Here is a 55,993-nt window from a genome sequence, read left to right on the forward strand (position 1 = left end):
CGACGTCGACGCTCGTCAGCACGCCGTTCGGCCGCATGCCGCGCAGCAGCCAGATGCCGGACACGCCACAGCCCGAGCCGATCTCGACCACCGTGCGCGCGCTGATGGCCGTCGCGAGGAACCTGAGGGCGGCGCCGCCGGCCGGGCCGATGGGCGTCGCGCCGACGTCCTCGCCGTGCCGGCGCGCGTTGCGCAGCGGCTCGTCCTCGGGGAGGTATTGCTCCACGTAGGCCAGTGTGGCCTTCACCGCGTCGATGACTTCCTCCTCAGGGAGCCTTAGTCTGCGAGGTCAAAGACTACTGCGGGTGGGGAACTCCGCCGCCTACCGTCACGTTCTTCAGGAGGGCCACGGCAGCCGGGTAGGCGGAAAGGAAGAAACGGGGCAGTATGGCGGTGGCAGAACTTCTGCGTGAGAGGGGAGCGACGGTGCGCGACGCCGGCATCGCCTGGACACCCCCTTCGTGGGACGACATCGTGCGCGAGCACTCCGGCCGCGTCTACCGCCTCGCCTTCCGGCTCACCGGCAACCCGCACGACGCCGAGGACCTCACGCAGGAGGTCTTCGTCCGCGTGTTCCGGTCGCTGGCCAACTACCAGCCCGGCACCTTCGAGGGATGGCTGCACCGCATCACCACCAACCTGTTCCTCGACCAGGCGCGGCGGCGGCAGCGCATCCGGTTCGAAGGGCTCGCCGACGACGCGGCCGAGCGCCTGCACGGTCACGAACCCACTCCGGCCCAGGCCTACGACGACAAGAAGCTCGACGCCGACGTCCAGGCCGCGCTCGACGGCCTGGCCCCCGACTACCGCGCGGTCGTGGTCCTCTGCGACATCGAGGGCCTGTCGTACGAGGAGATCGCCGCGACCGTGGGCGTGAAGCTCGGCACCGTGCGCAGCCGGATCCACCGCGGGCGCGCCCAGCTGCGCGCCGCGCTCGAACACCGCGGTCCCCGGCGCCGCCGTCCCGACGACACACCGTCTCCGGCCACTCCTCCGGCGAAGGAGACTCCATGAGCCACCTCGGGGAACGCCTCACGGCTCTGGTCGACGGCGAGCTCGGGCACGACGAACGCGACCGCGCACTGGCGCACCTCGCGGCGTGCGACCTGTGCCGTGCCGAGGCCGACGCGCTGCGCGCCCTCAAGCGCCGGCTCCGCGCGATGGGCGACGCGGTCCCGGCCGAGCGTCTGCTCGCCCGGCTCCAGGCCATGGGCGAGCCCGGCGACCCGCTGCCGCCGGCGGTCCGCCGCCTCCCCGGGGAGAGCCGCGGCCCGTCCGCCGGCCGTCCCGCCACCCGTCCTCGCGACACCCGCCCCGCCGGCCGTGCGCGCCGCGCCGCCGTGCGCCGCCGTCTGCCGCGCGGCCGTTACCTCCTCGCCGGCGCCGCGACCCTGGCCGTGCTCGGCATCGGCTCCGCGGCGTTCGCCGCCGGCTCGGACCCACGCTCGCTGCCGCGCGTGGCTCCCTCGGTCGAGCAGTTCGCGGTCGAACACGCTCTGACGTCGGGCGACGTTCCCCTGACCGACCCCAAGCCGGCAGAGAAGACCAGCGATAGCCCGTGACTCATCGGATCTCGCGCAACTCGTGGATGGCGGGAGGCATCGCCGCCGCGCTTCTCATGCTGTGGTTCGTGACAACCGGTGACACGGCGAGCGGAGCCCGGCTCCAGTCCGACCCCGAGGCGTTGCGGCTGCTGCGCGGCGCCGAGGGCGCGGCGCGCACGACGCCGTACGAGGGCACGCAGTTCATCACCGCGTGGAGCCGCAGCGGGATGGCGACCACGTCGCTGGTCAAGGTCGTCCACGTCCCGGGCGACGGCACTCACATGCGCGTGCAGAGCACCACCGCCGACCAGGGCGGACAGATGTTCGAGGCCGACGACTCCGACCGCACCGGCGGGCTCACCGGCTACACGCCGAAGATGCTCGACCTGCTGGCGCGCAACTACGCGGTCGTACGCGCCGGCCAGGGCGAGGTCTCCGGCCGCGCCACGTCCGTGATCGAGGCGCGGCGCGCCGACGGCAGCGCGGCGGGCCGCTTCCACATCGACCGCCAGACCGGCCTCATGCTCCGGCGTGAGCTCCTCGACCAGCAGGGCCGCGAGGTCAACCTCACGTTCTTCACCGAGATCCGGCCGACCGCGCCCAAGTCACAGCTCCTCATGGCGTCCGCGCCGCACACGGTCGAGGCGCCCTGGGCGCATCAGCTCGCGAGCGCCGACCTCGGATCGCTGCGTTACCGCGGCTGGCCGGTCCGCGACAACCTGCCCGACCGCCTCAGCCTGTACGACGCGCGGCAGCTCGACGGCCACGGCCCGGTCGTGCACCTCAGCTACTCCGACGGGCTCTCGGTGGTCTCGGTCTTCCTCCAGCGCGGCACGCTCGACGCCGGCAGCGTCGCCAGCTGGCACAAGGCGACCCGGGGCGGCCGCACCGTCTACCTGAGCGACACCATGCAGCAGCGCGCCATGTGGGCCAGCAGAGGCTACGTCTTCACCGTCCTCGCCGACGCGCCGCCCCCGGTGGTCGACAGCGTGGTGGCCGCGCTGCCACACGGCGAGACCGGTTTCTGGGGGCGTCTCCGCCGAGGGCTGCACCGGCTCAGCTCATGGGCCAACCCATTTGACTGATCTGTGGAGATCCCCTTTGCTATGGGATTCGACGTTGTTTCGTCTGCGGGGGATGGAGTCGTGAACCGGCGGGTTTCACCGTCAAGGTCGCTTATGCTCGCCACACAGCTCGCGCGCCATAGTGGGCGAGACGACGACAGGTCCATGCGCGGTCGGCAAGGAGTCAGGTGATGACGGAAGACAACCGCGCGCCCGGGGGTCCGCCGCAGGACGACCGGCGCACGACAGAGTTCGAGCCGGGGAACTCCACGGGTCCCCAGATCCCGACGGACCAGCCGCTCGTCTCCGGTCGGCCGCAGGGCGGACCACAGAACGGGTCGCCGGTCGGGCCGCAGAACGGAATGCAGGCCGGGCCGCAGAACGGAACGCAGAATGGGCCGCCGGGCATGGCACCGCCCGACCCCGGACCGCGCTCGCCGTACGGCGCGCCGCCGCAGAACGACGTGCCCGGGCGGCAGCGCCCGTCCTTCTCGCCGCACCACTACGAGTCGCCGTACGACCAGCAGCGCCAGGCGGCGCCCTCGTACGCCGGCTGGAACACCCAGCAGCAACCTCGTCCCCCGCAGCCGCCGAACGGCGGCTATCCGGCGCAGCCGGGCCCCAACTGGGCGCCCATCCCCGCCCCGGAGCCGGGCACGCGCCGCGGCCCGTCCACGAGCCTCTTCGTGGTCGTCTCCATCGTCATCGCCCTGCTGGCGGGGGCGCTCGGCGCGGGCGTCGGCGTGCTGGCGACCGGTGACCAAAACGGCACCGTCGACCTGGGCGGGGGCAAGACCTCCACGACCGGCGCCAAGAACCGCGACCCCGGCTCGGTCGCCGGCATCGCCCAGCGGCTGGTGCCGAGCGTCGTGATGATCAAGGTGACGAACGGCACCGAGGGCGGCGCGGGCACCGGCTTCGTCGTCAACGGCGGCTACATCGTGACGAACAACCACGTCGTCGCGCCGGCCGTCAGCGGCGGCAACATGCAGGTCGTCTTCAACGACGGCAAGACCACGACCGCGTCCATCGTCGGCCACGACGCGACCTCCGACATCGCCGTGATCAAGCCGGGCACGCTCGGCGGACGCAAGGCCCTCACGCTCGGCAACTCCGATGCCCTGGCCGTCGGCGACCCGGTCATCGCGATCGGCTCTCCGCTCGGCCTGGCCGGCACCGTCACGACCGGCATCGTCAGCGCCCTCAACCGTCCCGTGAGCACCAGCGGCGAGGGCGGCGAGTCGTCGTTCATCAACGCGGTCCAGACGGACGCGGCGATCAACCCGGGCAACTCCGGCGGCCCGCTCGTCGACTCCAGGGGCGAGGTCATCGGCGTCAACTCCGCGATCGCCACGCTCGGCAGCCAGTCGCTCGGCAGCGACAAGCAGCAGAGCGGAAGTATCGGGCTGGGGTTCGCCATCCCGAGCAACCAGGTGAAGAAGGTCGCCGAGCAGCTGATCAACAACGGCAAGGCCACCCACGCGGTGATCGGCGCCTGCATCGACATGTCCTACCAGGGCGGCGGCGCCCGCATCGCCACGGACGGCGCCCAGTCCTGCAAGGGCGGCACGGTCACCCCCGGCGGGCCGGCGGAGAAGGCCGGGCTGAAGGCCGGTGACATCATCACCACGTTCGACGGCAAAGCGATCTCCGGCTCGGACGAGCTGATCATGGCGATCCGCGCCAAGTCGCCGGGCGACCGGGTCCAGGTCGGCTACACCCGTGGTTCGCAGCGGTCGACGACCGAGCTCACGCTGGGCGCGGGCAACTGACCGGTGTGCGCCGTGATCAGGGCCGAGTCGCCGGGCGAGGGCGTGCAGGTCGGCCGCACCTGCGGTTCGCAGCGGTCGACGACCGAGCTCACGCCGGGTGCCGGTAACTGACCGGTATCCGCTGCGCTCCGCACGGATACCGGTCAGTTGCCGCTCCTGGCCTCCCGTGGAGATCCACTACCGGTCCCGCGCGGCAGACGCGGGCGGAACGCCCGGTTAAGCTGGGACCCGCGGCCTCAGCAGGGAGGCCGCGGGGTCATCAGGTGGAGGACGCGTGTTCGACGTAGGACTCGGTGAGGCGCTTCTCCTCGTCGTTCTCGCCTTGATCATCTTCGGCCCCGACCAGCTGCCGAAGGTGGCCTCGCAGGCGGGCCGCGCGCTGCGCCAGTTGCGCGCCATGGCCAACAGCGCCAGAGACGACCTGCGCGAGGGCCTCGGCCCGGAGTTCGCCGACTTCGACCCGGCCGACCTCAACCCGCGCCGGTTCGTCCGCAAGCACCTCCTGGAGGACCCGGACGACCTCGATCAGCCGGGGCCGGTCCCGGCCGAGGAGCCGCTGCTGCCCTTCGGCGAGCGCCCGCCGTACGACCCGGAGGCGACCTGACCAGGGCGCGTCCCAACGCCCCGCCGTCCTCCTGCGCGGCGCCTCGCCGTACCGCCCGCCCGAACCCCGGCTGACCGCCTCCTCCGCGCGACGCGCCGTCTGGACGCCCCTCGCTACGGACGGGGACTCAGAGACAGACCCGGACCGCGCGTCACCGCGCGGCGCTGGGAGCGCGGTAGACCCGGATCCAGTCGACCTGCATGGTGATCCGCTTGGGCGTCCTCGGCGTGCGGTGGAACCCCTCGCGCATCTCGTTGCGCAGATAGAGCTGCATCCCCGCCTGCCGCGGGACGAACGACCCGCTGTAGGCCCAGGTCTTCTTGCCGTCCATCCAAAATGTCACGTGGCCGGGCAGCCAGTCGACGCCCACGGTGTGCCACTTGGTGAAGTCGGCGTGGGTGGTGCGCTGCACCTGCCGGTCGTCGGCCCCGTGGTGGATGAACAGGCCGCCGCTCTTGCGGCTGCCCGACAGGATCTCGGCGAAGTCGATCTCGGCGTACTCCGGGTTGCCCATGTGCACCGGCCATAGGAACGCCGTCGCGGAGTAGCCGTTGCCCCGGTCGGCACGGATGCGGGCCTCCCAGCGGCCGTAGGTCTGGGAGAGGCGGGAGATGACGCCGGCGCCCTGGTCCCGGCCGCCGTAGACCCCGCCCACGAGGTTGAGGACCCCACCCGAGACGTGAGTGCCGGCGGCGACGCCGCGGTGACTCGAGGCGTCGGGCGCCGAGTACACCTGCCACTTGCGCGTGTCGAGCGTGGTGCCGCCGAAGTCGTCCCACAGCACCGGCGCGCCCCAGGACTTCGAGGCGCCGTCCGGCGCCTCGGCCTGAGCGGCGTGTCCGCTCTGCGGCGTCGTTAAGCGCGCGGAGTGCCCGCTACAACCGACCGAGGCGCAGGCCGCGACCGTCAGAGCCGCGGCCAGCGCCGTCCCCCGTATGACCCCGTCGAATGCCATACACCCACGTAATCACGTGGGCACCGCCCGTCAAGCGTGAACACGCCCTCAGGTTGTTCAACCGCGGTTCGGGCTGAGGCCAAGCTGCCGTCCGCGCAGGCTCTTGGCGCGTCCGGAGATCTTGTCGGCGATGCCGCGCAGCTCCTTGGAGGCAGGCGCGTCCGGGTCGTCCAGCACGATCGGACGGCCCTGGTCGCCGCCCTCGCGCAGGCGTACGTCGATCGGCACCTGGCCGAGCAGCGGCACGGACGTGCCGAGCGTGCGGGTGAGCGCGTCGGCCACGGTCTGACCGCCGCCGGAGCCGAACACGTCGACCGGCTCGCCGCAGTGCGGGCAGGGCAGGTAGGACATGTTCTCGATGACGCCGGCGACCGTCTGGTGGGTCTGCGCGGAGATCGCGCCCGCGCGCTCGGCCACCTCGGCGGCGGCCTGCTGCGGCGTGGTCACGACGAGGATCTCCGCGGACGGCAGCAGCTGGGCCACCGAGATCGCGATGTCGCCGGTGCCGGGCGGCAGGTCCATGAGGAGGACGTCGAGGTCGCCCCAGTAGACGTCGGCCAGGAACTGCTGCAGGGCCCGGTGGAGCATCGGCCCGCGCCACACGACGGGGGAGTTGCCCTCGGTGAACATGCCGATCGAGATGACCTTCACGCCGTGGGAGTTGGGCGGCATGATCATCTGCTCGACCTGGGTGGGACGGCCGGTGACGCCGAGCATGCGGGGCACCGAGTGGCCGTAGATGTCGGCGTCGACCACGCCGACCTTGCGGCCCTGGGCCGCCATCGCCGCGGCGAGGTTGACCGTCACCGAGGACTTGCCGACGCCGCCCTTGCCGCTCGCCACCGCGTAGACGCGGGTCAGCGAGGTCGGCTTGGCGAACGGGATCTCCTTGGCCGCCTGACCGCCCCGGAGCTTCTGCTGGAGGGCCTGGCGTTGTTCTTCGCTCATCACGTCGAGGTCGACCTGCACCCCGGCGACACCAGGGATCTTGGAGACGGCGGCGGTGACGTCACGCGTGATCGTGTCGCGCAGGGGACAGCCGGCGACGGTCAGGAACACGCCCACCTTCACGCGGCCCTCGGGCGTGATGTCGACGCCCTTGATCATGTCCAGTTCGGTGATCGGACGCCGGATCTCCGGGTCGTTCACCGTGGCGAGCGCGGTGTTCACCTGCTCGATCGTGGGGGAGGCCATACCGCCATCTTATTGAGCACGCAAGGGGCGGGCGAACCGACGCGGCGGGATCTGCGTCACCTCGGCTCCTCGCGGCGGCTCTCCAGCTCCTTGAGCAGGTGCTGGAGCTCGTCGCGGATCCAGTCGCGGGTGGCGACCTCGTTCATCGCCATGCGCAGGCTGGCCACCTCGCGCGTGAGGTACTCGGTGTCGGACACGTTGCGCTCGTGCCGGGCCCGGTCGCCCTCGTACTGCACGCGGTCCCGGTAGTCCTGGCGGTTCTGGGCCAGCAGGATCAGCGGCGCGGCGTACGACGCCTGGAGCGACAGCATGAGGGTCAGGAAGATGAACGGGTACGGGTCGAACCGCAGGCCGCCGGGCACGAGCATGTTCCAGCCGAACCACACGACGACGAAGACGGTCATGTAGACGAGGAACCGGGCGGTGCCGAGGAACCGCGCGATGTTCTCGGAGAACTGCCCGAACGCCTCGGGGTCGTAGTAGAGCCGCGGCATCAGCTGACGGCGGATGTCCCGAGGCTGGTCGAGGCGGCCGAGGCGGCGCTGGTCGCGCGCCCTTTCCAGGCCAGTGCTCATCGTCACTCCTTTCCGCGCAGGGCCTCTTCTTCGGCGTCCACGCCGGTGCCGGGATCGGCCTCCATCCCGCTCTCGCGCCAGTCGTCCGGCAGGAGATGGTCGAGCACGTCGTCGACCGTCACGGCGCCGAGCAGCCGGCCGTTCTCGTCCACGATCGGCACGGAGACGAGGTTGTAGGTCGCCAGGTAGCTGGAGACCGTCTCCAGCTGGAGCTCGGGCCGCAGCGGGTCCAGCTCGGTGTCGCAGATCGCGCTGACGAGCGTGGGCGGCGGCTCGCGCAGCAGCCGCTGGAAGTGCACCGTGCCGAGGTAGCGGCCGGTCGGGGTCTCGTTCGGCGGCCGGCAGACGTACACCTGGGCGGCCAGCGCCGGGTTCAGGTCGGGGTTGCGGATCTGCGCGAGCGCCTCGGCGACCGTGGCGTCCGGGGAGACGATCACCGGTTCGGTGGTCATCATGCCGCCCGCGGAGTCGTCGGCGTAGCTCAGCAGCCGGCGCAGCGGCGCGGCGTCCTCCGGCTGCATCAGCGCCAGCAGCTGCTCGCGCTGGTCCGAGGGCAGCTCGCCCAGCAGGTCGGCCGCGTCATCGGGTCCCATCTCCTCCAGGACGTCCGCGGCGCGGTCGACGTCGAGCTTGCCGAGGATCTCCACCTGGTCGTCCTCGGGCAGCTCTTCGAGCACGTCGGCCAGGCGCCGGTCGTCGAGCGCGGCGGCCACCTCGGCGCGGCGTTTCGCGGACAGCTCGTGGACGACGTTCGCCAGGTCGGGGGCGCGCATCCGTTCGAACGCCGCGATCAGGTTGGCCGCGCCCTGCCCCTCTTCGGCCACCCGCAGGCCGCTGATCGCGCCCCAGTCGACCACGAGCGTCTCGCCGTGCCGCCGGCGCAGGCCCAGGCGCGCGCCCCGCCCTCCGCCGGCCCAGCGGTGCCCGTGCCCGGTGCCGCCCGTCCGCCGCACCGCGACCTTGGTGATCAGCCAGTCGCGCGTACGGCTCTGCTCCATGCCCAGGTCGAAGACGACGACCTGTTCGCCCCCGCTGTCGGCCAGCTCCGCCCTGCGGTCGAGCATCTCGCCGAGCGCGAGCGTCTCGGAGCCGCGCTTCTGGAACCGGCGCATGTTGATCCGGCCATCGAAGATCACCGCGCCGGCGTCGATGTTGGTGACCCGGGTGATCGGCAGGAAGACCAGACGGTGCGGGGGGACCTCGACCACGAGCCCGAGCACGCGTGGCGCGCGTGGCGCGGGCCGCATCATGACGACGACGTCGCGCACGCGGCCGATCTGGTCTCCGGCGGGGTCGAACACGGCGATCCCGGCCAGGCGCGCGACGAACACCCGCGATGGCGTTGCGGTCATGCTCGAAGGCTACCGAGGCGCGTCCTCTCCGGCGGTAAAGCGTGATCTAGAGCCCGCGCGGACAGGGCCGCGCAGTGGCGCAGTCCCTGTCCGCGCGGGCTTCCTATACCCCCGCAGCCGGGGATGGCACGATGGGGGACGTGACGGGGGATACCGCCGACCTCACCGAGGTCTACGAGACGTACCGCGGGCTGCTCTTCTCCGTGGCGTACCGCATGCTGGGCTCGGTCGCCGACGCGGAGGACATCGTGCAGGACGCCTGGCTGCGCTGGTCCGGCGCCGACCGCACGAACGTAGAGGATCCCCGCGCCTACCTCGTCCGTACGGTCACCAACACCGCGATCGACCGGCTCCGATCCGAGCGCTCGCGGCGCGAGTCCTACGTCGGCCCGTGGCTGCCCGAGCCGGTGCTCACCGCGCCCGACGCCGCCGCCGACGTCGAAATGGCCGACTCCGTATCGCTGGCCATGCTGGTCGTGCTGGAGACGCTGTCACCCCTGGAGCGGGCGGTGTTCGTCCTGCGGGAGGTGTTCGGCTTCTCCCACGCGGAGATCGCGAGCGCGCTCGACCGGTCCGAGGCGAGTATCCGGCAGGTGGCGGTGCGGGCCCGCCGGCACGTCACGGAGCGGCGGCCGCGCTTCGCCGCCGACCGGGCGGAGCAGCGCCGGGTCACCGAGGAGTTCCTGTCCGCGGCGCTCGGCGGCGACATCGAGCGGCTGCTCGGCGTGCTGGCGCCGGACGTCGTGCTCGTCCCCGACGGCGGCGGCAAGCGCCTCGCGCCGCGCCGCCCGCTCGTGGGAGCCGATTTGGTGGCGCGCTTCCTCGCCGGCATCGGGCAGCGCTCGTACGACGGCGTGGCTCCCGAGGACATGCGGGCGGAGATCGCCGACGTCAACGGCACGGCTGGGGTGATCATCCGCGGCGGCGGCATGGTGCTGAGCACGATGACCGCCGAGGTCGTGGACGGCAGGGTCACCGCCCTGCACCTGATCGCCAACCCGGACAAACTGGAGACGATCGCCGAGCGCCGCGTCCTGTCCCTCGGGCCCTGACCGCCGGCCCGGGACCCCTGACTACCGGTCGGGGCGGCGGCGCCGGGCGCCGACCATGAACGGGGCGTGGCCGGTGGTCGTGGCCGGGCTGGGTGCCGGGCGTACGGCGGCGTAGTCATCGGGCATGCTGCCGGGCGCCTCGGCGACCTCGCCGGTCGGGGTGAGCCGGATGACGAACGCCTCCTTGGCCCAGCGCTCGGTCTGGTGCTCGCCGTCGGGGGCGTTGAGGCGGTCCTTGGCGAGCAGGGGCACCACGGCCTCCCACTCCTCCGAGCCCGGCTCCACCTGCTCCACGGCCGCGATCCAGGAGACCAGGCGGCCGCCCTTGTCCTTGCTGCGGACCGTCACGGTGACGCGCTCGGCCTCCGGCAGCCCGGGCAGCGGCTGCTCGATGCCGCCGGTGACGACGTACGCGGCGCTCTGGTCGCCGTACGCGTGCCAGACGTGCCAGGCGGCGCGGGGGTAGGGCAGGTCGGGCAGCGCCAGCCACAGCATGCCCGACTTCTTGGTGGCCTCCTCGACCAGCGCGACGATGTCCACGCTCGCAGTCTCCCACGGGTGGATACCATCCGGTGCATGCGCTCTCGCCGGACGACGCTCGCGGTGCCCGCCAGCAACCCGCGCTTCATCGAGAAGGCGCGGGAGCTGCCCGCCGACGAGTTCTTCCTCGACCTGGAGGACGCGGTCGCGCCGCAGGCCAAGGAGGAGGCGCGGGCCAACGTCGTCGCGGCGCTGAACGCCGGCGGCTGGGGCGACCGGGTCCGCGTCGTACGGGTCAACGACGTGACCACCCCGTACGCCTACCGGGACGTGATCGAGGTCGTCGAGGGCGCGGGCGCGAACCTCGACTGCGTCATGCTGCCCAAGGCGAGCTCCCCGGACCACGTGGTCTGGCTGGACCTGCTGCTCACCCAGGTCGAGCAGGCGTCGGGGCTGCCGGTCGGCCGCATCGGCATCGAGGCCCAGATCGAGGACGCGCGCGGGCTGACCCGCGTCGAGGAGATCGCCGGCTCCTCGCGGCGCCTGGAGGCGCTGGTGTTCGGGCCCGGCGACCTGATGGCCTCGATCAACACGAAGACCCTGGTGGTCGGGGAGCAACCGCCCGGGTACACCGAGGGCGACGCCTACCACTACATCCTCATGCGCATCCTGCTCGCCGCCCGCGCGCACGACCTCCAGGCGATCGACGGGCCGTACTTCAACGTCCGCGACGTCGAGGCCTTCACCCGGGCGGCACGGCGGAGCGCCGCGCTGGGCTTCGACGGCAAGTGGGTGCTGCACCCGGCCCAGATCGAGGCCGGCAACGCCGTCTACTCCCCGTCGCAGGAGGACTACGACCGCGCCGAGCTGATCCTCGACGCCTACGACCACGCGACGCGTGTCCAGGGGAGGGGCGCGGCGATGCTCGGCGACGAGATGATCGACGAGGCGTCGCGCAAGATGGCCCTCGTGATCGCCGCCAAGGGCCGCGCGGCGGGCATGGAGCGCACCCGGAGTGACGATCCGCCGGCCTGAGCCGGCGACCGCCCAGGTGGAGAGCTTGACGTTCCTTCGCGCAAGGGCGACTGTGAGTAACCATGAGGACCCCGCCCACGTGCCCGCGGTGCCGCCGGTCCCTGGTCCCGCCCAGCGCGTGGTCGAGCGCGTGGACCTGCCTCGTACACGGCGAGGTCCCGCCGCTGCGGCCGCCGATGCGCCCTTGCCCGGAGGCGCTGGAGGCCGTGCGCTCGCGGACCCGCGTGCCGGTCTGGGTGCCCTGGCCGCCGCCCACGGGGTGGCTCGTGACCGGGTTCGCCGAGGCCGGTGACGACCGCAGCGGCGCCGTCGCGGTGGCCGTGGCGCTGTCCGGCCCCTCGCCGATCGGCGGTCCGGCCGATCTCGTGCTCATCGCCGAGGAGCCCGGCGTGGGTCTGGGCGCCTCGTACGCGGGCCTGAACGGACCCGATCCCGGTCACGGGTTCGGGGTCTCGGCACCGAACGCCAAGGTCGAGATCGACGGCCATCCCGTGTCCATGTGGGCCCTGGGCACGGAGAAGACGGCGGCGTACGCGGGCGAGGCCCTCGCGAACTGGCTCTGGGCGGTGCTGTGGCCCGAGTCCGCCGGCGTCCTCATGGTCGAGCAACTCAACCTGCGCGACCTGCGCGAGGCGCCCCTCGACCTGCCGTACGGCGCCGCCTGCCCCCGGCTAGCGTGATGGTGTGATCATCGACCTCCACACCCACAGCGCCGTCTCCGACGGCACCCAGCCCCCCGCCGACGTCGTACGTCGTGCGCAGGCCGCGGGCGTCGGCGTCCTGGCGCTGACCGACCACGACACCGTCGCGGGCCACGCCGAGGCGGCGCGGGCGCTGCCGCCCGGCATGACGCTGGTCCGCGGCATGGAGCTGTCGTGCCGGCTGGGCGATCACAGCGTCCACCTCCTGGCCTACCTGTTCGACGCCGGCGAGCCGCGTCTCGCGGCCGAACGCGAGCGCATCCGCGACGACCGCGTGCACCGGGCGCGCGGCATGGTCCGGCGGCTCGGCGAGCTGGGCGCGCCGGTCACCTGGGAACGGGTGGCGCGGATCACCGGCGACTCCGTGCCCGGCCGTCCCCACATCGCCCGCGCCCTGGTCGAGGCGGGCGTCGTGGCGACCGTGGAGGACGCCTTCACCCCCGAGTGGATCGGCGCGGGCGGGCGGGCGTACGTCGACCGGTACGCCCTGGACCCGGTCCGCGCGGTGCGGCTCGTACGCGCGGCGGGCGGCGTGCCCGTGCTGGCCCACCCGCGAGCGGGGCGGCGGAGCTACGGGGTCCCCGACGAGGCGATCGCCGGTCTGGCCGGCGCCGGGCTGGCGGGGGTGGAGACCGACCATCCCGACCACGCCCCGGCCGACCGCGCGGCCCTGCGGGCGCTAGCGTCCGACCTGAACCTCTTCGTCACGGGCGCGAGCGACGACCACGGCGAGCTGACCGGCCACCGGCTGGGCTGCGAGACCACGGCCCCGGAGGCGTACGAGGCCCTGCGTGCCCAGGCCACGGGAGCGGCCCCGGACGTCCGGTGAGAACGCGCACGGCTGGGTGAGCACGGGAGCGGCCCCGGACGCCGGGTGAGCGATGTCACGCGTGTACGGCGCGGGTCAGCATCATCGCGGCGAGGGCCGCGAAGAGCAGCGCGGACAGGCCGGTGAAGGCGCCCTGCCCCCTCCGGCCGACGCGGCGGCCCGAACGCGCCACGGCCAGGGCGATGACGGCCTCCAGGCCGGAGGCCACGCCGAACCAGCACGCGGTGAACACCACCATCCCCGCGTCGCCCGCGAGGTGCTGGGCGCGCAGCATCGTCGGCGTGCCGGTGGCCAGCCAGAAGGTCCAGGTCAGCGGGTTGGCCAGGTTCGCGGTCACGCCCTTCCAGAAGGCCCAGCCGCGCGCCGCCGGCACCGCGCCCCGGCGCCACAGCCGCCAGGCCTCCCGCGCCGCCTGGACCGCGAGGAGGGTGAAGACGCACGCCCCCACGAGACCCACCCAGAACTCCGCCCGCGCCACGGCGGCGATCACCCACGCGAACGCCAGCGCCGGCACGAGCAGGAGCGCGTCGGCGGTCGCGGAGCCGAGGATGACGCGGAACGCCGGCGCGAAGCCGCGCGTCGCGGCCTCATTGAGAATCGTGACGAAGATCGGGCCGACGGAGAGCGCCGCACCGGTGCCGAGGAGCACGCCGAGCCAGAGGACCTCGAACATCACCCGAGCTCGCGGAGCGGTCGCGCCGTCATCACGTGGCCCGATGCTAGAACAGTGAAGGTCGCGCCCCTGAGGGTCAGGTAGCCCCGGGCGTACGGATGGGGGAGCTCCTTCTGGCCGGGTCGGGGGGAAGAACTGGGTGTCGGCTCCGAGCGCGGCCTGGGGCTACAGCGCCGCGCCTGGTGCGTCGTCGGTCCGGCGCCCTTCCGCGTTGTCGAATCATGCGCAGGACGCTAATGAGACGCCATGAGATCCCGGTGAAGCGACGATCACACCGGAGCGCCGCGCCCCGCCGTCCGGCTGATCCTCCGGTGCCGCACGCACCGAAGGCCCGGAGTCGGTAGGGTTTCTTACGTGGACGCGCGTATCGACAAAGTGGTGACGTCGGGCAAGGTCACCGTCGACGACACCGAGTACGACATCGAGGCCAACACCTACATCGTCGGAGACGACGACGCGGTGATCGTCATCGATCCCGCCTTCGACGCCGAGCCTGTTCTCGAGGCGGTCGACGAGCGGGAGATCATGGCTGTCATCTGCACCGACGGCAGGGAGACCCACCTGGGCTCGGTCCTTGAGGTCGCCGAGGCGGACGAGGACGACCCCGCGCCGATCGCGCTGCACACGCGTGACCGCCTGCTCTGGCGCCAGTACTTCCGTGCGCTCGCCGACAAGGACGAGGACGCGGAGTTCATGAAGGACCTCCAGCCCGACCTCGACATCGAGGACAGCGGCGTGTTCGAGATCGCGGGCGCGCAGCTCGAGGTCATGCACACGCCCGGCCACTCGCCCGGGAGCATCTGCCTCTACAGCGAGCAGCTCGGCGTGCTGTTCACCGGCGACACGCTGCACAAGGGCCGGCCGGGCCGCGTGGGGGCCGACTACCCCGAGCTGCAGGAGCAGCTCAACTCCATCGGGGCGATCCTCAGCCCGCTGCCGCGCGACACCCGCATCCTGCCGGGCCAGGGCGAGGAGAGCACGGTCGGCGAGGAGGACTCCCAGTGGGAGAGCTGGTTCGCCCTCGCGCAGGAGCCCGAGTCCGAGTCCTGAGCGGGTCCCGGTCATGACGGCCGAGCAGCTCGGTTTCGAGGGGATGCCCAAGCGGCTCTACCCGTGCACGCCCTCACGGCTGAACACCTGGCTGGACTGCCCGCGCCGCTACCGCATGACCTACCTCGACCGGCCCAAGCCGGAAAAGGGCCCGCCGTGGGCGCACAACAGCGTCGGGGCGAGCGTCCACAACGCGCTCGCCGGCTGGTGGCGGCTGCCGGTCGCGGACCGTACGCCCGAGGCGGCGGGGCGGCTCCTGGAGCGCGGCTGGCTGACCGATGGCTTCCGTGACGCGGAGCAGTCCACCGACTGGCGGCGGCGATCCCGCGCCATGGTCGAGCGTTACGTCTCCGGCCTCGACCCGGCCGACGAGCCGGTCGGCGTCGAGCGCACCGTGTCGATGAAGACCCACCTGATCACCGTCCAGGGGCGTATCGACCGGCTCGACCGCCGCGACGGCGAGCTCGTCGTGGTCGACTACAAGACCGGCCGCCGGCCGCTCACCGCGGACGACGCGCGATCGTCGCTGGCGCTCGCGCTGTACGCCGCGGCGTCCTCGCGGATGATGCGCGCTCCGTGCCGCCTCGTCGAGCTGCACCATCTGCCCACCGGCGAGGTCGCGGTCTGGGAGCACACCGAGGAGTCACTCGGCCGCCATCTGCGGCGTGCCGAGCAGATCGCCGAGGAGTGCGCCGAGGCCGACGAGTGGTACCGCGAGGAGGTCCCGCCCGGCACGCGCACCGACCGGCCGCACGCCGCCTTCGACGAGAAGTTCCCGCCCCGCCCCGGCGCGCTCTGCGCGTGGTGTGACTACGCGCGGCACTGCCCGGAGGGCCGGCAGGCCGCACCGGCACGTGATCCCTGGTCCGCCCTGCCCGACGAGGTCTGACTCCGCCCCTGGCCGCCGGCCAGGTCCCTGGCCACACCGCCGGCCAAGCCCCTGGCTAGGCCGCCGGCCAGCGGCGGGGGTCGCGCAGGCCGGCGAGGCCGCGGCCGACGTCGTAGCCCTCGGCGGCGAGCCGCTCCCGTGCCCCGGCGAGCATGCGCCGTGTCGACGGCTGGAACGACTTGTCGTGCAGGGGCTCGGGCAGGGAGTTCATGGCGAGCCGGAACGACCGCAGCCCCGCGGTCACGATCGGCTGCGGGATCTCCGGCAGCATCCCGTACATCTGCCGCGCCCAGCGGGGCAGCGAGTAGTAGCAGAGCGCGCCGAACGGCAGGTACAGCGGCTTGCCCGGCCGCAGGAACCTCATGTCGTGCGGCAGCTTCGGCCAGAGCAGGAAGCGCACCGCCCCGCGCGCCTCCGGCGTGACCTTCAGCTGCGGGCGCATGTCGGCGAAGTAGGCCTCCATCTCCGCGACGCTGCCGGGCACGTCCTCCTCGTGCAGGCCGACGTAGGTGGCGCTGCGGCGCTGCTCGGCCAGGTAGCGGTCGGCCTGTTCGTCGCTGAGCCGCAGCCCGGAGCGCCGGGCCACCTCGAGGTAGGAGAAGACCTCGGCGCAGTGCACCCAGAGCAGCAGTTCGGGTTCGTCGACCCGGTGAAGCCGCCCGGTGTCGGGGTCCTTGACGCGCAGGGCTCGGTGGATGGCGCGGACCCTGCGGCCGAGCTCGTCGGCCTCGTCGGCGGTGCCCCAGGTCACGACGCCCACGAAGTCGGCCGTGCGCTGGAGCCGGCCGATGGGGTCCGTCTGGAAGGTGGAGTTCTGCCAGACGCCGCGCATCGCGATCGGGTGCAGGGCCTGGAGCATCAGGCTGCGAACGCCTCCGACCCACATCGAACGGTCGATGTGGACCTGCCAGGTGGCGCTCTGCGGGGGCTGGACGGTCGCTTCCATGGCGACCATCGTAAGTGAGTAGTTACATGCGACGAAATGTGTCTCTCGTCTCATGTCGGCCACGTACGGTCAGGAGCGCCGGATTCGTTCAGCCGCAGTCCAGGACGCCCGGTGTCGTCAGGGGCGCTCGGCGTCGTTCCAGAAGGTGGTCAGAGCGCTCGCCGTCGTCTCGGGTGCCTCGACGGCGGGAGAGTGCGCGGCACCGGGGATGACCACCTTCCGCGCGCCCAGGCGCTCGGCCATGACGGCCTGGGCCTGGGGCTCCCAGGCGTCGTCGTTCTCCCCGTACAGGACGAGGACGGGCAGGCCGGCGCCACCGGTCGCCTTGGCGAGCTCCTCGACCCGGTCGGAGCAGGACAGCAGCTCGTTCGCCATGCCCAGCAGCCCGGAGCGGGAGTTCATGAACATCCGCCGCCGGAGGAAGGCCACGATCTCGGGCGGGACGCCCTTGGCGAGGGCCTCCGGCTCCATCCGCGTGGACCACAGGTGTTCGAGCCCGACCTTCGGCAGCGCGGAGAGCAGGACACGCCCTTCGACCTCGCGCCCGCCGGTGATCGCGGCCGGGCCCGAGCTCATCAGGGTGAAGGACTCGACCAGGGCCGGATCGGAGATCACCGTCTCGCGTGTCACCAGGCCGCCGAAGGAGTGCCCGACCAGGTGGACCGGGTCTCCGATCGACTCGATCACCGCGGCGATGTCGGCGCCCAGCTCCGCGCAGCTGTAGGCGGCGGCGTCGTCCGGTCCCGGTGTCTCGTACTGGCCGCGCATGTCGAGCGTGATCACACGCCGTCCCGCGCCGGCCAGGGTCTGCAGGACCGGGATGAAGTCTTCCTTGCTTCCCGTGAAGCCGGGGATCAGCAGAGCCGGGGCGCGTTCGGAGATCCCCGATCCGGGAAACGCCTCGAGCGCGGCGAAAGCACCGCGTGAAGTCTCGATGTCCGTCCGGCGAACACCGGGGGGCAGAGTAAGAAACCGGGGCGTACTCACTGGCAGGAGCTTACTTGCCGATGTCCAAGCGACACCAGCTTAGCGCTTTCACCGGTTACCACCCCTTGCCGGGCACCGTACGCTTCAGTCATGACGGTCGCCGTCTCAGCACACAAGGGCGGGTCGGAAGACGCCGCACCGGCCTCATGGCAGGCCTACGAGACCGCCCTCACCACGGGCGCCGAGTATGTCGAGTTCGACATCCGGCGCACGCGTGACGGCGATCTCGTGGTCTTCCACGACTCCCACATCGCCGGGCGCCCCGTCGCCGGGCTGAGCTACGAAGAGCTCTGCGCCGTCGTCGGTCACCGGGTGCCACTGGTCCGCGACGTGATGAAGCTGATCGCCGGGAAGGCCGTCGGTCATCTTGATCTCAAGGAGACGGGGTACGAGCACGAGGTCGTGAAGATGGCCCTCGATCTGCTCGGACCCGGCAACTTCGTGGCCACGACACTCGTGGACTCCTCGATCGCGGAGATCAAGAGACGACATCCGGAGGTCACGACGGCGCTGTCACTGGGCCGCGACCTGCGAGAGGTCGGCCGGTGGCTGCGGCTCCCGGTGCGTGCCCGCGAGCTGTACCCGCTCGGGCGGATGCGGGCCTGCGGCGCCGACTGGCTGGCGGTGCACCGCCGCCTCGCGCGGGCGAACGTCCTGCGGCTCTGCGGTCGCTTCGGCATCCCCGCGATGGTCTGGACGGTCAACGGAGAGCCGCAGATGCAACGGTTCCTGGCCGACTCGCGGGTGGCCGTACTGATCACCGACCGTCCCCGCCATGCGCTGAGCCTGCGTCTGGGTACGGCGCGGTAGTCGGAGGGCTCCCTCGGCGCGGAGCGGGCATGAGAAAGGGGCGCGGTCCGTCGCCACGCCCCTTGGTCACGTCCGCGTCAGACCGGCCTGCGCGCTCCTCCTGTGCGGGAACGGCGCCGCCGCCTGGGCTTGGACTGTGCCGCCTCGGCCAGGTGCGCCGCCTCGGCCTCGGGATCGGCAGGCGGTGCCATGAACTGGACGACGGGAACGCCGGCGGGCGTCGAGGCGATCGGTGCCTGGACCGGTGCCGGTGCCGCGGGCGTCTCCGCGGGAGCGTCGTCAACGGCGGTGTCAGCGGTGTCGGTGATGGTGTCGGTGCTCGTCTCGACGCCGCGGCGGGTGCGCCGCCGGGACCGGGACGGGCGGGTGGGCTCAGCGTTCTCGACGCCGGCGTCGACGGTGTCGCCCTGCGGTTCGGGCACGGCCTGCTCCTCGGCGACCGTTTCGCCGACCACTTCCGCGACCGCCTCGGCGGCCTCCGGGGCCGCGTCCGCGTCGATCGGCCGTCCGCCGCGGGTGCGCGTGCGGGTGCGCGTGCGCGGCTTGCGCGTGCGCTCCGTCCGCGATTCCGTCCGCGATTCCGTGCGCCTCGGCGAGCGGGTGCGCCCGGTCTCGCCGATGTCCTCGACCTCCTCGGCCTCGAGCCCGGCGCGGTCGCGCTGGGCCTTCGGCAGGGTGCCGGTGACGTCGGTGGGAATGTCGAGCGCCTCGTAGAGGTGGTCGGAGGTGGAGTAGGTCTCGGCCGGCTCGGCGATCTCCAGGCCGAGCGCCGAGTTGATCAGCTTCCAGCGCTGGAGGTCCGCCCAGTCGACGAGCGTCACCGCGATGCCCTCCTTGCCCGCCCGGCCCGTACGGCCGATGCGGTGCACGTAGGTGTCGGCGGCGTCGGGGCACTCGTAGTTGACGACGTGGGTCACGTCGTCGACGTCGAGGCCGCGGGCCGCCACATCGGTGGCGACGAGAACGTCGATCTTGCCGGACCGGAACGCCCGCAGCGCCCGCTCACGCTGGCCCTGACCGAGGTCGCCGTGTACGGCCGCGGCGGCGAAGCCGCGTTTGACCAGGTCGTCGGCGACGCGGTCACAGGCCCGCTTGGTCTGGCAGAACACCATGGTCAGGCCACGGCCACGCGCCTGCAGGACGCGGGAGAGCAGCTCGGGCTTGTCCATCTGGTGCGCCTGGAAGACGTGCTGGACGACCTGCGGGGTCGCCTCGGACTCCTCGTGCGACTCGGCCCGTACGTTGGTGGGCCGGGTGAGGTACTTGCGGGACAGCGCGACGATCTCGCCCGGCATGGTCGCCGAGAACAGCATCGTCTGCCGGCGCGCGGGCACCCGATCGACGAGGCGCTCGATGTCGGGCAGGAAGCCCAGGTCGAGCATGCGGTCGGCCTCGTCCAGGACCAGGACCGACACCTGTGACAGGTCGAGGTGCTTCTGCTTGACCAGGTCCAGCAGGCGGCCCGGCGTGCCGACGACGGCCTCGACGCCCTCGCGGAGGGCGTCGATCTGCGGCTCGTACGCGCGGCCGCCGTACACCGACAGCACGCGGGTGCCGAGCTTGCCGCCGGCGACGTTCAGGTCGTCGGTGACCTGGACGGCCAGCTCACGGGTCGGCACGATGACGAGCGCGAGCGGCTTCTTGCCGCCGTGCTCGATGCGCTGGAGCAGCGGGATGCCGAATGCGAGCGTCTTGCCCGTGCCGGTACGCGCCTGGCCGATGATGTCGTGCCCGCTGAGCCCGATGGGCACCGCGAGCGACTGAATCGGGAACGGTTCGACGATGCCCTCGGTCTCGAGGGCGGCTGCGATTTCGGGAATGACTCCCAGATCATGAAATGTCGTCAGGGCCTTCAGCCTCCAGAGTGCGGGGTCCGCTCGGCGCCGCATGTGCACCAGGTCGGTGACGCGGCAAGCCATCTCGCGGTCGCAAACTCATGCGCCGCCCGCGGCAGGGCTTACTCGTGCACCTGCCGGTCGTCGCATACGGTCGCGCACTCGCGCGGGAGGGACCAGCCGTCAAATTCTTCCTAAGGATTGCGACCGGGGGTCGCGCTGCGCAGCGCGCGGTCACATTTCGCCACGCAGTGTAGCGGGAGAGATCGGAAACAGAAAGTCCCCGACGTAAAGGTCTAACACACGTCCGTCCGGTTTCATTCCCTGCCCCCCGCGTATGACTCGGAGGCGCCGTTCGGCCGTCTGGCCTGCTGCGCCACACCGGTGACCGGGTGGCGGCGGGCCGGCGGGCGACCCGCCTGCGGGCCGTACGGCGGCGGAGGCCGCTTCCGGAGCGTAAACCCTGGTGAGAGGCCTCAAGTGCGCCGTCGCGCCGCGCACCGTGGCTGTGACGGCCCTTCTGACCGCATCCGGTCAGCGAGTGGAGAAGAAGCCGCCACGGAGACGGTGCCGGGGTGACGGCCGGACGGACCGTGACCGACGGTAGTGAGCGCCACCGCGCCCCGGCGTCTGACGCGGCCGGGACGCGGCGGTGGTCTCATCCGCCGGGGACGGCGCGAGGGCGGGTCGGCGGACCCGGTGACCTCACAGAACCCGGTGACCTCAGAAGACCCGGTTGCGCCGTCGCCCGATGCCGCCGCTGAGCAGGGCGACCAGGATCGCGGCGATCACGACCGAGATGATGAACGCCAGGACACTGCCCGCTCCCACCGCGCCGGCGACCATCCCGCCGAGGACCGCGCCGACGATCCCGACCAGGATCGTCAGCAGAATGCCCATCGGGTTGCGTCCCGGGATGACCAGGCGGGCCAGCAGCCCGATCACGGCACCGATGATGATGAACCAGATCACTGTCAGCATCGTTGTGACACCTCCTACCGGCCGCCTTGGAGCGGCGGCTCGATTCAGCGACCGGTATGCCCCCTAAATCTGGTGTCATTCCGGGAAAAGCCTGTTAAAACGCCCCAAATCCGACGGACGGGGCGTCCGACTCCGCGATCTCCACGTAGGCCAGCTTCGCGGCGGGCACCACCACGCGGCCGTTCTTGCTCTTCAGGGCGAAGACGCCGTCGTCCTCCGCGAGCGCGTCGGCCACCGCCTGCTCGACCTCGTCGGGGGAGAGGGAGGTCTCCACGACGAGCTCCTTGGGTACGGACTGCACACCGATCCTGACCTGCACGTCTGTCCTCCGTGATCCATCCGTCGTCTCAGAGCCGCCCGCCACCGGCGAACCGGGCGATCTCCGGGGAACCGTCGCACGTCCGCCCGCGTGATCTCGCGGTCAGGTCGTACGGGGGAAACCGCCGATGCCGCGCCAGGACAGCCGGGCGATGAGCCGTTCGGCCTGGTCCTTGGGGATCGTGCCGCGCTGCGACAGCCAGTAGCGCGCGCTGACCTCGGCCATGCCGACCAGGCCCATGCCGAGCAGGTGCGCCTCGTCGCTGGAGACGCCGGTGTCCTCCTGGATCACCTGGGCGATCATCTCGGCGCACTGCTGGTTGGTGCGCTCGACCCGTGCGCGCACGGGGGCGACGTTGCGCAGGTCGGACTCGAAGACCAGGCGGTACGCCTCGCCTTCGCCGGCCACGAAGTCGTAGAAGGCCTCGATGGTCCGCTCGACCCGCAGCTTGTTGTCCGGCGTCGACTCCAGCGCGTCGCGCACGCACTGGACGAGACCCTCGGCGTGCTCGTCGAGCAGCGCCAGGTAGAGCTCGAGCTTGCCGGGGAAGTGCTGGTAGAGCACGGGCTTGCTGACCCCGGCGCGCTCGGCGATCTCGTCCATCGCGGCGGCATGGTAGCCCTGCGCGACGAAGACCTCCTGCGCCGCGCCGAGCAGCTGGCGACGGCGTGCCAGCCTCGGCAACCTCGTGCCTCGCGGGCGCGCGTCCGGGGTTGCGGTCACGTGGGTTCTCCGATCGACTGCCGAGCGGCGCCGGAACGCGATGGCGCCTGGAGCCACCATCCTACGGCCGGGTAACACCGCGCCGCGAGCACCGCCTCATCGATAGTCGTCGTCATCGAGTTGGTCGTCGCGGACCGAGAGGTGCTGATCGGCGGCGTCGGCCTCGTCGGCCTCCGTGGGCACCGTCTCCGGCCAGCGTTCGGAGTAGTCGCGCACGCGGACGTGCTGTTCGGCGGCGTCGGCGTCGTTCGCCTCGACGGGCACGGCGGGCGGCTCGGGCCGCTCCTCGCCGCGCGCCGGGGTGTGCTGCTCGGCCGCGTCGGCCTCGGGAGTCTCGAGGCTCAGCTCGATGTCTTCCTCGGACATGCCTTCCCCCAGCTCAGAGTTGGTCGGCCAGTTCGCGCAGAACGGGCTCGATGGCCTCACCATAGGTCGGGAACGCGTGGACCACGTCGGTCAGGATGCTGAGCGGCGTCTCGGCCCGGATGGCCAGCGTGATCTCGCTCATCCATCCCTCAGCGTAGAGGCCGATCGCCGCCGCCCCGACGAGGACGCCTCGCGCCCGGTCGGCGTACAGCTCCACGCGGCCCCGGTCGTCGTCCTCCACGGTCGCCCGCGGCGTGTTGGACAGGTCGTACCCGGCGGCGATGAGTTCCAGCCCGGTCGCCGAGACCGGTGAGACGCCCACGGTGTACACCGTCGGCGTGGTGTAGACGGCCCGCGGCACGGCGCGGTAGTCGGCCTCACGGCGCTTGCCGAGCACGTTGGAGACGACGACGCGCGACTGGTAGTTGGCCGCGTGGGTGTACGGCGCCACGCCCGTGACGTCGCCGGCCGCCCACACCGTCGTGCCGGCCGTGTCCGTCTCGGCGTCGACCACGGCCTTGCAGGTGACGTCGACCGCGATGCCCTGTTTCGGGTCGGGCCGGATGCCGAGTGTCTCCAGGCCGAGGTCGGCGACGCGCGGCCGGCGGCCGGTCGCGACGAGGATGCGGTCGGCGTCGATGTGCCCGCCGTCGGACAGGTACAGCCGCAGGCCGCTCTCCGTACGCTCGGCGCGTGTGGCGCCCACGCCCAGCCGCAGGTCGGCGCCCATGCGCCGGAGCACGTCGGCGAGCAGGTCGCCGATGAACGGTGCCTCGGCGGCCAGCAGCCGGTCGGCGGCCTCCACCAGCGTCACCTGCGAGCCGAACGCGGCGTAGATCTGGCTGAGCTCACAGCCGACCGGCCCGCCGCCGAGCACGATCAGCCGGCGCGGCAGGTCCGGGCGGGTCAGCGCCTCGTCACTGGTCCAGGTCGGCACGTCGCCGATGCCCTCGACGTCGGGGGTGACCGGTTCGCTGCCGGTCGCGACCACGAGGTCGGTGTAGCCGTACTCGGTGCCGTCGACCTCGACCACCCCGGGCCGTACGACCCGGCCCCGGCCGCGGATCACGGTCACTCCCGCCTCGGCCATCTCCGCGGCGGTGGGCGCGTCGTCGAGGTGGCGGGTGACCTCGTCCCGGCGTGCGACCGCGTGCTCCCAGGTCTCCCCGCGGCGGGCGGACCGCAGCATCGACTTCGACGGCATGCACGCGAAGTACGGACATTCCCCGCCGACCAGGCGGTTTTCCACCAGCGCGGTCGAGCGGCCCGCCCGCGCAAGGTCGGCGGCGATGTTCTTTCCGGCGCCGCCGCCGAGCACCAGGACGTCGTAGCGCTTGTCCTGCGCGTCCGTCACCTGATCATCCTCTCCGACATCCACCCCGTGGTGCGCCCGTTGGCGCAGACACGATTGTTACCCGAGTAACCGATCCCGCGGACCGATGTGTGACACACCGGACGGCATCGAATGCCTGGTCCTGAGGCTCAGGGCAGCTTCTGCCGCAGCTCCGGCAAGGGCTCCAGCAGGTCGCCGTCCCGCTCGACGCGGGCACGGACGTCGTCCGGCCCGAAGCGAAGCTCGACATCACCCTCGATCTCGTCCCAGGTCACCGGCGTGGAGACGTACGGCTCCTCCGCCGCTCGGAGAGAATAAGGCGCGACCGTGGTCTTGTGTCGGTTGTTCTGGCTCCAGTCGACGAAGACCTTGCCGCGGCGCAGCTTCTTGTCCATGCGGCTGACGACCAGGTCCTGGTGGTCCTTCTCGAGTCGCTGCGCGGCCTCCTTGGCGTACGCGGAAGTGCGCTCGTCGGAGCTTTCGGCGATCGGAACGTACAGGTGAAGGCCCTTGCGGCCGCTCGTCTTGGGGAAGGACCGCAGGCCGTCGTCGTCGAGGAGTTCGCGGAGCAGGACGGCGACCTCGCGCGCGGCCTCCAGGCCCGCCGGCGGGCCCGGGTCGAGGTCGAAGACCAGCAGGTCGGGTTCGTGCGCTCCGCCGCGCGGCCCGACGCGCCACTGGGGCACGTGCAGCTCCAGCGCGGCGAGGTTGGCCGACCACACGAGTGTGCGCAGGTCGTCGATGATGACGAAGTCGATGGAGTCGCGGCTGCCGCCGGGCGTCGGCAGGTGGGCGGTGCGCACCCAGCCGGGCGTGTGCGGGGGCGCGTTCTTCTCGAAGAACGACTGCCCGTCGACGCCCTCGGGGTACCGCAGCCGGGTCGAGGGGCGCCCCGCGATGTGCGGGAGCATCACCGGCGCGATCCGGGCGTAGTAGTCGATCACCTCGCCCTTGGTGAAACCGTGCTCGGGGTAGAGGATCTTGTCGAGGTTGGACAGGACGAGCCTGGTGCCGTCGACCTCGACCCTCGTCTTGGCGCTCACCCAGCCCCCCTCCCCGGCGAGGCGGCTTTCAATCCTTCGGTCCGGAATGGACCGGTCTCACGGCTCGCGCCGGACCTCCTCCGGGGGGATCTCGGGGCGCAGGCCGCGCCAGGAGGCGTGCAGGAGCATCCCGTCCCGGGTCCAGCGGGAGAACGTCACCTCACCGGTGAGCGAGGGGTCGACCCAGTACGCCGAGCGCGCGTGCTCGCGCGGCACCTCGCCCGCGTACGGGCTGTCCGGGCGTTCCAGCGCGACCAGGCGCTTGTGCAGGTCGTCGAGGTCGAGGTCGGAGAATCCGGTGCCGACGTGGCCGACGAAGCGCAGCTCGCCGTCGTCGTACACGCCGAGCAGCAGCGAGCCGACCCCGCCCTCGCGGCGGCCCTTGCCGGCCTTCCAGCCGCCGATGACGACCTCCTGGGTGCGGAAGTTCTTCACCTTGCGCCAGAAGTCGACCCGGCGGCCCGGCCGGTACGGGGAGTCCAGCCGTTTGGCGATCAGCCCCTCCAGACCCTGCTCGGCGGTCCATTCCTGTAGCTCGCGGACCTGCTCGACCTCGGCGCCGTCCAGGTACGGCGGCGCCTCGACGGGTCCGGCGGCGAGTTCGAGCTCGTCGAGCAGCGCGCGCCGGTCCCGGTACGGCAGGTCGTACAGCGTGTGGCCGCCCAGGTAGGGCAGGTCGAAGGCGACGAAGTGCACCGGCACCCGGCGGATGAGCCGGGAGTCCGGACGGTCGGCGTGCATGCGGTGCTGGAGGCGTTCGAAGCTGGGGCGTCCCTCGGAGTCGAAGGCGACGACCTCGCCGTCGATGACGGCGGACTGGTCGGGGAGGAGATCGGCGAGGGACTGCAGCTCGGGGTAGCGGCCGGTCGCCTCGATTCCGCGGCGGCCGACGGCGCGTACGCGTCCGCCGGCGACGTACACGATCGCGCGCACGCCGTCCCACTTGACCTCGAGGGCCCAGCGGGCGACGTCGTCCGGTAGCTCGCCCGTCGTCGCGAGCATCGGCTGGATGTTCTCGGGCATCGGGTCACCCATACGGCGTTTCTGCCCATCCCGCTCGTGCCTGACGCCAGCGCGGCCGGAGTGCGTCGCTCGGTGATTCCCCGTCCGCCTGATGGGTACTGGCCGTGACGAAGCGGCAACCGTATATTCGAACATACTTCGCAATTCGGAAACTAGATCGACGGCGCGACGGGTAGGGGAACCTCATGCGCAGCATCTGGAAGGGCGCGATCTCCTTCGGGCTCGTCACGATTCCGGTCAAGCTGTACTCGGCCACCGAACAGCGCGACGTGGCCTTCCACCAGGTCCACCGCGAGGACGGCGGCCGGATCCGGTACAAGCGCGTGTGCACCAAGGACGGCGAGGAGATCCCGTACTCCGACATCGCCAAGGGGTACGAGCTCCCGGGCGGAGAGATCGTCGTCCTCACCGACGAGGACTTCGAGAACCTGCCCCTGTCCAGCAGCCGCCGCATCGACGTGCTGCTGTTCGCGACCGAGGAGCAGGTCGACCCGATCTACTTCAACAAGTCCTACTACCTGGAGCCCGAGGCGCAGGGCACCAAGCCGTACGTCCTGCTGCGCGACGCCCTGGAGGGCTCCGGCAAGGTGGCGGTCGTCAAGGTCGCGCTGCGCCAGCGCGAGTCGCTCGGCACGCTCCGGGTCCGCGACGGGGTGTTCGTCCTCGAGACGATGCTGTGGCCCGACGAGGTGCGCGCGCCCGAGTTCAAGTTCCTGGAGGAGGACGTCGACCTGCGTCCGCAGGAACTGCAGATGGCGACCTCGCTGATCGACTCGATGGAGGGCGAGTTCGACCCCGGCGAGTACAAGGACGCCTACCGCGAGGCCCTGCAGTCGGTCATCGAGGCGAAGGTCGAGGGCAGGGAGGTCGTCACCCAGGAGCCCGAGGAGGAGGCGCCGGCCGCCGCCGACCTGCTCAGCGCGCTGCGCGCGAGCGTCGAGGCGGCGAAGAAAGGCCGTTCCGGCGGGGGCCGGGCCAAGGACGACGGCGAGGCGGACGCGGACGGCAAGGCGAAGCGCGGCACGTCCGGCAAGGCCAAGACGGGCGGTAAGTCCGGCAAGGCGAGCGCCACCAAGTCGAAGGCCAAGAGTGGCAGCGGCAGCCGCAAGTCCGCCTGAGCGAAGGTCCGCTCGAGAGGCCGGCCGAAACGCCTGTGCGGTCTGTGACCAGGAAAGCGAGACAACATCCTCCTCGGGGGGAATAGATCGCACCCCGGGCCGGTTGTGACGCCCTGTAAGCTTTGTGTTTCGTGTTCAGGCGCGTCATCGCGCCGTGGCCGGCTACGAGTCCGCGATCCCCCGACTATTGCGGTACGTCTCGAGGCGGGCCCTTTCTGAGAGGTTCGTTCTTGACATCAGCTTCATCGACCCTGCCCTCCTTCGCCGAACTCGGCCTCCCGGAGCGGCTGGTCTCCGCACTGGAGCGCCGCGGCATCACAACGCCGTTCCCGATCCAGGCGGCATGCCTGCCCGACGCTCTCGCCGGGCGCGACGTGCTCGGCCGGGGCCAGACGGGCTCCGGCAAGACTCTCGCCTTCGGGCTTCCCCTTCTCACGCGGATCGCCGGTGGCGGCGCCGCGCCCAAGCGGCCCACCGCGCTGATCCTCGTTCCCACCCGTGAACTCGCCATGCAGGTCCAGGACGCCCTGGCCCCGCTCGGCCGCGCCCTCGGCCTGCACGCCAAGACGGTCGTCGGCGGCATGTCGATGACGCGCCAGATCCAGGCGCTCCGCCGCGGCGTCGACCTGCTCGTCGCCACGCCGGGCCGGCTCACCGACCTCATCGAGCGCGGCGCCTGCTCGCTCCAGGACGTCCGGATCACCGTCCTCGACGAGGCGGACCACATGTGCGACCTCGGCTTCATGCCGGCGGTGTCCGCGCTGCTCGACCAGATCCCCTCCGACGGCCAGCGGCTGCTGTTCTCGGCCACGCTCGACGGCGACGTCGACAAGCTGGTCCGCAAGTACCTCCACGACCCGGTGACCCACTCGGTCGCGCCGGCCGCCGCGCCGGTGGAGACCATGGACCACCACCTGTTCATCGTCGACCGCGCGCAGAAGCACGACGTCATCGCCGAGGTGGCCGGGCGCGAGGGTCGTACGATCATGTTCGTCCGCACCAAGCACGGCGTGGACGCGCTGACCAAGCGGCTGGCGCGGGTCGGGGTGCGCGCCGGCGCCCTGCACGGCGGCAAGACCCAGTCGGCCCGCACCCGCACCCTGGCGGAGTTCCGCGAGGGCAAGGTCGACGTGCTCATCGCCACCGACGTCGCGGCGCGCGGCATCCACGTGGACGACGTCAGCCTCGTCGTGCACGTCGACCCGGCCGCCGACCACAAGGACTACCTGCACCGGGCGGGCCGCACCGCGCGGGCCGGCGAGCGCGGCACGGTCGCCACGCTCGTCGCCCACAACGAGGTCCGCAACACCGAGCGCATGATGCGGCGCGCGGGCGTCCGCGCCCAGCGGTCCAAGGTGTCCGCCGGAGACGCCACGCTGATCCGCATCACCGGCGCGCAGGCGCCGAGCGGCATCCCGGTCGAGGTCGAGCCCGAGCAGCCGCGCCCCCAGCGCCGCGGGCACCGGCCGGGCGGCGGTCGCGACCGTCGTCCGGGAAGCCGGTACGGCGAGCGCCGCGAGGGCCGGTCCGGCGGTGGCCGGCACGGCGAACGCCGCGACGGCGAGCGTCAGGGCGAGCGGCACGAGGGCACGCCGCGGGTGCGGCACGAGGGCCGTTCGGGCGGCCCGCGCCGCGACGACCGGTCGGCCCGCCGGCCGCGTCGTGAGGCGACACCATCGGCGAGTCAGGGTCAGTAAGGATTGTCATCGCAGGTCATGGTCCGGGTCGCTCACTTTCTGGTGGGCGGCCCTGACTATGCCCAAGATCGGGTCAAGGCCGGCGAGGGCACAGAATCGGCCCGCGTATTGTTTTCTCTCATATGAGCGCTCCGATTCCGGCCTGGCCTGGCGAACTCATCTCGCTCGGTGACCTCGAGGTCTTCACCCGGACGGCGCCCGCGCACGACGCCGACGCCGAGCCGGCGGTCTTCGTGCACGGACTCGCGGGTTCGGCCTCCAACTGGACCGACCTGATGGGCCTGCTCTCCGACGAGCTGGCCTGCGAGGCGATCGATCTGCCCGGCTTCGGCTACTCACCCCCGCCGCCGGGCCGCGACTACTCCATCGACGCGCACACGCAAGCCGTCGTGCGTCTGATCGAGAAGCGCGCCCGCGGCCCCGTACACCTGTTCGGCAACTCCCTCGGCGGCGCGATCTCCACGCGCCTCGCCGGCACCCGTCCCGACCTGGTGAAGACCCTCACACTGATCTCACCGGCGCTGCCCGACCTGCGCCCGCGGTACGGCCCGGCGCGGATCCTGGCCGCCACGATGCCGGGCTTCGGCCCGTGGGCGGTCCGCCGGTTCACGCTCCTGTCGGCCGAGCAGCGGGTGCAGGGCACGCTCGACATGTGCTTCGCCGACCCGACGGGCGTGCACCCGGACCGGCTGATGGAGTTCGTGGAGGACGTCCGGCGCCGCGACGGGCTCACGCACAACGCCGAAGCGCTCATCGCCTCCTCGCGGGGCATCGTCAACGCTTACGTGCGCCGCTCACTGTGGCGGTACGCCGCGCGGGTGACCGCGCCGACGCTGCTCATCTACGGCCGCCGCGACCGCCTGGTGGACCCGCGCATGGCGGCACGCGCGGGCCGGGTCTTCAAGCACGCCCGCGTCCTCCTGCTGCCCGACGTGGGCCACGTCGCGCAGATGGAACGCCCGGAGATCGTGGCCCGGGAGTTCCGCGCGATGCTCGAGGACATCGCCATGCCCGAGGACGAGACCTCCGCCGCGGGTTAGGGCGCCGCTCCACCTCCAGACGCACCCTCGGTTCGAGGGGCGTGGCGACCGGCCCTGGCCACGGCCCGTCCGTAAGGTCGGGTTCGGTCCGTGGCCGAGGGCCGGTCCTGGAGTCCGGCGCGTCACTTCCGGAACGTCTTGCGGATGTCCCTGCCCATGTCCTTGAGGTGCTCGCCGACCTGCTTGGCCCCGCCCTGGGCGCGGTCGGAGCGCCCACGCGTCTCCATGTCCCGGTCGCGGGTCATCCGGCCGGTCTCCTGCTTGCTGTGGCCCTTGGCCATCTGCAGCCTGTTCTTGACCTTGTCTATGAGACTCATCTCTGGCATCTCCTCGCTCAGGTCGTACGGCTGCGATGTGCCCGCTATTTAGCGATCTATGCCGATCATGGCCGCGACCGATGGCGATACCTGCCGAGGCCGCTCGCCGGGAATGACTGACCGTATGGGAGAGTTGTCGCCTGGATAGGACACTGATGGAGCACACCAGTGTCCGTTCGGACAATCCCGAGCACGCACAGGAGACACCGTGTCGTTGCCACCCCTGGTCGAGCCCGCGGACGAGCTCACCGTCGATGAGGTCCGGCGCTACTCGCGCCACCTGATCATCCCGGACGTCGGGATGGCCGGGCAGAAGCGCCTGAAGAACGCCAAGGTGCTGTGTGTCGGTGCCGGAGGCCTCGGCTCGCCCGCGCTGCTGTACCTCGCCGCCGCCGGCGTGGGCACCCTCGGCGTCATCGACTTCGACGTCGTCGACGAGTCGAATCTGCAACGCCAGATCATCCACGGGCAGTCCGACGTGGGCCGCCCCAAGGCCGAGTCGGCCGCGGCCTCCATCAAGGAGGTCAACCCGCTCGTCAAGGTGGTCGTCCACAACGAGCCGCTGTCCAACGACAACGTCATGGACATCTTCTCCGGCTACGACCTGATCGTGGACGGCACCGACAACTTCGCGACGCGCTACATGGTCAACGACGCCGCGGTGCTGCTCGGCAAGCCGTACATCTGGGGCTCGATCTACCGCTTCGACGGCCAGGCGTCGGTCTTCTGGGCCGAGCACGGCCCGTGCTACCGCTGCCTGTACCCCGAGCCGCCGCCGCCGGGCATGGTGCCCTCGTGCGCCGAGGGCGGTGTGCTGGGCGTGCTGTGCGCCTCGATCGGCTCCATCCAGGTCAACGAGGCCATCAAGGTGCTCACCGGCATCGGCGAGCCGCTCGTCGGCCGTCTGATGATCTACGACGCCCTGGAGATGACCTACCGCAGCGTCAAGGTCCGCAAGGACCCCGAGTGCCCGCTCTGCGGCAAGAACCCCACGATCACCGAGCTGCTCGAGGACTACGAGGCGTTCTGCGGCGCGATCTCCGACGAGGCCGCCGACGCCGCCAAGGACTCCACGATCTCGGCGACCGAGCTCAAGGACATGCTCGAGTCGGACGACATCTTCCTCGTCGACGTGCGCGAGCCGAACGAGTACGAGATCGTCAACATCCCGGGCGCGACGCTGATCCCCAAGGGCGAGTTCCTGTCCGGCGCGGCGCTGGAGCGCCTCCCGCACGACAAGAAGGTCGTCCTGCACTGCAAGTCGGGCGCGCGCAGCGCCGAGGCCCTGGCGATCGTCAAGAACGCCGGGTTCTCCGACGCGGTCCACCTCGGCGGCGGCGTGCTGGCCTGGGTGAACCAGATCGACCCGTCCCTGCCCTCGTACTGACCCTGCTTCACGCCGGCCGCGCCCGGGGAGTGCGATCCCCCGGCGCGGCCGGCGTGTGCCCTGCCGAAGCCGGACCACGCACTCTTTCTCTCATGCGGACGACCTGCCGATGGCCGGTCTTCGCCGCTCGTACGGCACCGGATCACGCCGGCCGGCACGGACCGGGTCTTCAGGGAGGCCAAGTAACCTAAGTGGATATGGCGCAAAGCTCCGGGCCTGGCTGGCCCGTCTCCGGCTCGGGTTCGTCCGGGTCGTGGCGCGGGCCTCACGCGGAGTTTCCGGAGCCGCCTCCCGAACCCACCCCTTGGCACGCGCGGCGCAGGCTGTGGCTCGTCGTGGCGATCGTCACCGCGGTCGGCTACCTGGCCGTGGGCGGCCTCGCCACGGGGCGCGTGTACTGGGAGTTCCACCGCAAGCCGACCGCGGGCGAGATGTACCAGGCGGCCACCGAGGAGGTGCGTGACCGCTGGCGTACCTGGCCGGCCGAGCGCATCTTCCCCGACACCGTCCCGTACACCTCCGAACAGGGCGGCGTCGAGCAGGCCCGGCGCGTCGGGATCGCGTCCGGCACCGGATGTGACAGCGGCATCGGCGCCCGGTCCGCCGCGGTCCTGAAGCGCTACGGCTGCCGCGCCCTGCTGCGGGCGACCTACGTCGACCAGCTTCAGGGCATCGTCCTCACCGTCGGCGTCGCCGCCGTCAACGACGAGCGCGCCGCGCTGGCCGCCAAGGACGCCCTGGCGCCGCCCGACCCGACCGATCCCGGCGACACCCTCCGCGCCCTGCCGTTCCCCGAGACCATCGCCTCCCGGTTCGACGACGCGGCCCGGCAGTACGCCGCCGCGGGCCAGGCCGGACCGTACGTCGTGCTCACCGTCGCCGGGCAGACCGACGGGCGGCCGGGCGCGGCCGTGCGCAAGAAGCACACCACCGCGTTCCTGCTCGTGCCCGAGATCGGCGGCAACATCGTCGACGCGCTCGCGCAACGCGCCCAGCCCGACTGCTCGCAGAAGCGCGAGTGGAAGTGCTGAGACGCCGCCCGGGGGCCCGTACGGCACGGCATGGGGCTCCCCGGAAGGCGCCGGGGCGCGTGTCCGCGCTCGCCCTGGCTCTCGCGATGGCGGCCGGTCCCGCGCTCTGCGGCCCGACGACGGCGCACGCCGACGACATCCGCGACCGTGAGCAGTGGGTGCTCGACGCGGTCTCCGCCGGGAAGGCCTGGAAGGTCACCCGGGGCAAGGGCGTGACCGTCGCCGTGCTCGACACCGGCGTGGACGGTTCGCATCCCGACCTGGCCGGAGCGGTCACCACCGGTCCCGACCTCATCCACTCCGTCGCGCCGCACCCCGGCCGCCTCCACGGCACCTGGATGTCCTCGCTGATCGCCGGGCACGGGCACGGTTCCGGCGACGGGATGATCGGGATCGCGCCCGAGTCCCACGTCCTGTCCGTGCGCACGATCGCCGACCCCGACGAGCCCGGCTACAAGACCTTCCGTGACCGGCCCGAGTACCGGGCGTCGCTGGCCAAGGCGATCCGCTACGCGGCCGACCACGGTGCCGACGTGATCAACATGTCGCTCGGCGGTCCGAACGCGTCGGAGCCGGAGCGGTCGGCGGTGGCGCACGCGATCGCCAAGGGCGTCGTCGTGGTCGCCTCGGCGGGCAACGACGGCGACTCCAAGAGCCCCAAGAAGGTGGACCGCAACGGCATCGTCCGCCTGTCCTATCCGGCGGCGTTCCCCGGGGTCATCGGCGTCGCGGCGGTCGACCGCCACGGCACCCCGGCCGGGTTCTCCGACCGCAACGCGAGCGTGCTCGTCGCGGCGCCCGGCACGGGAGTGGTCGGCGCCGGGCCGGGCGACAGCTACTGGGTCGGCGAGGGCACCAGCCAGGCCGGCGCGATCGTCTCCGGCGTGGCGGCTCTGATCCGGGCGAAGTACCCGGACATGGCGCCCGCCCTCGTGGCCCAGGCGATCAGCACGAGCGCGAGCCACCGCCCGTCGGGCGGCTGGGACGAGCTGGTCGGGTTCGGCGAGGTGAACGCGAACGCCGCCCTCGCCGCGGCGGCCAAGCTGAGCGGTTACCACGACGTCGCGGCCGGCCGCCCCGGCCGGTTCGACAGCGCCCCGGTCGACCCGGTGCAGGTCGAGCGCCACCCGCCCGGCCTGATCTTCCTGGGCGGCTGGATCGGGGTCGCGGCCCTGTTCGGCCTCGCCGGCGCGCTGATCACCACGACAATGCTCATCCTGCGGATCCGGGGCCGCGGGAACGCCGACGCGGAGGCCGGACAAGGTGAGTGAGAGGTCGCACGAGCCGACGGAGTTCGCCGAGCGGGTGCTCGACCTCGTCGAGCGGATCCCGCCGGGCCGGGTCATGGCCTACGGCGACATCGCCGAGTACCTCGGGGAGGGCGGCCCCCGCCAGGTCGGCCGCGTGATGGCGCTGTGGGGAGGCGCCGTGCCGTGGTGGCGGGTGATCCGCGCCGACGGCTCACTGCCACCGAGTCACACCCGCGAGGCCCGCCCCCGCTACGTGGCCGAGGGCACCCCGCTGCGCGGCGAACGCGTCGACATGCGCCGCGCCCGCTGGGACGGCGGCACGTGAGCCGCTACAGGACCGTCGTGCCGTACATCTCGCCGAGCGGGTCGGCGAGGAGCTCCAGCCGCGCCCCGTCGGGATCGCGCAGGTAGATCGAGGTTCCGCTCTCCGTCTGGTACGGCACACCGGCCGCGTCGAGCTTGCCCCGCAGGCGCTCCCAGGTCGGCGGATCGACCGAGATGGCGACGTGGTGCAGGCCGCCGAGCACCTCGGCGTACGGGCCGAGGTCCAGCCCCGGGAAGTCGAAGAAGGCCAGCAGGTTGCCGTTGCCGATGTCGAAGAAGAAGTGGTTCGAGCCGCGGTAGTCGCGGTTCTCGACGATCTCGGTGAGCGGGAACTCCAGGAGGTCCTGGTAGAAGCGGATGGTCCGCTCGACGTCGGAGGACAGCAGCGCCGCGTGGTGCAGGCCGCGCGCCGAGCTGGCCGGCCGCTCGTCGTGCAGGTGCTCCTGCCGCAGCCGGGCCCGCTCCGCCGCGATGGCGTCCGGATCGATCATGCCGCCCCTCACTTCCGTCGATAGTTGAAAACTAAATCATTGGGGCCCTGCCGGGCAAGGACCTGGGCGATCACCCGCCGGAACGAAGAAGAATCAATCGCAACATTCGTGACATGGGTGCGTCTTGGCCAGCGCAGTCCCGATGATCTGCTGGAATCGATTGTTGTGTCACCAGCGTCCTACCGACTCGTGCGACGCGCCGGACCGGCGCAGGCGCCTCCGCCGGTGCTCGACGAGCACCAGCGGCGTGTCGTCGCGCACGCCGGCGGGCCGCTGCTCGTGCTGGCCGGGCCCGGCACCGGCAAGACCACCACGATCGTGGAGACCGTGGTCGACCGCATCGAGCACCGCGGCGTGGACCCCGAGCGGGTGCTGGTCCTGACCTTCGGCCGCAAGGCGGCGGGCGAGGTGCGCGAGCGCATCACGGCCCGGCTGCGCCGCACCACGCGCACGCCGCTGGCGCTGACCTTCCACTCCTACGCGTACGCCCTGCTGAACCGCGAGGCCGTCCTCGCCGACGAGGCGCCGCCGCGGCTGCTGTCCGGTCCCGAGCACCTGCTGGAGGTCCGCCGCCTGCTCCAGGGCGAGGTCGCCGACGGCGCGCGCGCCTGGCCGCGGCGGCTGCACGAGACGCTGAAGACCCGCGGGTTCGCCGAGGAGCTGCGCGACTTCATCCTGCGCGCCGGCGAGCGCGGCCTCGGCCCCGAGGAGCTGGTCAAGCTCGGGCGCGCCAGGGGCCGCGACGACTGGTACGCCGCGGGCCGGTTCCTGCACCGCTACGACGAGCGTTTCGACATCGACCCGGTCATGGCCTACGACTACGCCGAGCTGGTGCGCGCCGCCGCCGGGCTGCTGACCCTGGAGGACGTACGGCGGCGCGAGCGCGAGGCGTACGACGTCATCCTCGTCGACGAGTACCAGGACACCGACCCGGCGCAGGAGCACCTTCTGCGGCAGCTCGCCGGAGGGGGCGCCGAGCTCATCGTCGTGGGCGACCCCGACCAGTCGATCTACGGTTTCCGCGGCGCCGACGTGACCGGGATCCTGGAGTTCCCGCAGCGGTTCCGCACCCTCACCGGTGACGAGGCGCCCGTCGTCTCGCTGCGCGCCTGCCGCCGGATGAGCCCGCCGATCCTCGAGGCGTCCCGCCGCATCGCCGGGCGGCTGCCGATCGGCGCCCTGACGAGCGAGCACCGCGACCTGCGTCCGGCCGGCGAGCAGCATGAGGAGGACCCCCAGGCGGTACGCGTGGTGGTGGCCGACAGCGCCAGCCAGGAGGCCGCGCTCGTCGCCGACGAGCTGCGCCGCGCCCACCTGCTCGACAACGTGCCGTGGTCGCGGATGGCCGTGCTGGTCCGCTCGGCCGTCCGCCAGGTGCCGCCGCTGCGCCGCGCGCTGGCCGCGGCGGGCGTCCCGGTGATCGTCGCCGGTGACGAGGTGCCGCTGGTCAACGAGCCGGGGGCCCGCCCGTTCATCGTGCTGCTGCGTGGCGCGCTGCGGCCCGAGACGCTGGATGAGGAGGCGGCCGAGGAGCTGGTCCTCGGGCCGCTCGGCGGCGCGGACGCCCTCGGCCTGCGGCGGCTCCGGCGCGCCCTGCGCGACCTCGCCTCCCTGCGCGACGGCGATCCCGGCGACCGGCTGCTCGTACGCGCGCTGAACGACCCGCGCGAGCTGGTCCTCATCCACCCGAGGGTGCGCGAGCCCGCCGAACGCGTCGCGCGGCTCATCCGGCTCGCCCGTGAGGTCGCCGGCCACGGCGGCGACGCCGAGTCGGTGCTGTGGACGGTGTGGCAGGAGAGCGGCCTCGCCGACCGGCTCGTCGAGCAGAGCGTGGGCGGCGGGGCGCGGGGCGCCGCGGCCGACCGCGACCTCGACGCGGTCGTCGCGATGTTCGACATGGCCGCGCGGTTCACCGACCGGCTGCCGCAGGCCGGGCCGGAGCTGTTCCTCGACGACCTGGCCTCGCAGGAGATCCCCGGCGACAGCCTGGCCGAGCGGTCGCCCGACGGCGAGGCCGTGCGCATCCTGACCGCGCACCGCTCCAAGGGCCTCGAATGGGACGTCGTCATCGTCTCAGGCGTGCAGGAGGGCGTCTGGCCGGACCTGCGGCTGCGCGGGTCGCTGCTGGGCAGCGAGGAGCTGATCGAGTCCGCGACCGCCGCGCCGGAGGACGACGAGGTACGCGCGGCGTCCCTGGCGGCCAAGCTCATGGAGGAAGAACGCCGGCTCTTCTACGTCGCGGTGACCCGCGCCCGGCACCGGCTCATCGTCACCGCGGTCGGCGGCGAGGACACCGAAGAACGTCCCTCGCGCTTCCTGCGCGAGCTTCTGCCGGACGCCGCCGAGCACGCCCAGCTCGACGAGCGCACCCGGTGGCTGTCGCTGCGCGCCCTGGTCGCCGACCTGCGTGCGGCGGTGACCGACCCCGGCACCGACCCCCAGCTGCGGCGCTCCGCCGCCGGGCACCTGGCCCGGCTGGCCCGTGCCGGCGTCCAGGGCGCCGATCCGCGCAGCTGGTACGCCCTGACCGCCCTGTCGCACGACGGGCCGGCCTTCGCCGAGGACGAGCAGCTCGTGCTGTCGCCCTCACAGGTGGAGACGTTCGAGAAGTGCGGGCTGCGCTGGCTGCTGGCGGCCTGCGTCGGCGCCGAGGACGGCGGCGCGGGGGAGTACGCCACGATGGGCAAGGTGATCCACGCGGTCGCCGAGCTGGTCGGCACCGACGAGAGCGCGACGGACGACGACATCGCCAAGCGTCTCGACGACATCTGGGACGACCTGGACTTCCGCAGCGTCTGGTACTCCGACAAGCAGCGGGCCCAGGCCGAGAAGATGGTGAACAAGTTCCTGGCCTGGCACAACCGCCCCGAGGCCCGCGACGTCGTCTCCGTGGAGGAGTCCTTCGCCCTCGACCTGGGGCGCGTGGTGATCCGCGGACGCGTCGACCGGGCCGAGCGCGACGACCAGGGCCGCGCCTGGATCGTCGACATCAAGACCTCCAGCTCCCACGTACGCGAGGAGGACCTCGCCCGGCACCCGCAGCTCGGCGTGTACCAGCTCGCCGTGATGCTCGGCGCGTTCACCGACAAGGGGCTGATCGAGCCGGGAGGCGCCGAGCTGATCCAGGTCGGCAAGGGCGCCTACACCGCGCGGGTCCGCGTCCAGACGCAGGGCCCGCCGTCGGCCGACGACGACCCCGAATGGCCGCGCAAGCTGGTCGACCGGGTCGCCGAGGGCATGGCGAACCCGGTCTTCGAGGCCAAGCGCGACGACCACTGCCGCACGTGCCCGGTCCAGAGCTCCTGCCCGGCACACGAGAACGGCGGACACGTCACATGACCTCCTTCGTCGGCCCTGTGACGAACGTGCTGTGCCTATTGGCTCACTCGCTACGCTCGCTCACGTGATAACCCCGCAGGAGCTGGCACAGCGGCTGGGGATTCCAGAGCCCACCCCCGACCAGGCGGCGGTCATCCAGGCGCCGCTCGCGCCGATGGCGGTGATCGCCGGGGCCGGGTCGGGCAAGAGCGAGACGATGGCCGCGCGCGTCGTCTGGCTCGTGGCCAACGGGCTCATCCGGCCCGAACGCGTCCTCGGGCTCACGTTCACCCGCAAGGCCGCCGCCGAGCTGTCCGAGCGCGTGCGCCGCCGGCTCGGGCAGCTCCGCGAGCACGAAGACCTCCTCGACCCGGCGATCCTCGACGGCGAGCCGACCGTCTCGACGTACCACGCGTACGCCGGGCGGCTGTTCGGCGACCACGCGCTGCGGGCGGCGCTGGAGCCCACCATGCGGCTCATCACACCCGCGGTGGCCTGGCAGATCGCCGCTCGCGTCGTGGACGCCTACGACGGGCCCATGGACCACGTCGAGTGGGCGCCCGACACCGTCACCAAGGCGGTCATCGCGCTGGCCGGCGAGATGTCGGAGCACCTGCGCACCCCCGGCGACGTCCGCGAGGTCGGCGCGTGGCTGCGCGAGCGCCTCGCCGAGGTCAAGAAGCCGACCAAGACCCACCAGGGCAGGATCATGGACACCCAGGCGCTGCGCGAGCAGCTCCTGCCGCTCGTCGAGGCGTACCAGCGGGCCAAGGCCAAGCGCGAGGTGCTCGACCACGGTGACCAACTGGCGCTCGCCGCGCGGATCGCCCGCGACCATCGCGAGGTCGGGGTGATCGAACGCTCCCGCTACGGCGTGGTGCTGCTCGACGAGTACCAGGACACCAGCCACGCGCAGCTTGTCCTGCTCAAGTCGATCTTCGGCGGCGGCCACCCGGTGACGGCCGTCGGCGACCCCTGCCAGTCGATCTACGGCTGGCGCGGCGCCAGCGCGGGCAACCTCCTCGGCTTCGTCCGCGACTTCCCCGAGGGCGACCGCCCCGCCCCGATGCGGCAGCTGTCCACCAGCTTCCGCAACGGTGAGCGCATCCTCGACGCCGCCGCCCGCATCCAGACGGAGCTGCGCGAGGAGGCCAAGGACGTGCCGCGCCTGTGGCCGGGCGCGGCCCAGCAGGCGCGCGGCCGTATCGAGTGCGCGCTGCTCGACACCGTCGAGGACGAGGCCGAGCGCCTGGCCGAGCGCCTGGCCGCCCTGCTGCGGCAGCCGCGCGACATCGCCCCGGACGGCGCGGTCTGGGACCACGTCACGCGGCACGGCGCCGGCCTGCAACCGTCCGACATCGCCGTCCTCGCCCGCAAACGCTCGCAGTTCCCCCTGATCAGGACGGCGCTGGAGGCACGCGGCATACCGGTCGAGGTCGTCGGCCTCGGCGGGCTGCTCACCGTGCCCGAGGTGCAGGACGTCGTCGCCACGCTCAAGGTCGTGCACGACCCGTCCGCCGGCGCGTCGCTGGCGCGGCTGCTCACCGGGCCGCGCTGGCGCCTCGGCCCGCGCGACCTCGTCGCGCTCGGCCGCCGCGCCCGCGAGCTGGCGCGCGAGGCCTCCCGCGACGTCGACCCCGAGGCCGGCGTCCTGCCCGAGCGGGAGACCGCCGACCCGCTGCGGCAGGTGGTCGAGGAGCTGAACGACGAGAACGGCAGCCTCGTCGACGCGCTCGACGACCTCGGCCCGGCCGAGGCGTACAGCGCGGAGGGCTTCGCGCGGCTGGAGCGGCTGCGCGACGAGCTGCGGGTGCTGCGGCGCCACGTCGGCCTGGCCCTGCCCGACTTGGTCACCGAGGTCGAGCGCACCCTCGGCCTCGACATCGAGGTCGCCGCGCGTACGGGACTGGACCCGGTGACCGCCCGCGCCGACCTCGACGCGTTCGTCGACGCGGCGGCGTCCTTCGCGGGCGACGCCGAGGACCCCACGCTGGGGGCGTTCCTCGCCTACCTCAGCGCCGCGGAGTCGGAGGAGTTCGGGCTGGAGGCCGGGCGGGTCGGGGAGACGAACAGCGTCAAGCTCCTGACCGTGCACGCCGCCAAGGGCCTCGAATGGGAGGTCGTGGCCATCCCCGGCCTGGCCGTGAACCCGACCAAGGACGGCGCGCCCGGCAAGGGCTCGATCTTCCCCTCCACGCCGCAGAGCTCCTCGCGCTGGACCACCAACGCCCGCGCCCTGCCGTACCCACTGCGCGGCGACCGGGTCGACCTGCCCGCGCTGCCCGGCCTGACCAAGGGCGACATCGAGACCTTCAACACCGCCACCGCCGAACGCGACGTGCGTGAGGAGCGCCGGCTGGCCTATGTCGCGGTCACCCGCGCCAAGCACCTGCTCATCGCGACCGGCTACCGCTGGGGCACGGGGAGCCGCTCGCTTCAGCCCTCGCCGTTCCTGGAGGAGATCCGCGAGGCCTGCGAGGCCGGCGCGGGCCAGGTCGGCTACTGGGCCGACGAGCCGATCGGCGAGGAGAACCCCCTCCTCGCCGAGCAGGAGACCGCCACCTGGCCGGTCGCCCCGCCGAACCCCTGGCAGGAAGATCCGCAGGGGCCGCCCGCGGACGAGCGCCACGCCGCGATCGCCGAGGGTGCCCGCATGGTCGAGGACGCGATGCGGGGCCGCTCCCGCCCCACCGCCTACGCGCCCCTCGCCGAGGCCGACCGGCGGCGCGTCTCGGCGTGGGCGCGCGACGTCGAGCTGCTCCTCGCCGAGCGCGACCGCGCCCGCGGCAACGACGGCCTGGCCGTCGACCTGCCCGCGCACCTGTCGGTCTCGTCACTGGTCACGCTGGCCCGCGACCCGGCCGCGCTGGCGCGCCAGATCCGCCGCCCGCTGCCACGCCCGCCCGCCCCGTACGCCCGGCGCGGCACCGCGTTCCACCGCTGGCTGGAGTCGCGCTGGGGCCAGCAGCGGCTGCTCGACCTGGACGACCTGCCCGGCGCCTCCGACGAGGGCGCCGCGGCCGACGGGCAGCTCGAGGCGCTGCAAAAGGCGTTCGAGGCCAGCGCCTGGGCCGACCGCGAGCCGTACGACATCGAGGTGCCGTTCGAGACGCTGATCGGCGACCGGCTGATCCGCGGCCGGATGGACGCCGTGTTCCGGGTCGAGGGCGGCGGCTACGAGGTGGTCGACTGGAAGACCGGCCGCCCGCCCTCCGGGGAGGAGGCGCGCGTCGCCGGCGTCCAGCTCGCGGCGTACCGGCTGGCCTGGGCCCGGCTCGCCGGAGTCGCCGTCGAGCGGGTGAGCGCCGCGTTCCACTACGTCGCCGCGAACGTGACCGTACGCCCCGCCGACCTGCTGGACGAGGACGGCCTCACCGAGCTGCTGGGCCGCATCCCCTCGGCCTGACGCCGCGCCGGCCGGAAGGACGAAGACCTCGGCCACGCCCGACGCGACGAAATGGCCGACCGGATCCGACAGCAGCTGGAGTCGCCGCCCGGCCTGAACGGGGTCAGCAGGTCGCGAAGCGGTGCGACGGGGCGCCCGGCGGGCTGACGTCGCGGTCGCGCAGGACGACCGACAGCCGGCCGTCGCGGTCGCGGCAGGCCGCCTTCAGGTCGCGCTCGCGGTACTCGATGTCGAAGACGCGGCCCGGGTACGCCGACGCGTAGCGGTCGCACTCGTCGTAGCGGCCGCACTCCTCGGCGACGGCGAAGTCGAAGCCGATGCTCTGGCGGCGGGACAGCAACTCGGCGGTGTTCTTCTGCCCGATGGCCAGGCCGTCGGCGTGGGCGCGGCGGGCCAGGAGGGCGGCGAACGCGACGTTGTCGCCTGGGGTCAGCCGTCCGCCGGACCGCTCGTAGGAGTCGAGGTTGTCCGGCTCCACCGCCTGGAAGCCCCGGTGCGCGCAGCCGTCGATCCAGGCGCCCACGATCGCGGCGGCCGCGGCCCGCCGGTCGGGCGTCGAGACGTCCAGGAGCGCCTCGCGCCCCGTGCGGGGCGGGACGGCTCGGTGCCGCCGCTTTCCGGCGAGGAGTCCCGTACGAGCACGACGGCGATCACCGCGACGGCGACGACCACCGCCGCGCCGATCACCAGCGCGGCCCGGCGCGGACGACTCCGGAAGACGGCCATGCGCGGAAGGTATCGGCCCGGGACGCCGGGCGCTAACCGGGCCCGACGTAGTGGACCGACGGCTTGGGGTGCATCAGGAAGTCGTGGTGGGAGATGTTCCAGGCGTACGCCCCGGCCATCGCGAAGGCCACGACGTCGCCGACCGCGATGCGTTCCACGGCCACGTCGCGGGCGAAGACGTCCTTGGGCGTGCACAGCTGGCCCACGAGCGTCACCGGGCCGCCCACGCTCTCGCCGTCGCCCACGGGCAGCACGGTGAACGGCTGGTCGTGTCCCTTGGCCGCCGGCGTGCGCAGGTGGTGGGTGCCGCCGCGCAGCACGGCGTACGACGCTCCGTGGGTGCGCTTGACGTCCAGCACGTCGGTGACGTACCAGCCGCAGTAGGCCGTGACCGCGCGGCCCGGCTCGATGCGCAGGACCTCACCGGGCCGCCGCAGCGCGGCCAGCCCCGACCCGTACGCCGCCCAGTCGAACCGGCGCCCGGGGTCCCGGTAGTCGACGGCCATGCCGCCGCCGACGTTGACCTCGGCCGGGCTCTCCAGCCACGACCGCGCCCAGCCGAGCACGTGGGCCGCCACCTCCAGCAGCGGCTCCGCCTCCAGGCCCGACGCCAGATGGGCGTGCATGCCGCGCAGCCGCAGCCAGGGCGCCTCGGCCAGCAGGTCCAGGCAGCGCCCGAGCGCCTCGGCGTCCATGCCGAACGGCCCGCTCATCCGCAGCGACGCCCCGGCCGCCGCGAGGGGCAGGTTCACCCGCAGCAGCACGTCCGCCTCGCGGCGCAGCGCGGCCAGGTGCCGCAGCTCCAGCGGCGACTCGACGTGGATCCGGTGCACGGCGGTCGCCGCGGCCAGCTCCGCCTCGGTCTTGCCCGGCCCGCCGAACGCCAGCCGGGCCTCCGGCAGCACCGCGCGCACGTGGGCCAGTTCGCCGCCCGAGGAGACCTCCACCCCGTCGACGTGCGGGGCGAGCGCCGTCAGGATCCGTGCGTCGGGGTTGGCCTTGGCCGCGTAGTACAGCTCCGCGGGGACCGCCGCGCGGATCGCGGCGGCGTGCGCGGCCAGGCCGGCGAGGTCGTAGACGTAGGCGGGCGGCTCGGCCGACAGCGCCCGCTCCCGCACGGCGTCGGGGATCATCACGGGCTCACGGCGAGGTCGGCGAGGGGGTTGGACACGGCGACGTAGGGCGCGGCGCGGTCGGCGTCGCGGGCCCAGCGCGTGCGCAGGTTGGCCTTGGCGGGCAGGGGCACGCCCGCGAGCAGGGCGCGCAGCCGGGCCGCGCCGCCGGGCACGGCCGGCGCGTCCTCGGCGCACCGGGCGACGTGGTGGCGGGCCAGCCGCCACAGCTCGCGCTCCAGCGCCGGGCACAGGTCCGCGACGGCCGCGGCGACCTCGGCGAGATGGTTGACGAACAGGCAGTACACCACGCGGTCCCAGCCGCGCTCCGGCTCGTAGGTCATCGCGCGCGCCACCGGTCCGGGCAGTTCGCCGAGGAACGACGCCCACGGTCCGGGCAGCAGCTTGGTGCCCTCCAGGTCGCGGAAGATCGCCTGCATGGGCATGCCGTCGGCGTCCACGGCGACCAGGACGTTCTGCAGGTGGGGTTCGAGGACGACGCCGTGGTCGAGGTAGGCGCGCAGCACCGGCGGGGCGACGTGGCGGACGTAGGCGTCCCACCAGGCCAGCAGGTGCTCGGGGGAGGAGCCGCCGAGCAGCCGGGCGACGGCGGCGCCGCTGCGGGCGTACGGGTCGGCGATGGCGGCGGCGAGCAGCGGCGTGCCCGCGAAGCCCCGGACGCCCTCGCGGACGATGACGCCGAGCCCCTCGTGCAGCCGCGGGTCACCGACCGAGACCGTACGGTAGCCGGGCTCGCCGAGCAGCCCGGCCGGCAGTCCGTCGAACACCGGCCGCAGCGCGCGGGTCAGCGCCACCGCGCCGGGCAGTTCGTACCAGGCGTTCTTGCGCACGCAGTTGGTGATGCGCACGTCGAGGCTGAACTTCAGGAACGCGTCGGGCACGTACACGGTGCGCACCGAGGAGGTCGGCGCGGCCTCCGGGCCGTACGGGCCCAGGTCGATGATCGCGTCCGAGGCGGGGGCGAGCAGCGCGAGCTGCCAGGGGTGCGCGGGCAGCACGCGGTAGCCGGCGCGCACCGGCGGGCCGATCCGGTCCAGCAGCGTGACGTCGCCCTCCTCGGCGACCGCGTCCTCGCGCACCGCGAGCCAGCGCAGCGGGAAGCGGCGGCCGGTCTCGGGGGCGTAGGACGGCCAGTCCGCGCCCTGCCGCGCCTTGGGCGAGGGGTGGAACCGGTGCCCGGCGATCAGGGCCTGCTCCGAGTCGAGGTACGGGTCGGTCTCCGGCGGCCGGCCTTCGCCGATCATCGTCTCGACGGCGTCGTGGCTCGCCGCGACCTGCTCGGCGAACTCCGGGTTGGCCTCACCGGTCGTCAGCTCCAGCTCCCCGGCGACCAGCTCGGCGAGCCGTCGCCAGCCGAGCGGGACCCAGCCGTCGCGCAGCTCCTCGACCGGCGCGGCGAGTCGCGGGGTCATCACCGGCGGACGCAGCAGCCGCGCCCGCAACATCGCGCCGACGCGGGGCAGCCGCACGACGAGGTACGGGTGGGCCGGCCAGATCTGGCGTTCCGGCGCGCACAGCTCGCGTACCGCGCAGTTGAGCAGGGCGAGCGCGGTGATCTCACCGGCGTCGGCGCGCGGGGGCGGCGGGGCCGGCACCGGCCGGACGGGAACGGCGTGGGCGAGCGACGTCAAGACGCGGACCTCTTCGGATAGTTCTTCAGGTAGTTCGGCCCGGAGGGACCGTAGTGCTTGTTGATGTCCTCGGCGCCGGTACGGTCCTTGCCGACGAGAGTGCCGGCGGTGACCATGGCCTTGCCGGGCAGCCGGTCGGCATCGAGGGTCCGGGCGCGCAGGAAACCGGTGGGGTCGTGCGCGGTGAGCGCCGCGTCGAGACGGTCGCGGATCAGCTCCAGGCCCGTGGCGAGGGGCAGCAGGCCGCGTTCGGCGAGGCCGAAGGCGATGGCGCCCGCGCACAGGTGCACGGTGATCGTGACGAAGACCTTGGCCAGGGCCTCCGGATCGGCGGTCGGCAGCCGCTGGTCGGCGAACTCACCGGGGCCGGGCGCCTCGCCGAGCGCGTCGCCGAGGCGCCGCAGGTCGATGAGCGCCCCGTCGTTGTCCTTGATCATCAGGCGTATCGGCGGCCCGGGGACGATCGAGACGTTCTGCTGGTGCGCCTCCAGCGCGATGCCGTACCGCGTCAGCAGCGGGACGTTCCAGCGGAACAGCGCCTCCAGGTAGTCGCCGAAGAAGGCGGCCACGTCGCCGGTCAGCTCCTCGATGACGTAGCGGCCCTCCGGCGGGCGGGCGAGCAGGGCCGCGACCGGGACGCCGTCGGCCGGCATCCGCCGCAGCAGGTAACCGCGGAGCGGGTCGTCGGCGTGCCCGTAGGTCTGTTCGTCGGCGAGGAGGACGGGTGCGTTCTCGCGCTCGACGACGGCGCGGAGCAGGCGTTCGACCAGGGCGCCGTCGGAGAGCGTGCCCGGCATGATCACGCGGCGGTTGCGCAGGCCGAGCGTGCTCGTCGGCAGCGGCAGCTTGAGCTGCTCGCGCGACCCGACGGCCACCGTCCGCATGGACAGCGTGGGCCGTACGGTCACCGCGGGGCCGGTGACGGTGGGGAGCAGCCGGGCCGTCAGCGGGTGCACCGGGAACACGTCGGTCCCGTCCGGCAGGCCCAGGTCGGCGGCCGTGGGCCACCAGTCCGGGCGCACGCCCTGGCAGCTGGACCGCGGCACGGCGGTCCAGCAGAGCCGGAACGACGGGCCGAACTCCGGAGCGTAGGCGAGCAGGTCGCGCTCTTCCAGGCCCAGGCGGCACCGCGCGGTCGGATAGACCGGGTGGTCGACGGCGGCGGCGAGCGCCTCGTAGCGGGTCACGCCGCCGGGGCGCGGCCGTACCGCGTCGTACAGGCGGAGCGCGCGCAGCGCCTCACGGCACTCGCGCTCGAACGCGGCGACGTCGTCGCGGGGGTCGGCGAGCGCGCGGGTGGCCGCGAGCACCTCGTCGAGGGTGAGCGCGTCGTCGTCGACCACGTGTGCGGCCAGGAAACCGGGGTGGCGGCCCGTCCCGTCGCGCTCACCCGTCAGCGCGACGGCGCGCCCGCCCGGCAGCGTCAGCCGCCCGTCCGCGACGTGCCGCGACAGCCGGCCGTAGTCCTCGCGCAGGAGCGCGTCGAGCACGCGAGTGGCGAGGTAGACCTCGCGTTCGCGGGACCGCGCGGGCGCGACGGTCTCGCCGGTCAAGGGACGATCTCCCATGTGTTCCGCTCACGGAACGCGCGGATCGCCGCGTCGACCGCGGCGGCGTCGGGGCCGATCGCGCGGATCATGCCGAGGTAGTCGCGGTTGGTGCGGGTCGGCTCGATCAGGTCGCCGGGCGCGCGGACCGGCCAGTAGGCGAGCCGTACGCCGTGGGCCGCGTGCTCCTGGCGCTCCGGCGCGGAGGCCAGGGTGCCGGGCCGGTCCGCGATCACCGAGTCGACCGCGGCGTGCCCGGTGGCGGCCGGTACGGGCGGCACCGGCTCGCCGAGGTGGGCGCGGAGCACTAATTCGAAGATCGGCACGCCGAGCAGCTCGCCGAGCAGGAAGTCGCAGTGGTCGCCGATGATCCGGTAGTTCACCTCGACGACGCGGGCGCGGCCCTCGTGCACGACGTACTCGGTGTGGCAGGCGCCGAGACCGACTCCCAGCGTGCGCAGGGCGGCCAGGACCTCGCCGGCGCAGGGCGGCGCCGTCCAGTCGAGACGTTCCTCGACGAAGTGCGGCGGGGGCAACAGCGTCGTGCGGAACCCGCCGAGGACCTGGCCGTTCAGGGTCTCGAGCGTGTGCAGCGCGCCGGGGAGGTACTCCTCGGCGACGAGCGCCTCGGGCCGGCGGGCCCAGATCTCGGCGCACCGGGCCTTCAGCTCGTCCGGATCGCCGACGAGGAAGACGTCCTCGCTGGCCACGCCCTCGCGCGGCTTGACCACGAGCGGGTAGGGCGCGTCGCCGGGCGGCTCCTCTCCGGGCCACAGCTCGACGGCGTACACCCCGCCGAGCGCGCGGCGCATGAGCGCCTTGTTCTTGGCGCGCAGGGTGGCGCGCCAGTCCTTGGCCGGCAGGCCGAAGAACTCCGCGGCCAGCGCCGCCGGCGTCTGCAGGTGGTCGCTGTTGGAGAAGATCGCCGCGGGCTCGCCGGCGCGGGTGACGGCGGTGACGATCGACCGGAAGTCCGTGACGTCGCAGCGGAGGGTCTCCGCCGGCCACTCGCGGTCGGTCAGCAGCGTGACGTCCAGGCCGAGCGCGGCGGCGGCCGGGAGGAACCCGTGTGTCACCGAGTCGGTCTGCTTGCCGGCCACGATGTAGAGCCGCACGGGTCCCCCGGTTCGTCGAAGCTGGAGTGAGGTAAGGCTTACCTAAGCTCAGGGTGACCATAGTGGCGCGCGCTCACGGTCCGGCGCAACACGAACGCCGCGCGTGTCTCGCGGGCGCGGCGGCACCGGGCCTGTCTCGAAGCGGGGCTTTGAGACAGGCCCTGGGCCCACCGATGCCCGGCGGCTCTCGCGCGACCGGCGCTCGGCTCATCACCGGTGCCCGGCGGCTCTCGCGCGACCGGCGCTTGGATAGCCTGCCAGGCGATGAACGCTTCGAAGCCGACTGTGCTGCAGACCGGGGACGTCCGGTTCGTGCGCGACCGCCGGGCCCTGCTCGACGACGTCTCCCTGACCATGCGCGAGGGCGAGCACTGGGCCCTGCTCGGCGCCAACGGCGCCGGCAAGTCCACGCTGCTCAGCCTGCTCGGCGCGTACCAGCATCCGACGAGCGGATGGGTGGACGTGCTGGGCCGCCGCCTCGGCCGGGTGGACGTACGCGAGCTGCGCGCCCTGATCGGGCACGTCAACCCCAACCACCCGCTGCGGTCCGCCCGCACCGTCCACGAGATCATCCTCACCGGGCTGACCGGCAGCATCGAGCTGGTGCCGCACTGGAAGCCCGAGCCGGAGCAGCTCGACCGCGCGGAGGAGCTCATCGAACTGCTCGGGCTGGCGCCCCGCCGCGAGGCCCGCTGGCCGACGCTGTCCCACGGCGAGCGCGGCCGCACGCTCATCGCCCGCGCCCTCATGCCGCAACCCCGGCTGCTCCTGCTCGACGAGCCCGCCACCGGGCTCGACGTCGCGGCGCGAGAGCGGCTGCTGAGCTCGATCGACGGTCTTCGGCGCGCCCAGCCGTCGCTGACCAGCGTGCTCGTCACCCACCATCTCGAAGAGCTCCCGGCCAGCACCACCCACGCGATCCTGCTCCGGCAGGGCCGGGTGCTCGCCTCCGGAGCGGCCGACGGCGTCCTGACGACCGAGCTGATCAGCGCCTGCTTCGACCACCCCATCACCATCGAGCGGGCCGGCGGACGCTGGACCGCCCGCGCCTCCTGATGGACCTGCTGCCGCGCTGGCCGGGCCCGGAGCCGCTCGGCGCCGAGCTGCTGCGCCGCTACGCCGAGCCGCACCGCCGCTACCACACCACCCGGCACCTCGCCGAGGTGCTCGACCACGTCGACGAGCTGGCCGGCGAGGCCGCCGACGCCGGCACCGTGCGCCTCGCGGCCTGGTTCCACGACGCGGTCTACGACCCGACGCGTGGTGACAACGAGGAGCGCAGCGCCGTGCTGGCCGAGCGGATGCTCGCCGACACCGACCTGTCCGCCGCGACGGTCGCCGAGGTGGCCCGCCTCGTACGGCTGACCGCGACCCACGACCCGGCGGAGGGCGACCGCGACGGCGCCGTGCTGTGCGACGCCGACCTGGCCGTCCTCGCCGCGCCTCCGGACCGCTACGCGGACTACGCCGCCGCCGTCCGCGAGGAGTACGCCGCGGTGCCGGACGAGGCCTTCCGCGCCGGCCGCGCGGAGATCCTGCGCGGCCTGCTCGCCCTGCCCGCGCTGTACCGTACGGCGCCCGCGCGTGAGCGCTGGGAGGCCGCCGCACGGCACAACGTCGAGACCGAGCTCATGCTCCTGGGGAGTGCTTCCGGCGGCGCAGTCCCGCCCGGATGAGGCGCGCCACGAGCTCCTGTGACCCGATCGGCTCCGCGCCCAGCCGAAGTGCGGGTTCGTACAGGTCGGCGGGCACGTCGTAGTGGTCGCGTTCGAAGGCGCGGGGCGGCATGCCGAGCCGCGCGGCGAAGTCGTGCAGCTCCGCGAACGACGTGTCGCTGACCATGTGGGACCACAACCGTCCGCGGGCGGGCCACAGGGGGCGGTCGATGAAGACGGTCACGGCATTAGAGTGCCAGAAGACGTCGCACCTGCGAGGAAGCGGTTCAATGGACGTACGCGAATACATCGAGGCCAACGCGAGCGGTTTCTTCACCACGCTGAAGGAGTGGCTCGCGATCCCGTCGATCTCCGGTGACCCCGCGCGCCGCGGTGACGTGCGGCGCTCCGCGGAATGGCTCCAAGCGCATCTGCGCGAGACCGGGTTCCCCGTCGTGGAGATCTGGGAGACCGGCACACAGGACGCCCCCGGCCTGCCGGCCGTGTTCGCCGAGTGGCCCGCGGCCGATCCCGCCGCGCCGACCGTCGTCGTCTACGGCCACCACGACGTGCAGCCGGTCGAACCGCTCGCCGAGTGGGAGACCGCGCCGTTCGAGCCGGTCGAGCGGGGCGACCAGATCGTCGGCCGCGGTGCGTCCGACGACAAGGGGCAGGTGCTCTTCCATACGCTCGGGCTGAAGGCGAACCTCGCCGCGAGCGGCACCACCGCGCCCCCGGTCACGATCAAGATGCTGGTCGAGGGCGAGGAGGAGTCCGGCTCGCCGCACTTCGCCCAGCTCCTGCGCGACCGCCGCGACCGGCTGGCCTGCGACGCCGTCGTGATCAGCGACACGACCATGTGGGCCGCCGACGTGCCGTCCCTGTGCACCGGCATGCGGGGCCTCACCGAGGCGGAGGTCTCGCTGTACGGGCCGTCCTCCGACCTGCACTCCGGCTCGTTCGGCGGCGCGGTGCCCAACCCGCTGCACGCCATGACGTCGCTGCTCGCGGGCCTGCACGACGAGCGGAACCGCGTCACGCTCAAGGGCTTCTACGACGGCGTCGTGGAGCTCACGGACGAGGAGCGGGAGCTGTTCGCGCGGCTGCCGTTCGACGAGGCCGCGTGGCTGGAGACGGCCGGCGAGAGCCGGGCGGCCTTCGGCGAGGAGGGCTTCACCACGCTGGAGCGGGTCTGGGCGCGGCCCACCGCCGAGATCAACGGCATGTGGGGCGGCCACACCGGTCCGGGCGGCAAGACGATCGTGCCGCGCGAGGCGCACGCCAAGCTGTCGTTCCGGCTGGTCGCGGGCCAGGACCCGAAGGCGGTGCAGGAGGCGTTCGCCGCCTATGTCGAGGAGCACACCCCGCCCGGGGTGGAGGCGCGCGTGAGGTTCCCCAGCGGCGGCGTGCGCCCGTGCTTCTCGCCGATCGACTCCGCGGGCGTACGGGCGGCCCGGCGGGCGATGGAGCGCGCGTTCGGCACGGAGGTGCTGTTCACCCGCGAGGGCGGCAGCGGCCCCGAGGCCGACCTCGCCGACGTCCTGGAGGCACCGCTGGTCTTCATCGCGGTCGGGCTGGACGAGGACCGCATCCACGCGCCCAACGAGAAGGTGGACAAGCCGCTGCTGCTCAAGGGCGCCGAAGCCGCCGCCTACCTCTGGCACGAGTTCGTCTCATGATCGAAAGCACGCTGGGATGGCTGGCGCTCTCCCGCGGGGCGCTCGACCGCGTCGGCGAGCGCCGTCGTGACGACGCGTGGCTTGCGGAGACCTGGGCGAATCCCCGCACGCGGGTCATCGTGGTCGAGGGAGGCAAGGCGCTCGTACGGCCCGAGCCGGCGCTGGTGTTCGTCCCGCCGGAGCAGGCGCCCGAGGGCGAGCGCTACCTGCTGGGCGTCGACGGCGAGGAGACCGCCTACTTCGCGGTGTCGGCCCCACTGCCCGCGATCGAGGGCACCGAGCCGGCGGGCCTGCGCGCGGTCGGCGCGCGGCTCAACGACCGCGACGCCGGCCTGCTCACCCAGGCCGTCGCGCTGCAGAACTGGCACGAGACCCACACGCACTGCCCGCGCTGCGGCGCCGTCACCGCGCCGGCGTCCGCGGGCCACATCCGGGTCTGCACGGTGGACGGCTCGGAGCACTTCCCCCGTACGGACCCGGCAGTGATCATGCTGGTGCACGACGACGAGCGGATGCTGCTGGCCAGCAGCCACAAGTGGCCGGCGCGACGGATGTCGATCCTGGCGGGGTTCGTGGAACCGGGAGAGTCGCTGGAGCAGGCGGTGGCACGTGAGGTCCGTGAGGAGGTGGGGGTGGAGGTGCACGACTGCCGTTACCTCGGCAGCCAGCCGTGGCCCCTGCCGCGCAGCCTCATGCTGGGGTTCTTCGCCCGCGCGTACGACGGTCAGGATCTGCGCGTGGACGGCGAGGAGATCAAGAGCGCCCGCTGGTTCACCCGGGAGGAGCTGCGGGCCGCCACGGAGTCGGGGGAGCTGGGGCTGCCCGGCCGGATCTCGATCGCCCGGCAGCTCATCGAACGCTGGTACGGCGACGAGTTGCCCGGTGAGTGGTGAGGGGCAACCCGCCGCCGCCGCGTGGGATGGGGGAGGGGGAGCCGGCCGTACGGCCTGGTCGACGGGGGCCAACGTCGCCAGACCGTACGGCGGTCCGTTCGGCCCGGGGCGGCCGTCGGGTTGGGGGCGCAGGGGCTCGACCGGGGGCCGGCCGCTCAGTAGGGGAGCAGGCGACCGGACGGGGAACGAAGGTCGAGCTCGGGGAGCGGGACGGCGCGCGGCCGGCGGACCTTGACGCGGATGCGGCGCATGGTGCGGTCCTTTGCTCGTTCTGTGGCTGACGGGTCTCAGGCGGCGAGCGTCAACGGACGGGCGGGGTGGGGCGACACGGTGTGCCCGTCCGGGAACAGCTCGCCGGTGTCGTCGAAGACCACGACACCGTTGCAGAGCAGGCTCCAGCCCTGCTCCGGGTGCGCGGAGATGACGCGTGCGGCGGTGTGGTCCTCGGCAGTGGCTTCGGGGCACTGCGGCCAGTGCTGGCACATGACGTCTTCTCCTCTCTGGCTGGTCGGCTGGGGTTATGCCTCCACAATCGCGCCTCCGGCGCGTCGTGTCTGCGCGGCCAGCCCCCATTTGCCTGTCCTGCCAGCGCCAGTGCCCACCCCCCTGCTAGCCGGTATACGCCCGATTCGGCGGCACTGGACGGGGCTGTGACCTGGGCTTTCGCGGGATCACCAGTGGCGCCCGGCCAGCGGGAGGGCCTATATTCCGGTTAGCGGCAATGCGTATTCGGCCATCGAGTCGCCAGACTGGGGTCATGGACATGCGCTGTCTGATCGTTGACGACAACGACCGTTTCCTCGAGACCGCCCGCGGGGTTCTCGAGCGTGACGGTATCAACGTTGTCGGTGTCGCGTCAGATGGCCAGGAGGCGCTTGAGAAGGTCGGTGAACTCCGTCCCACCGTGGCCCTCGTCGACGTCTGTCTCGGCGACGAGTGCGGCGTCGAGCTCGCCGGTCTGCTGATCGACGAGTCGCCCTCCAAACCGGTCGTGATCCTGATCTCCACCTATCCGGCGGACGACTTCGCCGACATCGTCGCGGGCAGCGCGGCACTCGGCTTCCTGCCCAAGTCGGAGCTGTCCGGCCCGGCGCTCCGCAAGATGATCGGCGAGATCGACCGGGCCTCCTCCGAGCAGCCCGGCTAGATTTACCGGTTGTCCAGGAAGGTGATCACGGCGAGCACACGCCTGTGGTCGTCCTCGGTCTCCGGCAGCTGCATCCGCGCCAGAATGCTGCGTACGTGCTTCTCCACCGTGCCCTCGGTGATCCACAGGCGGTTGGCGATTCCCGCGTTCGACCGCCCCTCGGCCATCAGCGTGAGCACCTCGCGCTCGCGTTCGGTCAGGCCCTCCAAAGGATCGTCCTTGTGCCGGGCGGTCAGCAGCTCCTGGACCAGCCCCGGGTCGACCACCGAGCCGCCCTGGGCGATCCGCTCCACCGTCTCGATGAACTCCCGCACCTCGGTGACCCGGCTCTTCAGCAGGTAGCCGACCCGCTGGCCGGCGGCGAGCAGCTCGGTCGCCTGGTCGACCTCGACATGGGCCGACAGCAGGAGGATTCCGATCGCGGGGAACTCCCGGCGGATCACCTGGGCCGCGTCCAGCCCCTCGGTCTCGTACGCCGGAGGCATGCGAATGTCGACGATGGCGACGTCGGGCCGGTGTTCGCGCACGGCGGCGATGAGCTCCTCGCCGTCGCCCGCCTGCGCGACGATCTCGAACCCCGACCGTTCGAGGAGACTCGCGAGTCCCGCGCGGAGCAGCACGTCGTCTTCGGCCAGGGCGATCCGCGCCTTACGTTCGACCATCACTCTCCTCCGCACGTAGAGTGATTCCACACCAACCCTAATCTCATTATCGGCCAGTATCCGCTGGTCGAGAGGATGAGCAGTGATCGGATGGGCGTCCCCGCAGTCGAGGGGCGTCGCTCCACGGGGGCTGAGCCGGCGGGTGATCATCGCGACCGCGCTGTTCGCGCTCCTGATGGCCGCGACCTTCCTGCTCTTCGCCGGGGCGATCGCAGGGCTGCGCCACGCGGCGACGCTGTCGGGCCGGTCGGAGGAGGTGCTCGCCGCCTCGAACCGCCTCGACCGGCTCGTCGTGGAGTTGCAGTCGGGTGCGCGCGGGTATCAGATCACCCATGACGAGATGTTCCTGAAGCCCTGGAAGGCCGCCCGCGCCGCCCTTCCCGGCCAGGCGGCGAAGTTCCGGCGGGTGGCCGCCGAGATCAATCCCGACCAGGCGAAACGCGCCGATACGATCGCGCGTGCCGCGACGTCCTTCCTCGAGGACTTCTCGGTGCCGCTCGTGACCGCGTTGCAGCAGGGGCGGCAGCCGGGCGTGTCATCCGCCCAGGCGGTCGCGGAGGGGCAGCGGCGGCTCGCCGCCCTGCGCTCCGACTTCGACCGGTTCGTGACCGTCCAGCGATCGGTCACCTCCCACAACCAGCAGCGTTCGCTGACGGCGTCGCGGCGGGCCATGGCCATGGCGGGCGCGGCGGCGGTGAGCTCGATCACGCTGGCCCTGCTCTTCACCTCCTACCTGACGCGCGCCCTCGTACGCCCGGTGCGCCGCGCGTCGATCATGGCGGCCGACCTGGCCCGCGGAGAGCTGGGCGTCCGCATGCCCGAGACGTCGCTCGGCGAGATCGGCCTGCTCGAACGCTCGTTCAACACGATGGCGCGCTCGCTGGAGATGAGCCACCACCGGCTCTGCCGGATCGCCGATGAGCAGGCGGCGCTGCGCCGCGTGGCCACGCTCGTGGCGCGCGGGGTCTCCCCGCACGAGGTGTTCGAGACGGTCGCCGCCGAGCTGGGCCACATCCTGGGCGCGGACTTCGTCGTGATCAACCGTTTCGAGCCCGACCGGATGGAGACGGTGGTCGGTTCCTGGAAGTCGGATGAGTGCGGCGAGGCCGCCCCGCCCGTCGGTTCGCGCTGGTCGCTGGAGGGCCGGAGCCTGGAGTCGTCGGTGGAGCGGACCGGCCGCCCGGCCCGCATGACCGATTACCAGCGCGCCACCAGCGGGATCGGTGTCTGGGCGCGGACGCGCGGGGTCAGGTCCGGGGCCGGCTGCCCCGTCGTGGTCGAGGGCCGCCGGTGGGGCGTGATGATCGCCTTCACGACGGCGGAGGAGCCCCAGCCCGAGGGCATCGAGGCGCGCATGACCGAGTACACCGAGCTGGTCGGCACCGCGATCGCCAATGCCGAGACCCGCGCGAAGCTCACCGCCGCCCGTGCCCGCCTGGTGGCCGCCTCCGACGAGACCCGCCGCCGGATCGAGCGCGACCTGCACGACGGCGCCCAGCAGCGGCTCGTGTCCCTGGGCCTGGAGCTGCGCGCGGCCGAGGCGGTCGTCCCCGACGGCCAGAACACGCTGCGCGAGCGGCTCTCCACGACCGTCGAGGGCCTCTCCGGCGTGCTGGAGGACCTGCAGGAGATCTCCCGGGGCCTGCACCCGGCGATCCTGTCCAAGGCCGGCCTGCGCCCCGCCATCAAGACGCTCGCCCGCCGGGCCGGGATCCCGGTGGAGCTGGAACTGAACATCGACGGGCGCCTCGACGAACGGATCGAGGTGGCCGTCTACTACATCGTCGCGGAGGCGGTGACGAACGCGACCGGCCACGCGTCCGCCTCCGTGGTACGTGTCCGGCTCGACGTCGTCGACGAGGGGATCAGCCTGCGCGTGGAGGACGACGGGACCGGCGGAGCCATCCCCGACCCCGGCGGCTCGGGTCTCATCGGCCTGAAGGACCGCGTCGAGGCGCTCGGCGGCACGATCGAGGTCGACAGCCCGGACGGCACGTGCACCAGGCTCGACATCCGGATTCCCCTCTGGCCGGGCCGTTCGCCGCGATACGGGGCCTGACCGCACTCCTCACGGCCGACGGCCGGCCGGATGACGCGGGCCGCCTCGGATCCCCACCCGGTCCCGCGAACGAGATATGACTTGATTTTCTCTCGCTTTCAGAGCAATCTGAACTCGCGTCATTACTTGATGGGAGTCCGAGATGTCACAGCGAAACATTCCTGTCCTGATCGTCGGCGGAGCGCTGACCGGCCTGTCCGCCGCGGTGTTCCTCGCCTGGCACGGCGTGCCC

General features: G+C 72.6%; 55 protein-coding genes (2 of these 55 only partly in view). 28 read left to right on the top strand and 27 right to left on the bottom strand.

Annotated elements, in window-relative coordinates:
- Positions 1–247, bottom strand: partial view of an O-methyltransferase gene (locus ABEA10_RS01305; protein WP_345456149.1) — the start only. 377 nt of this gene lie to the left of the window's left edge; 247 of the gene's 624 nt are visible here — the first part of the coding sequence; the start codon lies at positions 245–247; its stop codon lies off the left edge, out of view.
- Positions 248–387: 140 nt separating this feature from the next.
- On the opposite strand from ABEA10_RS01305, the gene sigE reads away from it, so the two are divergent.
- From sigE to ABEA10_RS01330, 5 genes are all read left to right on the top strand, one after another.
- The gene (gene sigE / locus ABEA10_RS01310; RefSeq protein ID WP_345456152.1) at positions 388–1,014 is read left to right on the top strand and encodes an RNA polymerase sigma factor SigE; all 627 of its coding nucleotides are present in this window, start codon (positions 388–390) and stop codon (positions 1,012–1,014) included.
- Positions 1,011–1,562: an anti-sigma factor family protein gene (locus ABEA10_RS01315; protein WP_345456155.1), complete on the top strand. Its 552-nt coding sequence runs from the start codon at positions 1,011–1,013 to the stop codon at positions 1,560–1,562. The genes sigE and ABEA10_RS01315 overlap by 4 nt, the downstream gene beginning before the upstream one ends.
- Positions 1,559–2,629 (top strand): sigma-E factor regulatory protein RseB domain-containing protein, encoded by a 1,071-nt coding sequence (locus ABEA10_RS01320; protein WP_345456158.1) that lies wholly within the window; start codon positions 1,559–1,561, stop codon positions 2,627–2,629. The genes ABEA10_RS01315 and ABEA10_RS01320 overlap by 4 nt, the downstream gene beginning before the upstream one ends.
- Before the next feature lie 170 nt (positions 2,630–2,799).
- A complete protein-coding gene (locus ABEA10_RS01325; RefSeq protein WP_345456161.1) occupies positions 2,800–4,380 on the top strand; it encodes a S1C family serine protease in 1,581 nt (526 codons plus the stop codon).
- A gap of 274 nt (positions 4,381–4,654) precedes the next feature.
- Positions 4,655–4,984, top strand: coding sequence for a sec-independent translocase (locus ABEA10_RS01330; RefSeq protein WP_345456163.1), 330 nt, complete (start codon positions 4,655–4,657; stop codon positions 4,982–4,984).
- A gap of 151 nt (positions 4,985–5,135) precedes the next feature.
- Here ABEA10_RS01330 and ABEA10_RS01335 read toward each other — a convergent pair whose 3' ends face one another.
- The 4 genes from ABEA10_RS01335 to ABEA10_RS01350 are packed head-to-tail and all read right to left on the bottom strand — an operon-like array spanning position 5,136 to position 9,060.
- Positions 5,136–5,939: a glycoside hydrolase family 16 protein gene (locus ABEA10_RS01335; protein ID WP_345456166.1), complete on the bottom strand. Its 804-nt coding sequence runs from the start codon at positions 5,937–5,939 to the stop codon at positions 5,136–5,138.
- 57 nt (positions 5,940–5,996) lie between these two features.
- Positions 5,997–7,133, bottom strand: a complete 1,137-nt coding sequence (locus tag ABEA10_RS01340; RefSeq protein ID WP_329241589.1) for an Mrp/NBP35 family ATP-binding protein — start codon at positions 7,131–7,133, stop codon at positions 5,997–5,999.
- A 56-nt stretch (positions 7,134–7,189) separates the two neighbouring features.
- Positions 7,190–7,708, bottom strand: a complete 519-nt coding sequence (locus tag ABEA10_RS01345) for a DUF1003 domain-containing protein (RefSeq protein WP_345456171.1) — start codon at positions 7,706–7,708, stop codon at positions 7,190–7,192.
- A 2-nt stretch (positions 7,709–7,710) separates the two neighbouring features.
- Positions 7,711–9,060, bottom strand: a complete 1,350-nt coding sequence (locus ABEA10_RS01350) for a magnesium transporter MgtE N-terminal domain-containing protein (RefSeq protein ID WP_345456174.1) — start codon at positions 9,058–9,060, stop codon at positions 7,711–7,713.
- A 131-nt stretch (positions 9,061–9,191) separates the two neighbouring features.
- Between ABEA10_RS01350 and ABEA10_RS01355 the strand changes: the two genes are divergently transcribed.
- The gene (locus ABEA10_RS01355; RefSeq protein WP_345456176.1) at positions 9,192–10,112 is read left to right on the top strand and encodes an RNA polymerase sigma-70 factor; all 921 of its coding nucleotides are present in this window, start codon (positions 9,192–9,194) and stop codon (positions 10,110–10,112) included.
- A gap of 21 nt (positions 10,113–10,133) precedes the next feature.
- Here ABEA10_RS01355 and ABEA10_RS01360 read toward each other — a convergent pair whose 3' ends face one another.
- Complete coding sequence (locus tag ABEA10_RS01360; protein WP_329241579.1) at positions 10,134–10,652, bottom strand: hypothetical protein; 519 nt, start codon at positions 10,650–10,652, stop codon at positions 10,134–10,136.
- A gap of 36 nt (positions 10,653–10,688) precedes the next feature.
- On the opposite strand from ABEA10_RS01360, the gene ABEA10_RS01365 reads away from it, so the two are divergent.
- From ABEA10_RS01365 to ABEA10_RS01375, 3 genes are all read left to right on the top strand, one after another.
- Complete coding sequence (locus tag ABEA10_RS01365; protein ID WP_345456180.1) at positions 10,689–11,627, top strand: HpcH/HpaI aldolase/citrate lyase family protein; 939 nt, start codon at positions 10,689–10,691, stop codon at positions 11,625–11,627.
- Positions 11,628–11,689: 62 nt separating this feature from the next.
- Positions 11,690–12,307: a DUF6758 family protein gene (locus ABEA10_RS01370; RefSeq protein WP_345456183.1), complete on the top strand. Its 618-nt coding sequence runs from the start codon at positions 11,690–11,692 to the stop codon at positions 12,305–12,307.
- A gap of 4 nt (positions 12,308–12,311) precedes the next feature.
- A complete protein-coding gene (locus tag ABEA10_RS01375) occupies positions 12,312–13,157 on the top strand; it encodes a PHP domain-containing protein (RefSeq protein ID WP_345456186.1) in 846 nt (281 codons plus the stop codon).
- Positions 13,158–13,212: 55 nt separating this feature from the next.
- Here ABEA10_RS01375 and ABEA10_RS01380 read toward each other — a convergent pair whose 3' ends face one another.
- Positions 13,213–13,830, bottom strand: coding sequence for a LysE family translocator (locus ABEA10_RS01380; RefSeq protein ID WP_345456189.1), 618 nt, complete (start codon positions 13,828–13,830; stop codon positions 13,213–13,215).
- A 354-nt stretch (positions 13,831–14,184) separates the two neighbouring features.
- Here ABEA10_RS01380 and ABEA10_RS01385 point away from each other — a divergent pair, with 354 nt between their 5' ends.
- Complete coding sequence (locus tag ABEA10_RS01385) at positions 14,185–14,880, top strand: MBL fold metallo-hydrolase (RefSeq protein ID WP_329241564.1); 696 nt, start codon at positions 14,185–14,187, stop codon at positions 14,878–14,880.
- 13 nt (positions 14,881–14,893) lie between these two features.
- Entirely contained in the window at positions 14,894–15,769 is an 876-nt protein-coding gene (locus ABEA10_RS01390; protein WP_345456196.1) for a RecB family exonuclease, read from the top strand.
- A gap of 55 nt (positions 15,770–15,824) precedes the next feature.
- Here ABEA10_RS01390 and ABEA10_RS01395 read toward each other — a convergent pair whose 3' ends face one another.
- Together ABEA10_RS01395 and ABEA10_RS01400 are read right to left on the bottom strand one after the other, a co-directional pair.
- Entirely contained in the window at positions 15,825–16,715 is an 891-nt protein-coding gene (locus tag ABEA10_RS01395; protein WP_345456199.1) for an oxygenase MpaB family protein, read from the bottom strand.
- 117 nt (positions 16,716–16,832) lie between these two features.
- Positions 16,833–17,702, bottom strand: coding sequence for an alpha/beta fold hydrolase (locus ABEA10_RS01400; protein WP_345456202.1), 870 nt, complete (start codon positions 17,700–17,702; stop codon positions 16,833–16,835).
- Positions 17,703–17,792: 90 nt separating this feature from the next.
- Here ABEA10_RS01400 and ABEA10_RS01405 point away from each other — a divergent pair, with 90 nt between their 5' ends.
- Positions 17,793–18,512: a glycerophosphodiester phosphodiesterase gene (locus tag ABEA10_RS01405; RefSeq protein WP_345456204.1), complete on the top strand. Its 720-nt coding sequence runs from the start codon at positions 17,793–17,795 to the stop codon at positions 18,510–18,512.
- Positions 18,513–18,589: 77 nt separating this feature from the next.
- Here the strand turns inward: ABEA10_RS01405 and ABEA10_RS01410 are convergent, their stop codons facing one another.
- From ABEA10_RS01410 to ligD (ABEA10_RS01445), 8 genes are all read right to left on the bottom strand, one after another.
- Complete coding sequence (locus tag ABEA10_RS01410) at positions 18,590–20,263, bottom strand: DEAD/DEAH box helicase (protein WP_425550850.1); 1,674 nt, start codon at positions 20,261–20,263, stop codon at positions 18,590–18,592.
- An 807-nt stretch (positions 20,264–21,070) separates the two neighbouring features.
- Entirely contained in the window at positions 21,071–21,328 is a 258-nt protein-coding gene (locus tag ABEA10_RS01415) for a GlsB/YeaQ/YmgE family stress response membrane protein (protein ID WP_345456207.1), read from the bottom strand.
- Positions 21,329–21,422: 94 nt separating this feature from the next.
- Positions 21,423–21,647, bottom strand: a complete 225-nt coding sequence (locus tag ABEA10_RS01420) for a DUF3107 domain-containing protein (protein ID WP_345456209.1) — start codon at positions 21,645–21,647, stop codon at positions 21,423–21,425.
- Positions 21,648–21,749: 102 nt separating this feature from the next.
- On the bottom strand, positions 21,750–22,370 hold the full coding sequence (locus ABEA10_RS01425) for a TetR/AcrR family transcriptional regulator (protein ID WP_285570596.1): 621 nt from the start codon (positions 22,368–22,370) through the stop codon (positions 21,750–21,752).
- 96 nt (positions 22,371–22,466) lie between these two features.
- On the bottom strand, positions 22,467–22,736 hold the full coding sequence (locus ABEA10_RS01430) for a hypothetical protein (RefSeq protein ID WP_345456217.1): 270 nt from the start codon (positions 22,734–22,736) through the stop codon (positions 22,467–22,469).
- 13 nt (positions 22,737–22,749) lie between these two features.
- A complete protein-coding gene (locus ABEA10_RS01435) occupies positions 22,750–24,090 on the bottom strand; it encodes a dihydrolipoyl dehydrogenase family protein (protein ID WP_345456220.1) in 1,341 nt (446 codons plus the stop codon).
- 128 nt (positions 24,091–24,218) lie between these two features.
- Positions 24,219–25,112: a non-homologous end-joining DNA ligase gene (gene ligD, locus ABEA10_RS01440; RefSeq protein WP_345456223.1), complete on the bottom strand. Its 894-nt coding sequence runs from the start codon at positions 25,110–25,112 to the stop codon at positions 24,219–24,221.
- 57 nt (positions 25,113–25,169) lie between these two features.
- Complete coding sequence (gene ligD, locus ABEA10_RS01445; protein WP_345456225.1) at positions 25,170–26,135, bottom strand: non-homologous end-joining DNA ligase; 966 nt, start codon at positions 26,133–26,135, stop codon at positions 25,170–25,172.
- A 185-nt stretch (positions 26,136–26,320) separates the two neighbouring features.
- On the opposite strand from ligD (ABEA10_RS01445), the gene ku reads away from it, so the two are divergent.
- The 3 genes from ku to ABEA10_RS01460 all read left to right on the top strand — a co-directional run bounded on the left by ku (position 26,321) and on the right by ABEA10_RS01460 (position 29,990).
- Complete coding sequence (ku, locus tag ABEA10_RS01450; RefSeq protein ID WP_345456228.1) at positions 26,321–27,253, top strand: non-homologous end joining protein Ku; 933 nt, start codon at positions 26,321–26,323, stop codon at positions 27,251–27,253.
- Positions 27,254–27,483: 230 nt separating this feature from the next.
- Positions 27,484–28,950, top strand: coding sequence for a DEAD/DEAH box helicase (locus ABEA10_RS01455; RefSeq protein ID WP_345456231.1), 1,467 nt, complete (start codon positions 27,484–27,486; stop codon positions 28,948–28,950).
- A 122-nt stretch (positions 28,951–29,072) separates the two neighbouring features.
- Positions 29,073–29,990: an alpha/beta fold hydrolase gene (locus ABEA10_RS01460; RefSeq protein WP_345456234.1), complete on the top strand. Its 918-nt coding sequence runs from the start codon at positions 29,073–29,075 to the stop codon at positions 29,988–29,990.
- Positions 29,991–30,112: 122 nt separating this feature from the next.
- On the opposite strand, the gene ABEA10_RS01465 is transcribed toward ABEA10_RS01460, so the two are convergent.
- Complete coding sequence (locus ABEA10_RS01465) at positions 30,113–30,307, bottom strand: CsbD family protein (RefSeq protein ID WP_345456237.1); 195 nt, start codon at positions 30,305–30,307, stop codon at positions 30,113–30,115.
- 208 nt (positions 30,308–30,515) lie between these two features.
- Between ABEA10_RS01465 and moeZ the strand changes: the two genes are divergently transcribed.
- The 4 genes from moeZ to ABEA10_RS01485 all read left to right on the top strand — a co-directional run bounded on the left by moeZ (position 30,516) and on the right by ABEA10_RS01485 (position 34,300).
- Positions 30,516–31,694: an adenylyltransferase/sulfurtransferase MoeZ gene (gene moeZ / locus ABEA10_RS01470; protein WP_345456240.1), complete on the top strand. Its 1,179-nt coding sequence runs from the start codon at positions 30,516–30,518 to the stop codon at positions 31,692–31,694.
- A 335-nt stretch (positions 31,695–32,029) separates the two neighbouring features.
- Positions 32,030–32,725, top strand: coding sequence for a hypothetical protein (locus ABEA10_RS01475; protein ID WP_345456243.1), 696 nt, complete (start codon positions 32,030–32,032; stop codon positions 32,723–32,725).
- Between the two features lie 59 nt (positions 32,726–32,784).
- Positions 32,785–33,996: a S8 family serine peptidase gene (locus ABEA10_RS01480; RefSeq protein WP_345456246.1), complete on the top strand. Its 1,212-nt coding sequence runs from the start codon at positions 32,785–32,787 to the stop codon at positions 33,994–33,996.
- Positions 33,989–34,300, top strand: a complete 312-nt coding sequence (locus tag ABEA10_RS01485) for an MGMT family protein (protein ID WP_345456249.1) — start codon at positions 33,989–33,991, stop codon at positions 34,298–34,300. The genes ABEA10_RS01480 and ABEA10_RS01485 overlap by 8 nt, the downstream gene beginning before the upstream one ends.
- Before the next feature lie 4 nt (positions 34,301–34,304).
- Here the strand turns inward: ABEA10_RS01485 and ABEA10_RS01490 are convergent, their stop codons facing one another.
- Positions 34,305–34,790 (bottom strand): VOC family protein, encoded by a 486-nt coding sequence (locus ABEA10_RS01490; protein ID WP_345456251.1) that lies wholly within the window; start codon positions 34,788–34,790, stop codon positions 34,305–34,307.
- Between the two features lie 189 nt (positions 34,791–34,979).
- Here ABEA10_RS01490 and ABEA10_RS01495 point away from each other — a divergent pair, with 189 nt between their 5' ends.
- Positions 34,980–38,129 carry an ATP-dependent helicase gene (locus ABEA10_RS01495; RefSeq protein WP_345456254.1) on the top strand — a complete coding sequence of 1,050 codons (3,150 nt, stop codon included), beginning with the start codon at positions 34,980–34,982 and terminating at the stop codon, positions 38,127–38,129.
- A 64-nt stretch (positions 38,130–38,193) separates the two neighbouring features.
- Positions 38,194–41,514, top strand: a complete 3,321-nt coding sequence (locus ABEA10_RS01500) for an ATP-dependent helicase (protein WP_345456256.1) — start codon at positions 38,194–38,196, stop codon at positions 41,512–41,514.
- Between the two features lie 103 nt (positions 41,515–41,617).
- Here the strand turns inward: ABEA10_RS01500 and ABEA10_RS01505 are convergent, their stop codons facing one another.
- Genes ABEA10_RS01505 through ABEA10_RS01525 form a run of 5 tightly spaced genes read right to left on the bottom strand, consistent with a single transcriptional unit; the run spans position 41,618 to position 47,666 of the window.
- On the bottom strand, positions 41,618–42,253 hold the full coding sequence (locus ABEA10_RS01505) for an endo alpha-1,4 polygalactosaminidase (protein ID WP_345456319.1): 636 nt from the start codon (positions 42,251–42,253) through the stop codon (positions 41,618–41,620).
- Positions 42,254–42,272: 19 nt separating this feature from the next.
- The gene (locus tag ABEA10_RS01510; RefSeq protein WP_345456259.1) at positions 42,273–43,373 is read right to left on the bottom strand and encodes an alanine racemase; all 1,101 of its coding nucleotides are present in this window, start codon (positions 43,371–43,373) and stop codon (positions 42,273–42,275) included.
- Positions 43,373–45,004 (bottom strand): IucA/IucC family protein, encoded by a 1,632-nt coding sequence (locus tag ABEA10_RS01515; RefSeq protein ID WP_345456262.1) that lies wholly within the window; start codon positions 45,002–45,004, stop codon positions 43,373–43,375. The genes ABEA10_RS01510 and ABEA10_RS01515 overlap by 1 nt, the downstream gene beginning before the upstream one ends.
- Complete coding sequence (locus ABEA10_RS01520) at positions 45,001–46,557, bottom strand: IucA/IucC family protein (protein ID WP_345456265.1); 1,557 nt, start codon at positions 46,555–46,557, stop codon at positions 45,001–45,003. The genes ABEA10_RS01515 and ABEA10_RS01520 overlap by 4 nt, the downstream gene beginning before the upstream one ends.
- Complete coding sequence (locus ABEA10_RS01525; RefSeq protein WP_345456268.1) at positions 46,554–47,666, bottom strand: siderophore biosynthesis protein; 1,113 nt, start codon at positions 47,664–47,666, stop codon at positions 46,554–46,556. Before ABEA10_RS01525 ends, ABEA10_RS01520 begins: the two co-directional genes overlap by 4 nt.
- A gap of 264 nt (positions 47,667–47,930) precedes the next feature.
- On the opposite strand from ABEA10_RS01525, the gene ABEA10_RS01530 reads away from it, so the two are divergent.
- Positions 47,931–48,722 carry an ABC transporter ATP-binding protein gene (locus ABEA10_RS01530; RefSeq protein ID WP_345456271.1) on the top strand — a complete coding sequence of 264 codons (792 nt, stop codon included), beginning with the start codon at positions 47,931–47,933 and terminating at the stop codon, positions 48,720–48,722.
- Positions 48,722–49,342, top strand: coding sequence for an HD domain-containing protein (locus ABEA10_RS01535; protein ID WP_345456274.1), 621 nt, complete (start codon positions 48,722–48,724; stop codon positions 49,340–49,342). Before ABEA10_RS01530 ends, ABEA10_RS01535 begins: the two co-directional genes overlap by 1 nt.
- Here the strand turns inward: ABEA10_RS01535 and ABEA10_RS01540 are convergent.
- Positions 49,296–49,565, bottom strand: a complete 270-nt coding sequence (locus ABEA10_RS01540; protein ID WP_329241460.1) for a DUF4031 domain-containing protein — start codon at positions 49,563–49,565, stop codon at positions 49,296–49,298. The genes ABEA10_RS01535 and ABEA10_RS01540 overlap by 47 nt on opposite strands.
- 46 nt (positions 49,566–49,611) lie before the next feature.
- Here ABEA10_RS01540 and ABEA10_RS01545 point away from each other — a divergent pair, with 46 nt between their 5' ends.
- Positions 49,612–51,000: a dipeptidase gene (locus ABEA10_RS01545; RefSeq protein ID WP_345456277.1), complete on the top strand. Its 1,389-nt coding sequence runs from the start codon at positions 49,612–49,614 to the stop codon at positions 50,998–51,000.
- A complete protein-coding gene (gene nudC / locus ABEA10_RS01550; RefSeq protein ID WP_345456280.1) occupies positions 50,997–51,893 on the top strand; it encodes an NAD(+) diphosphatase in 897 nt (298 codons plus the stop codon). Before ABEA10_RS01545 ends, nudC begins: the two co-directional genes overlap by 4 nt.
- A 287-nt stretch (positions 51,894–52,180) precedes the next feature.
- On the opposite strand, the gene ABEA10_RS01555 is transcribed toward nudC, so the two are convergent.
- Positions 52,181–52,378 carry a DUF5999 family protein gene (locus tag ABEA10_RS01555; protein WP_285570522.1) on the bottom strand — a complete coding sequence of 66 codons (198 nt, stop codon included), beginning with the start codon at positions 52,376–52,378 and terminating at the stop codon, positions 52,181–52,183.
- Between the two features lie 272 nt (positions 52,379–52,650).
- Between ABEA10_RS01555 and ABEA10_RS01560 the strand changes: the two genes are divergently transcribed.
- Positions 52,651–53,040, top strand: coding sequence for a response regulator (locus ABEA10_RS01560; RefSeq protein WP_345456286.1), 390 nt, complete (start codon positions 52,651–52,653; stop codon positions 53,038–53,040).
- Between the two features lie 2 nt (positions 53,041–53,042).
- On the opposite strand, the gene ABEA10_RS01565 is transcribed toward ABEA10_RS01560, so the two are convergent.
- Positions 53,043–53,702 (bottom strand): response regulator transcription factor, encoded by a 660-nt coding sequence (locus ABEA10_RS01565; protein ID WP_329241450.1) that lies wholly within the window; start codon positions 53,700–53,702, stop codon positions 53,043–53,045.
- 82 nt (positions 53,703–53,784) lie between these two features.
- Here ABEA10_RS01565 and ABEA10_RS01570 point away from each other — a divergent pair, with 82 nt between their 5' ends.
- Both ABEA10_RS01570 and ABEA10_RS01575 read left to right on the top strand, forming a co-directional pair.
- Positions 53,785–55,761 carry a CHASE3 domain-containing protein gene (locus tag ABEA10_RS01570; RefSeq protein ID WP_345456291.1) on the top strand — a complete coding sequence of 659 codons (1,977 nt, stop codon included), beginning with the start codon at positions 53,785–53,787 and terminating at the stop codon, positions 55,759–55,761.
- 142 nt (positions 55,762–55,903) lie between these two features.
- On the top strand, positions 55,904–55,993 hold the start of the coding sequence (locus ABEA10_RS01575; protein ID WP_345456294.1) for an FAD-dependent oxidoreductase. The gene runs 1,494 nt beyond the window's last position; the window shows 90 of its 1,584 coding nt (coding positions 1–90); its start codon is at positions 55,904–55,906; its stop codon lies off the right edge, out of view.

Origin of the sequence: Actinoallomurus oryzae, from assembly GCF_039541955.1 — a bacterium.
In the GTDB taxonomy this organism is placed as follows: domain Bacteria; phylum Actinomycetota; class Actinomycetes; order Streptosporangiales; family Streptosporangiaceae; genus Actinoallomurus; species Actinoallomurus oryzae.

Bases quoted from the DNA above. Each gene is read 5' to 3' on its own strand.
- sigE (WP_345456152.1), top strand. From the start codon at position 388: ATGGCGGTGGCAGAACTTCTGCGTGAGAGGGGAGCGACGGTGCGCGAC.
- ABEA10_RS01315 (WP_345456155.1), top strand. From the start codon at position 1,011: ATGAGCCACCTCGGGGAACGCCTCACGGCTCTGGTCGACGGCGAGCTC.
- ABEA10_RS01325 (WP_345456161.1), top strand. From the start codon at position 2,800: ATGACGGAAGACAACCGCGCGCCCGGGGGTCCGCCGCAGGACGACCGG.
- ABEA10_RS01335 (WP_345456166.1), bottom strand. From the start codon at position 5,939: ATGGCATTCGACGGGGTCATACGGGGGACGGCGCTGGCCGCGGCTCTG.
- ABEA10_RS01340 (WP_329241589.1), bottom strand. From the start codon at position 7,133: ATGGCCTCCCCCACGATCGAGCAGGTGAACACCGCGCTCGCCACGGTG.
- ABEA10_RS01345 (WP_345456171.1), bottom strand. From the start codon at position 7,708: ATGAGCACTGGCCTGGAAAGGGCGCGCGACCAGCGCCGCCTCGGCCGC.
- ABEA10_RS01350 (WP_345456174.1), bottom strand. From the start codon at position 9,060: ATGACCGCAACGCCATCGCGGGTGTTCGTCGCGCGCCTGGCCGGGATC.
- ABEA10_RS01355 (WP_345456176.1), top strand. From the start codon at position 9,192: ATGGGGGACGTGACGGGGGATACCGCCGACCTCACCGAGGTCTACGAG.
- ABEA10_RS01365 (WP_345456180.1), top strand. From the start codon at position 10,689: ATGCGCTCTCGCCGGACGACGCTCGCGGTGCCCGCCAGCAACCCGCGC.
- ABEA10_RS01370 (WP_345456183.1), top strand. From the start codon at position 11,690: ATGAGGACCCCGCCCACGTGCCCGCGGTGCCGCCGGTCCCTGGTCCCG.
- ABEA10_RS01380 (WP_345456189.1), bottom strand. From the start codon at position 13,830: ATGTTCGAGGTCCTCTGGCTCGGCGTGCTCCTCGGCACCGGTGCGGCG.
- ABEA10_RS01390 (WP_345456196.1), top strand. From the start codon at position 14,894: ATGACGGCCGAGCAGCTCGGTTTCGAGGGGATGCCCAAGCGGCTCTAC.
- ABEA10_RS01395 (WP_345456199.1), bottom strand. From the start codon at position 16,715: ATGGAAGCGACCGTCCAGCCCCCGCAGAGCGCCACCTGGCAGGTCCAC.
- ABEA10_RS01405 (WP_345456204.1), top strand. From the start codon at position 17,793: ATGACGGTCGCCGTCTCAGCACACAAGGGCGGGTCGGAAGACGCCGCA.
- ABEA10_RS01415 (WP_345456207.1), bottom strand. From the start codon at position 21,328: ATGCTGACAGTGATCTGGTTCATCATCATCGGTGCCGTGATCGGGCTG.
- ABEA10_RS01430 (WP_345456217.1), bottom strand. From the start codon at position 22,736: ATGTCCGAGGAAGACATCGAGCTGAGCCTCGAGACTCCCGAGGCCGAC.
- ligD (WP_345456225.1), bottom strand. From the start codon at position 26,135: ATGCCCGAGAACATCCAGCCGATGCTCGCGACGACGGGCGAGCTACCG.
- ku (WP_345456228.1), top strand. From the start codon at position 26,321: ATGCGCAGCATCTGGAAGGGCGCGATCTCCTTCGGGCTCGTCACGATT.
- ABEA10_RS01460 (WP_345456234.1), top strand. From the start codon at position 29,073: ATGAGCGCTCCGATTCCGGCCTGGCCTGGCGAACTCATCTCGCTCGGT.
- ABEA10_RS01465 (WP_345456237.1), bottom strand. From the start codon at position 30,307: ATGAGTCTCATAGACAAGGTCAAGAACAGGCTGCAGATGGCCAAGGGC.
- ABEA10_RS01490 (WP_345456251.1), bottom strand. From the start codon at position 34,790: ATGATCGATCCGGACGCCATCGCGGCGGAGCGGGCCCGGCTGCGGCAG.
- ABEA10_RS01510 (WP_345456259.1), bottom strand. From the start codon at position 43,373: ATGATCCCCGACGCCGTGCGGGAGCGGGCGCTGTCGGCCGAGCCGCCC.
- ABEA10_RS01530 (WP_345456271.1), top strand. From the start codon at position 47,931: ATGAACGCTTCGAAGCCGACTGTGCTGCAGACCGGGGACGTCCGGTTC.
- ABEA10_RS01535 (WP_345456274.1), top strand. From the start codon at position 48,722: ATGGACCTGCTGCCGCGCTGGCCGGGCCCGGAGCCGCTCGGCGCCGAG.
- ABEA10_RS01545 (WP_345456277.1), top strand. From the start codon at position 49,612: ATGGACGTACGCGAATACATCGAGGCCAACGCGAGCGGTTTCTTCACC.
- nudC (WP_345456280.1), top strand. From the start codon at position 50,997: ATGATCGAAAGCACGCTGGGATGGCTGGCGCTCTCCCGCGGGGCGCTC.
- ABEA10_RS01555 (WP_285570522.1), bottom strand. From the start codon at position 52,378: ATGTGCCAGCACTGGCCGCAGTGCCCCGAAGCCACTGCCGAGGACCAC.
- ABEA10_RS01560 (WP_345456286.1), top strand. From the start codon at position 52,651: ATGGACATGCGCTGTCTGATCGTTGACGACAACGACCGTTTCCTCGAG.
- ABEA10_RS01565 (WP_329241450.1), bottom strand. From the start codon at position 53,702: ATGGTCGAACGTAAGGCGCGGATCGCCCTGGCCGAAGACGACGTGCTG.